Annotated in this window: 50 protein-coding genes and 2 tRNA genes (1 of these 52 running past the window's edge); 24 read left to right on the plus strand and 28 right to left on the minus strand. The window is 70.1% G+C overall.

Going from position 1 to position 56,861, the window contains the following annotated elements; genetic code table 11:
* Window positions 1-7 precede the first annotated feature (7 nt).
* On the plus strand, window positions 8-481 hold the full coding sequence (locus tag ABH926_RS22500) for an Hsp20/alpha crystallin family protein (RefSeq protein WP_370367675.1): 474 nt from the start codon (window positions 8-10) through the stop codon (window positions 479-481).
* A 115-nt stretch (window positions 482-596) separates the two neighbouring features.
* On the opposite strand, the gene ABH926_RS22505 is transcribed toward ABH926_RS22500, so the two are convergent.
* On the minus strand, window positions 597-671 hold the full coding sequence (locus tag ABH926_RS22505; RefSeq protein WP_370367739.1) for a GGIII-like transmembrane region-containing protein: 75 nt from the start codon (window positions 669-671) through the stop codon (window positions 597-599).
* A 124-nt stretch (window positions 672-795) separates the two neighbouring features.
* Here ABH926_RS22505 and ABH926_RS22510 point away from each other — a divergent pair, with 124 nt between their 5' ends.
* Complete coding sequence (locus ABH926_RS22510) at window positions 796-1,137, plus strand: STAS domain-containing protein (protein WP_370367676.1); 342 nt, start codon at window positions 796-798, stop codon at window positions 1,135-1,137.
* A gap of 36 nt (window positions 1,138-1,173) precedes the next feature.
* Here the strand turns inward: ABH926_RS22510 and gnd are convergent, their stop codons facing one another.
* Window positions 1,174-2,190: a phosphogluconate dehydrogenase (NAD(+)-dependent, decarboxylating) gene (gene gnd / locus ABH926_RS22515; protein ID WP_370367740.1), complete on the minus strand. Its 1,017-nt coding sequence runs from the start codon at window positions 2,188-2,190 to the stop codon at window positions 1,174-1,176.
* Window positions 2,191-2,408: 218 nt separating this feature from the next.
* Window positions 2,409-3,314 (minus strand): helix-turn-helix domain-containing protein, encoded by a 906-nt coding sequence (locus ABH926_RS22520; protein ID WP_370367677.1) that lies wholly within the window; start codon window positions 3,312-3,314, stop codon window positions 2,409-2,411.
* A 273-nt stretch (window positions 3,315-3,587) separates the two neighbouring features.
* On the opposite strand from ABH926_RS22520, the gene ABH926_RS22525 reads away from it, so the two are divergent.
* Complete coding sequence (locus ABH926_RS22525) at window positions 3,588-4,409, plus strand: SAM-dependent methyltransferase (RefSeq protein ID WP_370367678.1); 822 nt, start codon at window positions 3,588-3,590, stop codon at window positions 4,407-4,409.
* Window positions 4,410-4,440: 31 nt separating this feature from the next.
* Window positions 4,441-5,316 carry a D-hexose-6-phosphate mutarotase gene (locus ABH926_RS22530; RefSeq protein ID WP_370367679.1) on the plus strand — a complete coding sequence of 292 codons (876 nt, stop codon included), beginning with the start codon at window positions 4,441-4,443 and terminating at the stop codon, window positions 5,314-5,316.
* Between the two features lie 298 nt (window positions 5,317-5,614).
* Here ABH926_RS22530 and ABH926_RS22535 read toward each other — a convergent pair whose 3' ends face one another.
* The 3 genes from ABH926_RS22535 to ABH926_RS22545 all read right to left on the minus strand — a co-directional run bounded on the left by ABH926_RS22535 (window position 5,615) and on the right by ABH926_RS22545 (window position 9,221).
* Window positions 5,615-6,733: a glycoside hydrolase family 172 protein gene (locus tag ABH926_RS22535; RefSeq protein WP_370367680.1), complete on the minus strand. Its 1,119-nt coding sequence runs from the start codon at window positions 6,731-6,733 to the stop codon at window positions 5,615-5,617.
* A gap of 92 nt (window positions 6,734-6,825) precedes the next feature.
* Entirely contained in the window at window positions 6,826-8,034 is a 1,209-nt protein-coding gene (locus ABH926_RS22540; protein WP_370367681.1) for a hypothetical protein, read from the minus strand.
* A gap of 83 nt (window positions 8,035-8,117) precedes the next feature.
* On the minus strand, window positions 8,118-9,221 hold the full coding sequence (locus ABH926_RS22545; protein ID WP_370367682.1) for an ROK family protein: 1,104 nt from the start codon (window positions 9,219-9,221) through the stop codon (window positions 8,118-8,120).
* Window positions 9,222-9,266: 45 nt separating this feature from the next.
* Between ABH926_RS22545 and ABH926_RS22550 the strand changes: the two genes are divergently transcribed.
* Entirely contained in the window at window positions 9,267-10,535 is a 1,269-nt protein-coding gene (locus ABH926_RS22550) for an MFS transporter (RefSeq protein ID WP_370367683.1), read from the plus strand.
* A gap of 80 nt (window positions 10,536-10,615) precedes the next feature.
* Complete coding sequence (locus ABH926_RS22555; protein WP_370367684.1) at window positions 10,616-11,077, plus strand: hypothetical protein; 462 nt, start codon at window positions 10,616-10,618, stop codon at window positions 11,075-11,077.
* A gap of 17 nt (window positions 11,078-11,094) precedes the next feature.
* Here ABH926_RS22555 and ABH926_RS22560 read toward each other — a convergent pair whose 3' ends face one another.
* The 6 genes from ABH926_RS22560 to ABH926_RS22585 all read right to left on the minus strand — a co-directional run bounded on the left by ABH926_RS22560 (window position 11,095) and on the right by ABH926_RS22585 (window position 18,269).
* Window positions 11,095-13,455 carry an NB-ARC domain-containing protein gene (locus tag ABH926_RS22560; RefSeq protein WP_370367685.1) on the minus strand — a complete coding sequence of 787 codons (2,361 nt, stop codon included), beginning with the start codon at window positions 13,453-13,455 and terminating at the stop codon, window positions 11,095-11,097.
* Between the two features lie 99 nt (window positions 13,456-13,554).
* Window positions 13,555-13,758, minus strand: a complete 204-nt coding sequence (locus ABH926_RS22565) for a DUF397 domain-containing protein (RefSeq protein ID WP_370367686.1) — start codon at window positions 13,756-13,758, stop codon at window positions 13,555-13,557.
* A gap of 166 nt (window positions 13,759-13,924) precedes the next feature.
* On the minus strand, window positions 13,925-17,146 hold the full coding sequence (locus tag ABH926_RS22570; RefSeq protein WP_370367687.1) for a BTAD domain-containing putative transcriptional regulator: 3,222 nt from the start codon (window positions 17,144-17,146) through the stop codon (window positions 13,925-13,927).
* A gap of 92 nt (window positions 17,147-17,238) precedes the next feature.
* Window positions 17,239-17,730: a helix-turn-helix domain-containing protein gene (locus ABH926_RS22575; protein WP_370367688.1), complete on the minus strand. Its 492-nt coding sequence runs from the start codon at window positions 17,728-17,730 to the stop codon at window positions 17,239-17,241.
* A gap of 376 nt (window positions 17,731-18,106) precedes the next feature.
* Window positions 18,107-18,191: transfer RNA gene (locus ABH926_RS22580), tRNA-Leu, on the minus strand.
* Between the two features lie 4 nt (window positions 18,192-18,195).
* Window positions 18,196-18,269 (minus strand) — tRNA-Leu (locus ABH926_RS22585).
* A gap of 284 nt (window positions 18,270-18,553) precedes the next feature.
* Here ABH926_RS22585 and ABH926_RS22590 point away from each other — a divergent pair.
* A complete protein-coding gene (locus ABH926_RS22590) occupies window positions 18,554-19,417 on the plus strand; it encodes a phosphotransferase (RefSeq protein ID WP_370367689.1) in 864 nt (287 codons plus the stop codon).
* Between the two features lie 30 nt (window positions 19,418-19,447).
* On the opposite strand, the gene ABH926_RS22595 is transcribed toward ABH926_RS22590, so the two are convergent.
* Entirely contained in the window at window positions 19,448-20,404 is a 957-nt protein-coding gene (locus tag ABH926_RS22595) for an Lrp/AsnC family transcriptional regulator (protein ID WP_370367690.1), read from the minus strand.
* Between the two features lie 146 nt (window positions 20,405-20,550).
* On the opposite strand from ABH926_RS22595, the gene ABH926_RS22600 reads away from it, so the two are divergent.
* Window positions 20,551-22,047 (plus strand): carboxylesterase/lipase family protein, encoded by a 1,497-nt coding sequence (locus ABH926_RS22600; RefSeq protein ID WP_370367691.1) that lies wholly within the window; start codon window positions 20,551-20,553, stop codon window positions 22,045-22,047.
* A 96-nt stretch (window positions 22,048-22,143) separates the two neighbouring features.
* Window positions 22,144-23,448: an alginate lyase family protein gene (locus ABH926_RS22605; RefSeq protein ID WP_370367692.1), complete on the plus strand. Its 1,305-nt coding sequence runs from the start codon at window positions 22,144-22,146 to the stop codon at window positions 23,446-23,448.
* Window positions 23,449-23,486: 38 nt separating this feature from the next.
* On the opposite strand, the gene ABH926_RS22610 is transcribed toward ABH926_RS22605, so the two are convergent.
* Window positions 23,487-24,341: an alpha/beta fold hydrolase gene (locus ABH926_RS22610; RefSeq protein ID WP_370367693.1), complete on the minus strand. Its 855-nt coding sequence runs from the start codon at window positions 24,339-24,341 to the stop codon at window positions 23,487-23,489.
* Window positions 24,342-24,421: 80 nt separating this feature from the next.
* Here ABH926_RS22610 and ABH926_RS22615 point away from each other — a divergent pair, with 80 nt between their 5' ends.
* The 3 genes from ABH926_RS22615 to ABH926_RS22625 are packed head-to-tail and all read left to right on the plus strand — an operon-like array spanning window position 24,422 to window position 26,721.
* Window positions 24,422-24,844, plus strand: a complete 423-nt coding sequence (locus tag ABH926_RS22615; RefSeq protein ID WP_370367694.1) for a winged helix-turn-helix transcriptional regulator — start codon at window positions 24,422-24,424, stop codon at window positions 24,842-24,844.
* Between the two features lie 33 nt (window positions 24,845-24,877).
* Window positions 24,878-25,834: an ATP-binding cassette domain-containing protein gene (locus tag ABH926_RS22620; protein WP_370367695.1), complete on the plus strand. Its 957-nt coding sequence runs from the start codon at window positions 24,878-24,880 to the stop codon at window positions 25,832-25,834.
* Entirely contained in the window at window positions 25,834-26,721 is an 888-nt protein-coding gene (locus tag ABH926_RS22625; RefSeq protein ID WP_370367696.1) for an ABC transporter permease, read from the plus strand. The genes ABH926_RS22620 and ABH926_RS22625 overlap by 1 nt, the downstream gene beginning before the upstream one ends.
* Here ABH926_RS22625 and ABH926_RS22630 read toward each other — a convergent pair.
* Window positions 26,718-27,947, minus strand: a complete 1,230-nt coding sequence (locus ABH926_RS22630) for an MFS transporter (protein ID WP_370367697.1) — start codon at window positions 27,945-27,947, stop codon at window positions 26,718-26,720. The two genes, ABH926_RS22625 and ABH926_RS22630, sit on opposite strands and share 4 nt — an antisense overlap.
* A gap of 75 nt (window positions 27,948-28,022) precedes the next feature.
* Here ABH926_RS22630 and ABH926_RS22635 point away from each other — a divergent pair, with 75 nt between their 5' ends.
* The 3 genes from ABH926_RS22635 to ABH926_RS22645 all read left to right on the plus strand — a co-directional run bounded on the left by ABH926_RS22635 (window position 28,023) and on the right by ABH926_RS22645 (window position 30,813).
* Entirely contained in the window at window positions 28,023-29,108 is a 1,086-nt protein-coding gene (locus ABH926_RS22635; protein ID WP_370367698.1) for an ROK family transcriptional regulator, read from the plus strand.
* A 143-nt stretch (window positions 29,109-29,251) separates the two neighbouring features.
* Window positions 29,252-30,262: an ABC transporter permease gene (locus ABH926_RS22640; RefSeq protein WP_370367741.1), complete on the plus strand. Its 1,011-nt coding sequence runs from the start codon at window positions 29,252-29,254 to the stop codon at window positions 30,260-30,262.
* Between the two features lie 20 nt (window positions 30,263-30,282).
* Window positions 30,283-30,813: an ArsR/SmtB family transcription factor gene (locus tag ABH926_RS22645; RefSeq protein ID WP_370367699.1), complete on the plus strand. Its 531-nt coding sequence runs from the start codon at window positions 30,283-30,285 to the stop codon at window positions 30,811-30,813.
* 22 nt (window positions 30,814-30,835) lie between these two features.
* Here the strand turns inward: ABH926_RS22645 and ABH926_RS22650 are convergent, their stop codons facing one another.
* The 6 genes from ABH926_RS22650 to ABH926_RS22675 form a co-directional block, all read right to left on the minus strand.
* Window positions 30,836-31,387: a hypothetical protein gene (locus ABH926_RS22650; protein WP_370367700.1), complete on the minus strand. Its 552-nt coding sequence runs from the start codon at window positions 31,385-31,387 to the stop codon at window positions 30,836-30,838.
* 37 nt (window positions 31,388-31,424) lie between these two features.
* Entirely contained in the window at window positions 31,425-31,967 is a 543-nt protein-coding gene (locus ABH926_RS22655; RefSeq protein ID WP_370367701.1) for a GNAT family N-acetyltransferase, read from the minus strand.
* A gap of 143 nt (window positions 31,968-32,110) precedes the next feature.
* A complete protein-coding gene (locus tag ABH926_RS22660; protein WP_370367702.1) occupies window positions 32,111-33,169 on the minus strand; it encodes a low specificity L-threonine aldolase in 1,059 nt (352 codons plus the stop codon).
* A 44-nt stretch (window positions 33,170-33,213) separates the two neighbouring features.
* On the minus strand, window positions 33,214-33,927 hold the full coding sequence (locus tag ABH926_RS22665; RefSeq protein ID WP_370367703.1) for an SDR family oxidoreductase: 714 nt from the start codon (window positions 33,925-33,927) through the stop codon (window positions 33,214-33,216).
* 79 nt (window positions 33,928-34,006) lie between these two features.
* Window positions 34,007-36,142 carry a DUF6421 family protein gene (locus ABH926_RS22670; protein WP_370367704.1) on the minus strand — a complete coding sequence of 712 codons (2,136 nt, stop codon included), beginning with the start codon at window positions 36,140-36,142 and terminating at the stop codon, window positions 34,007-34,009.
* A 285-nt stretch (window positions 36,143-36,427) separates the two neighbouring features.
* Complete coding sequence (locus ABH926_RS22675) at window positions 36,428-37,402, minus strand: NADP-dependent oxidoreductase (protein ID WP_370367705.1); 975 nt, start codon at window positions 37,400-37,402, stop codon at window positions 36,428-36,430.
* Window positions 37,403-37,472: 70 nt separating this feature from the next.
* On the opposite strand from ABH926_RS22675, the gene ABH926_RS22680 reads away from it, so the two are divergent.
* The gene (locus tag ABH926_RS22680) at window positions 37,473-38,498 is read left to right on the plus strand and encodes a GlxA family transcriptional regulator (protein ID WP_370367706.1); all 1,026 of its coding nucleotides are present in this window, start codon (window positions 37,473-37,475) and stop codon (window positions 38,496-38,498) included.
* Window positions 38,499-38,541: 43 nt separating this feature from the next.
* Window positions 38,542-39,561: a DUF4037 domain-containing protein gene (locus ABH926_RS22685; protein WP_370367707.1), complete on the plus strand. Its 1,020-nt coding sequence runs from the start codon at window positions 38,542-38,544 to the stop codon at window positions 39,559-39,561.
* Window positions 39,562-39,583: 22 nt separating this feature from the next.
* Here the strand turns inward: ABH926_RS22685 and ABH926_RS22690 are convergent, their stop codons facing one another.
* Together ABH926_RS22690 and ABH926_RS22695 are read right to left on the minus strand one after the other, a co-directional pair.
* The gene (locus ABH926_RS22690; RefSeq protein WP_370367708.1) at window positions 39,584-41,389 is read right to left on the minus strand and encodes an ABC transporter ATP-binding protein; all 1,806 of its coding nucleotides are present in this window, start codon (window positions 41,387-41,389) and stop codon (window positions 39,584-39,586) included.
* A 1-nt stretch (window position 41,390) separates the two neighbouring features.
* Complete coding sequence (locus ABH926_RS22695; RefSeq protein WP_370367709.1) at window positions 41,391-43,151, minus strand: ABC transporter transmembrane domain-containing protein; 1,761 nt, start codon at window positions 43,149-43,151, stop codon at window positions 41,391-41,393.
* A gap of 202 nt (window positions 43,152-43,353) precedes the next feature.
* On the opposite strand from ABH926_RS22695, the gene ABH926_RS22700 reads away from it, so the two are divergent.
* The 6 genes from ABH926_RS22700 (at window position 43,354) to ABH926_RS22725 (ending at window position 50,760) form a co-directional block, all read left to right on the plus strand.
* On the plus strand, window positions 43,354-45,894 hold the full coding sequence (locus tag ABH926_RS22700; protein WP_370367710.1) for a nitrate- and nitrite sensing domain-containing protein: 2,541 nt from the start codon (window positions 43,354-43,356) through the stop codon (window positions 45,892-45,894).
* Window positions 45,895-45,940: 46 nt separating this feature from the next.
* On the plus strand, window positions 45,941-46,378 hold the full coding sequence (locus ABH926_RS22705; RefSeq protein WP_370367711.1) for a roadblock/LC7 domain-containing protein: 438 nt from the start codon (window positions 45,941-45,943) through the stop codon (window positions 46,376-46,378).
* Window positions 46,378-46,965: an ATP/GTP-binding protein gene (locus ABH926_RS22710; RefSeq protein ID WP_370367712.1), complete on the plus strand. Its 588-nt coding sequence runs from the start codon at window positions 46,378-46,380 to the stop codon at window positions 46,963-46,965. Before ABH926_RS22705 ends, ABH926_RS22710 begins: the two co-directional genes overlap by 1 nt.
* Complete coding sequence (locus ABH926_RS22715) at window positions 46,965-48,266, plus strand: ABC transporter substrate-binding protein (RefSeq protein WP_370367713.1); 1,302 nt, start codon at window positions 46,965-46,967, stop codon at window positions 48,264-48,266. The genes ABH926_RS22710 and ABH926_RS22715 overlap by 1 nt, the downstream gene beginning before the upstream one ends.
* Window positions 48,267-48,291: 25 nt before the next feature.
* Entirely contained in the window at window positions 48,292-49,356 is a 1,065-nt protein-coding gene (locus ABH926_RS22720) for a hypothetical protein (RefSeq protein ID WP_370367714.1), read from the plus strand.
* Between the two features lie 168 nt (window positions 49,357-49,524).
* The gene (locus tag ABH926_RS22725) at window positions 49,525-50,760 is read left to right on the plus strand and encodes a monooxygenase (RefSeq protein ID WP_370367715.1); all 1,236 of its coding nucleotides are present in this window, start codon (window positions 49,525-49,527) and stop codon (window positions 50,758-50,760) included.
* A gap of 119 nt (window positions 50,761-50,879) precedes the next feature.
* Here the strand turns inward: ABH926_RS22725 and ABH926_RS22730 are convergent, their stop codons facing one another.
* The 4 genes from ABH926_RS22730 to ABH926_RS22745 all read right to left on the minus strand — a co-directional run bounded on the left by ABH926_RS22730 (window position 50,880) and on the right by ABH926_RS22745 (window position 53,961).
* Complete coding sequence (locus ABH926_RS22730; RefSeq protein ID WP_370367716.1) at window positions 50,880-51,818, minus strand: beta-ketoacyl-ACP synthase 3; 939 nt, start codon at window positions 51,816-51,818, stop codon at window positions 50,880-50,882.
* Between the two features lie 174 nt (window positions 51,819-51,992).
* Window positions 51,993-52,874 (minus strand): disulfide bond formation protein DsbA, encoded by an 882-nt coding sequence (locus tag ABH926_RS22735; RefSeq protein WP_370367717.1) that lies wholly within the window; start codon window positions 52,872-52,874, stop codon window positions 51,993-51,995.
* A 41-nt stretch (window positions 52,875-52,915) separates the two neighbouring features.
* Window positions 52,916-53,605, minus strand: a complete 690-nt coding sequence (locus ABH926_RS22740) for an SIMPL domain-containing protein (protein ID WP_370367718.1) — start codon at window positions 53,603-53,605, stop codon at window positions 52,916-52,918.
* A gap of 74 nt (window positions 53,606-53,679) precedes the next feature.
* A complete protein-coding gene (locus ABH926_RS22745) occupies window positions 53,680-53,961 on the minus strand; it encodes a metal-sensitive transcriptional regulator (protein ID WP_370345134.1) in 282 nt (93 codons plus the stop codon).
* 76 nt (window positions 53,962-54,037) lie between these two features.
* On the opposite strand from ABH926_RS22745, the gene def reads away from it, so the two are divergent.
* Window positions 54,038-54,610 (plus strand): peptide deformylase, encoded by a 573-nt coding sequence (def, locus tag ABH926_RS22750; protein WP_370367719.1) that lies wholly within the window; start codon window positions 54,038-54,040, stop codon window positions 54,608-54,610.
* 161 nt (window positions 54,611-54,771) lie between these two features.
* On the opposite strand, the gene ABH926_RS22755 is transcribed toward def, so the two are convergent.
* Window positions 54,772-56,861 carry the 3' portion of a transglycosylase domain-containing protein gene (locus ABH926_RS22755; RefSeq protein WP_370367720.1) on the minus strand. It continues 142 nt past the right edge of the window, so the window shows 2,090 of its 2,232 coding nt (coding positions 143-2,232); the start codon falls outside the window, past its right edge; its stop codon occupies window positions 54,772-54,774.

Consider the following 56,861-nt stretch of genomic DNA (forward strand, 5'->3'; position numbering starts at 1 on the left):
AAACACCATGAACTCACCTTTTCCCCGCGGTTCGGGAAGCGAGCAGCGACCGGACCGGACCTGGGGTCTGCCCTGGGGCCCGCCGGCGGAACTCAATGAGCTGGTCGACCACCTGGGCCGCTGGGTCGACCGGGCCACCGGCGGCCAGGCCCGGGGCACACGATGGACGCCCGTCGTCGAGGAGGACGAGACCGCGGACACCTATCGGGTCCGCGTGGAGCTTCCCGGGATCCCGCGCGAGCGGGTCCTCGTCGAAGTCGAGGGCCACCAGCTGTGTGTCCGCGGCGACCTGGACGAGGCCGCGTCGGGTGGAACCAGCTACTTGGCGGCCCGTGCGGGAAGCTTCGCGTACCGCACAACGCTTCCGGCCAACGCGGATCGTGAAGACGTCCGTGCCGATCTGGCCGACGGCGTCCTGACCGTCACCGTGCCGCGCGCCGGACAGACATCTCGCACGACGGTCCCCATCAGCGGTAATTAACAATTCGCAGTCCGACCGACCGACGCACGCCGCGCCCGCCGTCGACCAGGCGAGGGGCGTGGCCGGCGGCGGGCGATCGATCCCGGGACGCACAGGAGGCGGCATTCAGGGCAAGCTAGCGCCGCCGCATCATCATCACGACAACGATGATGACAAGTACCAAGACAATGGCGCCTACGCTGATGTACATCTGAGCCTCCTGGCATCTGGGTTTTCCGTCTCTGCGTTCGACCGGCTCCTTATGGCCATGGAACCGGCGAGTAAACAACGCTTAGACGAATCCGCACCAACAGAGTCTGAGACTAGGAGCCGGCATGGGGTTCTCGTGTACCACGAGGAAGATCGCGGGACGCGTGGTGCTCATTGTCGCCGGCGACGTGGACCTCGCCGCCCACAGCCGGTTCGAGACTGATGTCGAGCAGTACTGGGACGGCTCGACGGACCTCGTCCTCGACTGCTCGCAAGTCACCTTCCTGGACTCGATGGGACTTCGCGTCTTGGTGCAGGCGGTGCAGCGCCCGAGCGAGAAGGGCCGCGGCGTTGCCCTCGCAGCTCCGTCGACACCGGTTCTCAGGGTCTTGGAACTCGCCGGCGTCAAAGACCTGTTCTCTCTCGAGGGGCCGATCTCGGACGCCGACGCGGATGCCGCCCTCTGACCTCTGAGACCACGCCGGCCACCGCCAGGATGCCCCTCAGCCCTTCTTCTCTTCGTGTCCCCCGAAGCCCTTGCGCATGGCGGACAGAACCTTGCTCGCGAAGTCGCCCAGGCCACGGGAGGTGAAGCGGGAGTACAGGGCCGTGGTGAGCACCGGGGCCGGAACGCCTTCGTCGATGGCCGCGATCGACGTCCACCGGCCCTCGCCGGAGTCCGACACCCGGCCGGCGAACTCCTCCAGACCAGGAGACTTCGCCAGGGCCGCCGCGGTCAGGTCCAGGAGCCAGGACTCCACGACGCTGCCCCGGCGCCAGACCTCGGCCACCGCCGCTGTGTCGATCTCGTACTGGTAGAACTCGGGCTGCTCCATCGGCGCGCTCTCGGCGTCCGCCTCGCCCTTCTGCTTTCCGGCGGCGGCGTTGTGCAGGATGCCGAGCCCCTCGGCCAGCGACGCCATCATCCCGTACTCGATGCCGTTGTGGACCATCTTGACGAAGTGACCGGCGCCGACCGGGCCGCAGTGCAGGAACCCGCGCTCGGCCGCGGCGGGCTCTCCCGTGCGCCCCGGGGTCCGAGGCGCGGCGTCGGTACCGGGGGCGATGGACGCGAAGATCGGTTCGAGGCGGTCCACGGCCGCGGCGTCGCCGCCGATCATCAGGCAGTAGCCGCGCTCAATCCCCCAGATCCCGCCGCTGGTCCCGCAGTCAACCAGGTGGACGCCGTGCTCTGCCAGGCCGGCGGCGCGGCGGATGTCGTCGCGGTAGTAGGAGTTGCCGCCGTCGATGACGGTGTCCCCGCGATCCAGTTCGGCGGCCAGATCGTCGATCGCCGTGCCGGTGACCTCCCCCGCCGGCAGCATCACCCACACCGCGCGGGGCTGGGACAGCTGGCCGGCCAGGTCCGCCAGCGATGAGGCAGCGGCGGCTCCCTCCTTCTCCAGCGCGGCGACCGCGTGTGGGTCCACGTCGAAGACCACGCACGTGTGGCCGTCACGCATCAAGCGCCGGGCGATGTTCGCCCCCATCCGTCCGAGTCCGACCACTCCTAGCTGCATCGGCGTCTGAGCCGTCATGAACGCTCTCCTCTGCTCGCGCGATCCAGCCGGGCCGCGAGACTCCCCCGTGCCCGGCCTCCGAGCCCGCAAACCCGGAATGGGTTCGCCTGGCGCGAGGGCGGATGGACTGTCGCAGTGAGCGGACAGCGCGTAGGAGTTCACTCACCGGCTTCGTCGGCCCAGCCAGCCCAGTCCGAATGCCGCCGCGGGCAAGCGGACTACAGCGCCTTGACCGTCTCGGCGAGGAAATCCGTGCTACTGGCCGCCGGGAGCGCATCCACGCACAGCTGATCCATGACCTTCGTGTACGCGTCGAGGTCATCGGTCTTGTCCAGGAACGTGGCGTTGGTGAGGTGCTCCAAGTACACGATGTCGCTCAGCGCCGCTTCGGCGAAGCGCAGGATGGTGAAGCGGTGGCTGCCGGCGTCGGCGTAGCCGCCGCGGTGGAAGGGCACGACCTGGATGGTGACGTGCGGCAGTCTCGAGAGCTCCAGCATGTGCTCGATCTGGGCTTCCATGGTGTCGTGGCTGCCGGGCGGGCGGCGGAGCACGGCCTCGTCGAGGATGGCCCAGAGCTTGGGCGGGTGCGGCCGGTGCAGGAGGCGGGCCCGGCGCATGCGCAGTGCGACCCGGCGTTCGATCTCGCCGGCGGGGGCCAGCGGGTGGCTGGCGCCCAGGACGGCGCGGGCGTAGTCCTCGGTCTGGAGCAGGCCGGGGATCAGGCGGGTGTGGTAGCAGCGGATGATCGAGGCGGCGTCCTCCATGCCGAGGTAGGCCTCGAACCAGGGCGGTACCACCTCGGCGAAGGCCTGCCACCAGCTCTGGGCGTTGGCCTGGTCGGCGAGCGCCAGGAGCATCTCGCGGTCGGCGGTTTCGCGTACGCCGTACAGGGTGAGCAGGTCGGCGACGTCGCGGGGCTTGAAGCCGACGCGGCCCAGCTCCATGCGGCTGATCTTGCTTTCGGAGCCGCGGATCGCGTATCCCGCGGCCTCCCTGCTGATGCCCGCGTCCGTGCGCAGGCGCCGTAGCCGGGCGCCGAGCAGAATCCGCGGGATGGTCGGGTTGCCGTGAGCCGAGGCCGGCACTGCTGTGCGCACCGGTCCCCCGGCAGCGGCCGCGCTCATCGGATCAGACTCCTGTCATGATCGGACCGCATAGCTTTCGCCTCCTTGCCACCGTGCTCCGGCCACGCCTGGGACGGCGACTGCGCTGCCGGCACACGATGCTGGAAGCATACCGTCAGTTCTTAATCGAACACATAGTGTGTCCGAATAAGCCTCTTGGCCAGCACTGATTCCGTTGAGCTCAACTCGGGGCGGACCGCCGGCGCACCGAACGGGCGGGGTGCGGCTATCGTGAGTGAGTCAGTTCCCAGATATAAGAAGGCAGCCACCACGATGAGCGTCGATCCTGAGATCCCCGAATACCTCAAGCCCAGCATCGACACGACCGTCCCGCACTCTGCCCGGATCTGGAACTACTGGCTGGGCGGCAAGGACCACTACCCGGTCGACCGCGAGGCCGGCGACCAGTTCGCCGCGGTCTACCCGGGCATCTTCGACCTGGCGCGGCTGTCGCGGTACTTCCTCGGCCGGGTCATCCGCCACCTGGCCGGCGAGGCCGGCATCAGCCAGTTCCTGGACGTCGGCACCGGCCTGCCCACCGCCGACAACACCCACGAGGTCGCCCAGCGCGTCAACCCCGCGAGCCGCGTCGTCTACGTCGACAACGACCCGCTGATCCTGGCGCACGCCAACGCGCTGCTGGTCAGCGACCCGCAGGGCACCACCGCCTACATCCAGGCCGACCTGCACGACCCCGAGGCGATCATCGACGAGGCCGCCAAGACCCTCGACTTCGACCAGCCGGTCGCCCTGATCCTGATGCAGGTCCTCGGCCACGTGCCCAACGACAACGACGACGAGCAGGCCCGCTCCATCATCAGGCGTCTGATGCAGGCCCTGCCCTCCGGCAGCTACCTGGCGCTGAACGAGAGCGTCAACACCAACGAGCTCAACGCGAAGGCGACCGGGCTCTACAACGAAAGCGGCGCGGTCAAGTACTACCTGCGCGACTCCGAGCAGATCGTCCGCCTGTTCGAGGGCCTGGAGTTGGTGGAACCCGGTGTCGTGCCCATCCAGGACTGGCGGCCCGACCCGAACCCGTTCGGCGACTCGCCCGAGGTCGGCGTGTGGGGAGGGATCGCGCGCAAGCGCTGAGGAGAGCCTCGGCCCGATAGGGTCGGGGGCTATGAGCGAGGACGTCTTCTCCCTGCCGGTCGACGAAGAGCTGGGCGCGCACGTCAGCCGCCGCCGACTGGGCGGCCTCCCGGTGATCGTGGTCGATCACCCGCGATCGCGAGCCGCGGTCGCACTGCAGGGGGCACACCTGTTCGCGTGGCAGCCCGCCGGGCAGGAGCCGGTGCTGTGGCTGAGCGAGGCCAGCGCGTTCACGGAGGGCACGGCCATCCGCGGCGGCGTGCCCGTGTGCTGGCCGTGGTTCGGCCCGACCGGTCAGCCCTCGCACGGCTTCGCCCGGGTCAGCACGTTCGAGCTGGTCGCGTCGGAGGAGGACGAGAGCGAGGTCCGGCTGGATTTCGTGCTGCGCAGCGACGAGCACACCAAGCAGATCTGGCCGCACGACTTCGCCCTGTTCATTCGCATGCGTCTCGGCGCCACTTGCGAGGTCTCGCTGGAGGCCCAAGGCGAGTACGAGAGCACCGGTGCGCTACACAGCTACTTCCATGTCGGCGCGATCGAAGGCGTGCGGGTGTCGGGGATCGGCGTCCCGTACCTCGACCAGGTGGAGGACACGGACGGCAGTCAGGACGGGCCGCTGGACTTCCCCGGCCGGATCGACCGGGTCTACACCGCCCCGGAGCCGGTCAGCCGCATCGACGACCCGGCGCTGCACCGTGAGATCGAGGTCCGGCACCACGATCACAGTGACGTGGTCACCTGGAACCCGGGCCCGGAGTTGTCCAAGAGCATGGCCGACCTCACCGACGACGGCTATCGGGGCTTCGTCTGCGTCGAGACCGCGCGGATCTCCGATCCGATGATCAGTACGGCTGACCGGCCTGCGACGTTGTCGGTCACGTTCGCTGTGGCGCCGCGAGACCACTGACATGAGGGGCTGAGCTTCGGTGGCTGCTGCGATACCGGTGGTTCCGTGACCTCTGTTGCGGTGGAACTTGACCGGGTCCGGGAGTCGGACGCGCGGCTGCTGGCGACGGTGTCGGGGCTGGACGAGCTGGCGGGTCGATTCCGTTTCGGTGCAGCCGGGCGTCGGCGTGGCCGATGCCGAGGTGAGCGGGTCCGGCTGGCAGTTGCTGGCCTGGTTAGTCGGGCGTGGCGACCATGGACTCACTGTTGCCGGGCGAGCGGAACGTCTGCCGAACCTGCCCGCCTATGGCTAAGGGGTCTCAGTCCACCTCCATACTCAGAAAGGTCGGCTTCGGAGGCAGCGACGCCGCCGCGCTCGGCGCGTCCAGGTAGAAGAAGACCGTGCTCGCTATGTCATCGCTGTTGGGGCGGTAGCGGTACCCCAATCCGTTGCCGTCCCCGGGACCGCTGCCGAGGCACTGGATGGTCGCGCGCATCTCGCGGTGGAACCGGACAGGGTCCGGGATGTGCCAGCGGTACATGCCGAAGCGTTGTTGGCTGCGGTAGAGGCCGTCGGGCTTGAGGACTTGGTGCAGGCCCAGATAGGGGGTGGTGTAGGCGGTGTATCCGGTGCCCGGTACGTCGAAGTTCCACGCGCCGCCGAAGTAGTCCTCGGTCCCGGTGCCGCAGATGGTGGGGAACTCCGTGTCGCCGTCGAAGTAGAACTTGACCTCGCCCTCGCCCCACCACCCGGGGCTGTTGACGCCCCAGGCCAGGTATGTGCCGACGTAATGGCCTGAGCCACGCAGCCCGTCGAGCAGGGTGTGCACCTCCCCTCGCGGGACCGGATTGCTGCGCCGCCATTGCGCATGGAAGTAGAGCGCGTCGGCAGGGATGTCGTCGTCGAGTTCGTAGTCGACTTGGTAGTACAGGGTCATGGGATCAGGCGACACGTTCTCCACGGTGACGCGCGCCGAATGGTGGAACGGCATGGGCCAGTAGCAGTTGAGCCCGCCGTTCGGGTTCGCCGCGACTGTCGCCGAGGACACCTGGCCGAAGACGTTCCAGCCCTGACAGAAGAAGTCCCCGAGCGGAACCTCGACCGCCGGCTCGCCCTCGCCCTTGCCCTTGCCCTCGCCCTCGCCCTCCCAGTAGATCCGCAGGATCGAGCCACGCCATGCCCGGTGCGGGGCCGCGGTGAGCCACACGTGCCGGATCGTCCCGGCCCCCTCGATGGCCGCGATCGTCGCCGTGGCCCCGGCAGCTATCTCGATACACGGCGAGATCTTCCACCCGCGCCCCATCGCCCCGGCGGCCTGCGCGCCCGGCCCCTCGGTGGCGGCGCCGCCGGCACCCGGGCCACCGGTGGGGTTCTCCGCGCTGATGGAGCGGGATATCGCGCGGGAGGGTCGCGAGAGGCGGTCGAGCTCTGGGGTCATGTTTTTCGTCCATCCGTGAGCATCAAGGCGGATGAGCGACAGTGTGGGTGGGTTTGCCATCGCCGGCAAGGATCGGCAGGCGATACCGTCGTCTAGAGCGTCTGTCCCACCCGCAGCTGCGCCCCGCAGCCCCCGCGTCCATCGGCCCGCCAGGTCCGGTCCAAGCGGTCGATCGTCGTCTGCGCCCACAACCGCAACGAAGCCAGGGCCTGCCCGTCCGGCTTCAGGATCCCGTAGGCGAGCAGCGCCAGCGCCAGCGGCACCAAAGCGGCGCTCAGCGCGGGGCCGAACGGCACCGCGTCGGCGGGATCGGTGAGTCGGGCGCGGACAGGACGCCGCCGCGCGGCGACGATCCCCACACACGCGGCCACCGGCAGGACCAGGCCCCACCCGGCCCACGCCATCAGGTCGCCGGTGTGGGACAGATCGGCCATGCTGGGCGCGCTCTGCGACTTGGCGACGGCGCTGTTCGGCAGCCACATCCCGAATTCCATCCGCCGCCACAGCAGGAAGCCGCCGAACGGCACGGCGAAGATCAGGCCGTACCGACGCACGGCCGCCACGGACGCGCTCACGGCGGTGCCGCCCACGAACAACAACACCGTCAGCGGGTAAGCGGCAGCGTAGATGACGCCGTCCGGCCGATTGAGCGCCGCGAGCAAAGCGGCCAGGGCGGCGGCCCCGGCGACTCGGGGCCCGAGAAGCCGCCCGCGCGCCACGCCCTTCACCAGGACCGCCGTCAGCAGCGTGACGGCCAAAGCGGTCAGCGGATTCTCGAGCCCGGAGAACATCCAGGCGATCAGCGAGAAGTTGGCCGCCATCAGCAACCCGGCGATCATCGTGACCGCGTTCGCACGCCGCGGCAGCACCACCCGCGCGACGCTCGCCACCACCGCCAGCATCCCGACCACGCACAGCAGCGCGAGGAACTTCGGGAACGTCACCAGATCGGACACGCCGAACCAGGACCCGTTGTCGAACAGCCCTACCATCCGTCCCAGGACCAGCAGCGCCAGCCATGCGGGATCCGAATAGCCCTCCACCGGCGCGGCGCCGGGCTGCTGCACCGGCCCCAGCCCTTCGCCGATGCTCCGGGCGTAGGCGAAGGTGACCCCGGCGTCGTCCGCGATCCACTGCCCCAGCGTCAGCGCTTGGAGCCCGACCAGCGCGGCCCCGATCGTGATGACGGTGCCCTGGGCCGGCCAGCGCAGGCGGTAGCGGTAGGTGGAGGGCCGCAGCGCCACCCGGCGGGTCCGGCTGACGCCGAGGCGCTTGAAATAGGCGAGGGCTGATTCCGTCACGCGCCGGTAGCCGGCGGTCGAAGGGTGCTGGTTACGTCGGCGTACGCCATTCGAGGCAACCCGCGCCGAGGATCGGCGGCATCTCAGCTGCCTGCCTCGCGCACCGGCATCCCGAACCGCGCGTTCAGCACCTGCATGGCCGCGCCGGCGGCGATCGCGTCCTCGCCGAGCATGGTCAGGGAGACCTCGACCGGCAGCCAGTCGGCACGCGGTACCTCGGTGCGGACGGCGCGGCGCACCTCGGCGAGGTACTGGTCCGCGTGGCTGAGCAGGTCTGTACCTGCGAGTACAACGTGGTCCACGTCGACCGTCTGGAGCAGGTTCACGATGCCGACGGACAGGACGCGGGTTGCTCGGGCCAGGTCACCGCTGCCCGCGGCGGTGTCGTGCACGATCTCCAGGCAGCCGTGGCGTCCGCACACGCACAGTGGACCGTCCAGGTCGACGACCGTGTGCCCGAACTCCCCCGCGTTCGTATGCGCGCCGCGGTAGGCCGATCCGTCGAGCCACAGGCCGGCGCCGATGCCTGACTGGACCATGATCAGTGCTGCGTGCCGGAGGTCGGCGCCGCGGCGCCAAGCCTCGCCGGTGACCGCGGCGGTCACGTCCTTGTCCAGGTGCACGGGCAGTCCGAGCTCGGTCTCGGCCAGTTGGCGCAGCGGGACGTCGTGCCAGTGCCGCAGGCGGTGCGCGTCGCGGACGATGCCGTGGCCGTGGTCCAGCGGCCCGACCATGCCCACCCCGAGGCCCGCGATGCGCGCCGGCGGCAGGCGGTGCTTCCGTGTCAACGCTTCGAGGCCTGCGCGCAGCGCCTGGAGTAAGTCGGCCGGGGTGAAGTCCTCCGGCAGCGAGGTGAGCTCCGAGTCGCGGACGTCGCCGACGAAGTCGGTGAGGACCAGGCGCAGGCTTCCGCGTCCGACGTGGGCGCCGATCGCGTACTGGCCGGTCGGTACGACCTGGTAGGAGATCGGGGGCTTGCCGACGCCGCGGCGCACCGTTCCGGTGGGGGCCACCAGCCCCTGGTCGATCAGGCGGGCCAGGACCTTGGACACCGCCTGCGGGGTCAGGCCGGCGGCGGCTGCGACCTGGGCCCGGTCGAACTCCGGGAGTCTGCGCACCAGGCCGAGGACCAACGCTTCGTTGTAGTCCCGCACGTAGCTCACGTCGGCTGCTGCTTTGCCCGTCATGGTCGCAGTCTAGAATTAAGCAACGGCGTTGCTATATTGACCGGCATGCAAGTCACGCACGTGTCGCCGGCCCGCCGCCGAGCCGCTGTCGCCGCCCTCGCCCTCGGCGGCTTCGCCATCGGACTGACCGAGTTCGTGGCGATGGGTCTGCTGCCGCAGGTCGCGCACAGCCTGCTCGGGGGCCAGTACGCCGCGTCCAGCTCGAAGGCCGTCGCGCACGCGGGCTGGATGATCAGCGCGTACGCCCTCGGGGTCGTGGTCGGCGCGCCGACCATAGCCGCCGTGACCGCGCGCGTGGCCCGCAAACAGCTGCTGCTCGGCCTGCTCGCGTTGTTCATCGTCGGCACCGCGGCCTCGGCGGCCGCGCCGAACTTCGACCTGCTCCTGCTGGCCCGCTTCATCGCTGCGCTCCCGCACGGCGCGTACTTCGGCGCCGCCGGCCTGCTGGCGTCCCAGATCATGGGGCCCGGCAGCCACGGCCGGGGATTCGCGGCGGTGCTGGGCGGCCTGACCGTCGCCAACGTGTTCGGCGTGCCGCTGATCACCCTGGTGGGCCAGCACGCCGGCTGGCGCGTGGCGTACCTGGCCATCGCCGGGATGTTCTTCCTGACGCTGATAGCCGTGGTGGCGGTGGTCCCCGCGATCGCCTCTCCGGTAGAGGGTTCGCCGCGCGACGAGCTCCGCGCGTTCCGCTCCGGACAGGTCTGGCTCGTGGCCACAGTCGCGGCGATCGGCTTCGCCGGCTTCTTCGCCGTGGACAGCTACATCGCCCCGGTGACAACGCACATCGCAGGGCTCTCCGACAGCTGGGTGCCATGGGTCCTGGCGACAGTGGGCCTGGGCATGACGGCGGGCAACGCCGCGGGCGGCTGGGCCAGCGACCGGAACCTGGAACGCAGCCTGCTGTTCGGCTTCGGCGCGCTCATCACCTCTACAGCCCTGTTCGCACTGATCGCCCACACCCCCGCGGGCTTGTTCATCGGCGCGTTCCTGATCGGCGCCTCCAGCCTGTTCATCGGCCCGGCGATGCAGTCGCGCCTGATCAGCGCGGCGCCGAGCGCCCGCCTGATGGGCGCGGCGGTCAACCAGTCGGCGATGAACATCGCCAACAGCCTGGGCGCGGCGCTGGGCAGCTTGGCGATCGCGAACGGTCTGGGCTACCTCGCGCCGAGCGTGCTCGGTGCGGGGCTGGCGACCGTGGGTCTGCTGCTGTGTGGCGTGGATATCGCGGCGCGGCGACGGGCGCGAACGGGATCGCGGGGTGAGGCCGAGCATCGTGCCGAAACCGCGGCGGCCGCGAGCGGGAACGGATAGGCAACCGAGCACGAACGCAAAACCACGCACTTTCTCAGACCCCTGTATCGCTGAACCGCCCTCCCGCATACGCTCAGAACATGGATCTGACGACCATGGTCACGCCCGGCGCCCAATCGCTGGTCACAGCCATTCTGACCGATTCTTGGGCCCAGGTACGCACTGCGTTGTCCCGGCTCTGGGCTCACCGCCAATCCTCCTCCCACGCATCCGGCCCATCCGAGCCGGATGCCGCCGCGCTCCAAAAAGCCGAGACCGAACTCGACGTCGCCAAGAAGCAGGCGCTCATAGTCGGCGGGAACGGGCCGGAATCCGAGCGTGCCGCTCGAATGGAAGTGTTCTGGATCGGCTATCTGGCCGGGCAACTCGCAGCGCGCCCCGAGCTTGCGGAAGCAGTCCAGGCGCTACCGGGGCTGCACGGTGCCCAGCCGGACGTGTCACCCACGATTGTGGCAGTGACCTCCAAGACTGTTAGTGGGACTGTGCACGGAAACGCCGTACAAGCCGATGATGTCACCGGAGGAATCCGCTTCGGCCGGTAGCACCAACAGCGAAGGCACTAGTGCAGCCCCATGAGCCTTTGGCGAAGCTCGTCTGCTTTGCGGTCGAGGAAGGGTTCAAGCAACTCCAGCGCCTCGTCGCGAGCTCGCACAGCCTCCGGAGCACTGGAGAGTTCCGAATAGGCCTCACTCAAAAGGCACAGCGTCTTCGCCAACTCGTAGGCGTCGCCATCTCGGCGGCGCGTCACTTCCGCGTCCCGGTGAAAGGCAAGGCCCTCGGAGCCGTTTCCAAGGAGGCGGAGGACCTGTCCCATGCCGTCGAAGGAATCCGCCTCGCCTCGCACGCGTTCGACGGACTGTATTGCCAGGCAGGACTCGTATTGCACCAGGGCTTCATCCAAACGCCCTTGCCGCAGCCGCAGCCCTGCATGAGCCAAGTGCGTCTGATGGCGCATGTTGCCGCTCAGGTTGCCATAGGCCTCGAGCCACTGCTCGGCTTGGTCGTACAGTCCAAGTTCAGTACACGTTCTGATCAGCCGAACCGAGTTCGCGACGGCCGGGTGCGAATCGTCAGCGAGACCCGGAGGCGCGGCCGGCGGCAGACTCTCGGCGATCCGCAAAGCCTCCTCGGGTGCGCCCATGTCCAAGTGGCACTCGGCGAGGTTACCGATGATGAACTGCCGCATCGTGAAGGGTTCGTCCGGGCCTAGAGCGTCCAGCGCACAATGAAGGCTCGTGATGGCTTCCGGGAACTCTCTGAGTAGTAAGTGAGCCACCGCCACCCGGTTGGCGGCCAACGTGATCCCCTGCCGATCGCCGATCGCCTCGTAGAGCGCGAGGGCAGCGGAATGCTGCTCGAGTGCATGCCGGTAGTCTCGAATGCCCTTGAGGGCTGCTCCCAACGTGTTACGCACCGCCGCCTCGGCGGCCGAGTCGGCCAAACGCACCGCCGCGGTCACGCCGAGATCAGCGGCTTCCAACCAGTATTCGTAGTCCCGTTCAGCATCGAACAACGGCTCCGCGGATACAGACAATCGCCACGAGAGGTCGTCGAAGCCACGTGCCGAGGCGATCCTGGCGATCGCCATGATGGCGTCCTTCTCCTCCTTGTACCAGGCGATCACCTGCTCTCTTCCGTCCCCGATTCGTGAAGCGGCGCTCGCGATGGCGTCCACATAGAAATCGGCGAGCCGGTGCAAGGCGGCCTGCCTGGCTTCGGCCGTTTCTTGCTGTTCCGCAGCGTGAATCGCGTACGCACGAAGCAGATCGTGAAACTGGAAACGCCCCGATGCGGTCCGCTCGATCAGATGCGCCCCAGTAAGCAAGTCCAGATACTCTCCCGTCTGGAGTGGAGACGCCTCCGCCAGCACCGCCGCCGAATCCTGACCAAAGTCAATACCCGGATGCAGCCCGAAAAGACGGAAGGCCCTGGCGGCCGAGTCCGGCAGGTGCCGATACGACCAAGCGAAGACCGACTCAACAGGCTGCTGCGCGGCCGACCCGTCCGACATGTCAGTAACCTCATCCACGGTAAGGAGTAACGACTGGTGACGCAGTCCGTCGATCACGGCTTGCAGCGGCGTTGAAGGCCGAACGACGGCCCGCTCAGCCGCGATACGCAGCGCCAGCGGCAGGCCGGCGCACAAAGCCGCGAGTTCGGCGATAGCCGAGCGGTCGGCATCCCCGCGGTCCCGCATCGCAGAACTCAGCAAGGCAGCGGATTCATCCGCGTCGAACAGGCCGAGATCGATTCGGGTACCGCCGATGAACCTGGAGAGCGTCGGGAGCCTGCCGCGGCTCGTGATGAGCACCAACGAGTCGCCGCTGCCGGGCAGCAGGACCCGGGCTTGGCCGGCGGTCCCCACGTTGTCGAGAATGATGAGCAAGGCACGGTCGGCAGCCAGGGAGCGGAAGAGCTCGGCCTGTTCTTCCACTTCATGCGGAATGTCGTGAGCGGGTATTCCCAAAGCACGGATGAAGCGGTTCAGGGCTGTGGTCGGTGGCATCGGGGCCTGCGGCGAATACCCCCGAAGGTCGATGAAGAGTTGTCCGTCTGGGTAACGGGCACGGACTTCGTGGGCGAACCGGAGGGCCAACGAGGTCTTCCCCGCACCGCCCGCCCCAACGATGAGTGCGACCTGCGGCCCACCACTCGGCTGCGCCCGGCCGCCGCCCACCAAGGCTCGCAACCGTTCCAGCTCGGGCTCACGCCCGACGAACAACGGCAAAGTACCCGGGAGCTGGCGCGGGGGTGTGGGCAATGACGCGCGCGGGATGTCGAAACGAGTCTGGTAGTGGAAGTGCACTCCCCCACGGACATCGCGAGCCTGTACAACATCACGCGCCGTACCGGACATCGTTGAAGACGAATGGAGCGGGCCGTCGGGGCTGTCAGGGCCGACAAACGGAGTTGTCGTCATCGTGGCCACCTCGCAAGAAGCTTCCCCTGGATACGGTGCATTTCAGCACGGTGCGGCGCAGCCCGCCTATGACGAGCTGCGCCGCACCGGACTCGGTTCTCAGATGGGCATCTCGAATTCGCCGTTGAACGCGCCGAGCAGGAACGTCTCCCACTCACCCCGGTTGAACACCAACACCGGTCCCTGCCGATCGCTGCTGTTGCGCACGTGCGCGGTGCCGCCGCCGAACCAGACCTCCACGCAGTCCTTGTCGTTGGCGCAGAAGCTGCTCTTGGACCACTGCCTGCATCCGCCTGAGCCCATGGCTCCTCCTCCCCGAAATGTTCGGCACCAGGGGTCAGCGACCGTTCCCGATGCCGCCTACTCGTGAGGGATTCCATCGCGGCACTTCAGACTTCTTGCCGTCGGCTTGACGAAACGCTTGCATCCACGGGCTCGCAGGTCCGGTAAAGCCCTACTGACATCGCCGTCACCGGATCAGAGTCGTTGCCGACGCGGCCCGGTGTAGTCCGAGGCGCTGATACAAGTCTTTGGCCCGCGCCAGATAGCGGCGGCTGGCCGTGGGCTCCTCCGGGGCAAGCAGTTCGCCGATGGCTCGCAAAGCATGTGCCTGGTCCAATGGCGCTTGCGCTGATTCGGCTTCGGCCAGGGCCGTCGTGTAGCAGTCCAGGGCTGCCGTTCGGTCACCACCACGCTGGTGCAGGATCCCGGTGGCCAGGTGCACGTGGGAGCTCTGCAAAGGGTCCTCACTCTCCTCTGCCAGATGAAGAGCCCGGCTCAATTGGCGTGCCGCGATGCCGCTGTTGCCGAGATCAGCGTGGGCCACGGCGGCCTCCACGAGGGTCTCGGCCTCATTCCGATGGTCCGCGCCCGAGCGGGACCAAGCCAGGGCCTGCCTGAACGAAGCCAGGGCCAGGTCTGCTTGGCCGCGCCGGCGGTGGACCGCACCGATATTGGTGGCCAGCACGGCCAGGCACTGGGGATCACCGGACTCGGCGGCCAACGGCTGTGCCTGATGGAAGTAGGCCATCGCGACGTCGCACTCGTCAGCGATCAAGTGCATCTTGCCGAGATTGATGAGGACATCGCAGCGCAGTTCCGCGTCGCCGAGCGCGCTCGCAGCACTGAGTACCCGCTGCATGCATTCGAAGGCGGCGTCCAGTTGCCCCAGTTCGAACAGTCCGATGCCAAGGTGGTACTCGGCGGTCGCGCGCCGCTCCGGAGCGCCAAGGCCACCGAACATCTCAGCGGCGACGCGGAAATCTTCGACCGCTTCAGTACGGCGACCGGAGAGCCAGTGGATGCGCCCAGAGTGCAGTGTCGCTTCGGCCTGCCCATAAGGATGCTTGTTAACGGTCCAGATGGTGACGGCAGCGGTGGCGTGGGTCAGCGCCTTCTCGAGTTCTCCCGCGCGGGCATAGAACGCCGCGAGATCCGTGTGTATCTGCGCGGCTGTCGCGAAGTCCTCGCTTGGATCGGTACTCGCCGACTGAAGGTCAGGAACATCCGTCGCAGCCTTACGCAACAGCTCGATCGCCTCGCGCCAGTGTCCGCGCCGATCGAGGTGGCCGGCGAGGATGTGCAACAGCGAAGTCGTGGGTCCGCGCCAGCCATGCGCGGATGCGAACTCGAGGATCGCTGTCAGATTCGCAGATTCCAGATCCAGCCACGCGCGAACGGATTTGCGACTGTCAACGTCGATCGCGACGCCCGCAAGGTCCGCGGGTTCCGCGATCGACTGAGGCTGAGAGGTATTGTGCGAGGCTGGTTCGGAGGGGTAGAGCGTTCGGCCGGCACGTTCGGCGGTCTGCAAGTAGAGCAAGAACGTCCGGTGGACAGCATCCTCGACATCATCGAGGGTCTGCTCATGCCAGGCACGGTCGAGAGCGAACTCTCGGATCAGGTCGTGCAAGCGATAGCGATGCCGTGTGGTCTCCTCGATCAGATGGTGCTCCACCAGGGCGTCCAGCGCCAGGTCGGTACCTGTGGCGTCGGACTGGGCAAGCGCCGCGGCGGCGGGCAAGCCGATGTCAGGGCCCGGGTGCCCGGCCAAACGGCACAGCAGGGTTCGCAGCTGAGCCGAGAGGGAGTAGAACGACAAGGCGATGGCGGAATCCACCGGCCCGGTGATTTGGTCGTCGGCCGACCGATGCCCCGGGGTGTCCAGGCGCGCGACCAGATCGCCGAGCTTCCAGTTGGGGCGCTTGCGCAAGTGTGCCGCAGACACGGTGATCGCCAACGGCAGGCCGCCGCAGTGTGCCGTGAAGCGCCCGAGCGCTTCGGCGTCGACCTCCGCGGCGAAGCTGCGTTCGGTGATATCGGCGAGCAGTGCGTGCGCCGCCTCGTCGGGAAGCGTGCTCAAGGAACGCTGCCGCAGCCCTGACATGGTGCCCAGCTGTCGACGCGAGGTCAACAGGACCGCGGCCCCCGGCGCGGTGGGGAGCAGACACTCGACCTGTTCCAGGCTCTGCACGTCATCAAGAAGCAGGAGCAGACGCTTGCCGTAGATGCGACGGCGCCATAGAGCGGAAAGAGCATCGACCGACTCGGCACGGCCGACGTCCTGGACCGGCGCTCCGATTTCATCGAGGAGCTGGCGTAGCGCCTCCAGCGGGCCTATCGGGCTTTGGTGCGGGTGATGGCTGCGGAAGTTGATCTGGATCCGGCCATCTGGGCAGTCGTCACGAAGAAGGTGCGCGATACGCACCGCGAATGACGTCTTGCCGATTCCCGGCATACCGTCAATGGCAAAGATCGAAGGTCCGCTTGATCCGGATCCTAGGTCGGTGCGGACCGCTGCCAGCACATCGGCCAGCTCGGTTTCGCGACCGACAAGGTAGCGCGGACCGCGATCAAGATTGTCGGGCGGCTTTTCCGACTGGTCCACTGCCGCGCCGGAGCCCGTCTGCGATCCCCCGGCCGGACCGTGCGTGCCGCTCCGCCTCGGCGACCTGGGAGCCAGCTCGCCTTTCAAAATCCTTTGATGAAGGAATCGCAGCTCAGGGTTCGGATCGGCGCCGATCTCCGACCGCAATCGCTTCCGGGCTTCGCGGAACGTCGACAGGGCATCAGCCAGGCGTCCCGCCTGCGCCAGCGCGCGCATCAGCATGCCGACCGCCGCCTGGTCGACTCCGCCGATCGCGGTGAGCGCCGCGAGCTCGCTGACGAGTTCATCGGGATCGCTACCGAGCCTCAGCTCGAGATCGATGCGAGTCAGGACGGCGGAGCGCCGGCGCTCCCAGAGAGCACGCCTGGTCCCGTCCGCCCACTGGCCGACGAGCCCGGCCAACGGCTCTCCACCCCACAGGGCCTCCGCCTGACGGAACAAGGAAACCGCCGCCTCGGGATCCGAGACGGCGGTGGACCGGGCACGAGTGACCGCTTGATCGAAGCGTCGCGCATCGACGAGTTCGGCTGGCACGTCGAGCAGATAGCCGCCGGAACGATTGGCACGGATCAGCCCCACGGTATCGCCCGCTTCGCGCAATTTGGTGCGAAGACGCGATATGTACACCTGGAGGGTTTCCCGTTCCTTGATCGGCGGATTGCCGTCCCACAGGCGGTCGGCGATGCTGCCCGTCGAGACAGACAGGCCAGAGGCGAGCAAGAGGATGGCTAAGACGTGCTGGGCTTTCGAAGCGCCGACGGGGATACAACGATCTTGATCCCAGATCTCGACAGGGCCTAGCACGCGAAAATACACCTCTGTGCCCCCTAACACTATGCGGAGTATATATTTCGCCCCTTTTACTCATACACCGCCACGGAGGAAGCCTCCAGATCCTATGAGGGATTCAGTCCACGAAGCTGGACGACGCAGCCGAGTTCGCGCGTCCACCGAAGAAGAGCCAGCAGGCGCGGATGCCGGCGCCCGTGCTCCCAACGCAGGACGGTCGCGTCGGTAACCTCGAGCCTTCTGGCGAGCTCAAGTTGAGTCATCGGCAGCCTGTTGCGAATCTCGGTGAGCGTCCGGAACAGACGTCGGGCCTGCCTCACATCCCACGCCTGCTCGGCGTCGGCCACTGATTCGGTCAGCGGGTAGTCCCCGTCCGCACTGCAGATCGTAAGGCGGAGGTTGAACACCCGAGCCCAACGGATGAGATGAAGGAGGGTGGGCGCGTCACGACCGGCCTCCCAATCGTTCAACGTCGAGACCGCCACGCCCAAATGCGCGGCCAGATCCCGCCTCCGACGGAGAACGCCGTGTTTGCGCCGCGCTAGAATCAGGACATAGACAAGGTCGCCAAGGTCCTCGGTCGCATTACCCGAGTACACGCCGCAGCCACCTTATCGTTCGAAATTCCCCAGTTTTCGCACGCGTGCGAAAGTGTACAGGCGCTGCGTCACGAGAAATTAAAAGTCTGAGTTCTGCCGGTCGGGTCTCGTTAGAGTTGGCGCGTTCGCGCTCAACTTGAAGCCCCCGAGAGGTCTGACTTGATCTACCAAGTGATAGGTGCCGCCGTCGCCGCCGCTCTGCCCTTCTGGGTGTGGCACCCGTAATCGGGATCGGGGCGGCTGCGCGCTTGAGCGGCAGTACGCCCCGGCCAACGCTGACGACGAGCGCATCGCAGGTGCCCATGATGCGGCTTTTCCCTTAAGATGGAGCCTTTCAACCCGAAGGCAACCGCAAGCGTTACATGCGCAGGATCAGTGCACCCGGAGGGATTCGAACCCTCATGCCCTTTTCGGGCCCCGGCTTCTCAGACCGGGCTGTCAACCAGTTGCAGCACGGGTGCTGGGTGCTTCCGGTGGGAGTCGAACCCACACTTACGACGCGCTGAACGCCGTGCCTCTGCCAGTTGGGCTACGGAAGCTTGTGAAACATGAGAAGGGCCGCCCGGCCGGAGGTTTCCCTTCCGGCGGGCGGCCCTTGGACCGTCACCTGGTGACGGTCAGGCCGAGATCTCCTCCGGAAGGCGTGCAAGGCACAGGGACCGGAGGACGCACAGTCGGGTCGCTTCGACGGTCATGTCCCTGCTCCTTCCTTTCCGATCTCGGCTTCGGAACCGCTTGATGGGTACAGTCTGCCGGGTTCGCAGGGGGCCGACAACCGATTTATCGAAAGCCAACTCTCCCCCATCGATGCCAAGATCCGCGGGTGGAGACTTCCGACATCACGCGTGCGATCGCGGCCGCGACTTCGATCACCGCGTCGTTCGACCTGCCAGTGGACGAGGCGGTCATCCTGCAGAACTCGAACAAGCTGGCACTGCGGCTTGCCCCATGCGATGTCTTTGCCCGGGTCGCCCACGTGGGGCAAGAGGTTGCACAGTTCGAAATCGAGCTCGCCCAGCGGCTCACCGAAGCCGGCGGCCCGGTGTGTCCCCTGGAGCCTCGGGTGGACCCTCGTGTGTACAGGCGCGATGGCTTCGCAGTCACGCTGTGGACCTACTACCACCAGCCCGAGACGCCGCATGCCCCACCAGGCGACTACGCCGCGGCGCTGGAGCGGCTGCACGCCGGCATGCGCGACCTCGATGTGCCGAGCCCGCGGTTCACGGACCGCATCGCCGAGGCGGAAGAAGTCGTCGCCGACCGGGCTCGCTCACCGGAACTCGCCGACGTGGACCGCACGTTTCTCAGCGCCACGCTGGGAAGCCTGCGCAAGGCCATCGAGGGCCGCGGCGCCGTGGAACAGCTGCTGCACGGCGAGCCGTGGTCGGGCAATGTGCTCAACACAAAGAGCGGCCCGTTGTTCATCGACCTTGAGACGTGCTGCCGCGGCCCCGTCGAGTTCGACCTGGCTCATGCGCCCGAGGCGGTCGGCGGTCATTACCCGAACGTCGACCACGATTTGCTGGACAAGTGTCGGCAGCTCGTCCTCGCGATGCTCGCAGCATGGCGGTGGGAGCTTGGCGACCAGTTTCCGAACGGGCGGCGATTCGGGGAGGAACTCCTGCGCTTGCTGCGCGAGGGTCCTCCGTGGCCGGCATTCGACGCGGCGGCAATTCATCCCCGGTAGCAATATCCGAATCCGGCGCCGACTGACGAATCACGGCACAGGTCTGGTGCGGCCGGTGCGCTTGACCGAGGTGAGGATCGGGGTCACCTCCAGGCTGCGCAAGTCGTCCAGTGCGCCGACGGTCATGGTCAGGAATGTGTAGAGGGCGTCGAGGTTCTCGGCGGCAACGGCGACCAGGAGGTTGGCGCTGCCGGTGGTCGCGGCGGTGAAGCGGACCTGGGGGTGGCGGCTGAGGGTGGTGCCCGCCTGTTCCAGGGCGGCGGGGCCGGTGGCGATCCACAGCAGGGCTTCGGTGGCGATGCCGAGTTGGGCCAGGTCCACCTCGCAGGCCAGGCGCAGCATGTGGGAGGCCAGCAGGGTTTCCAGGCGGCGGCGGACCGTTGACGCCGACGAGTCGAGCGCCGTGGCCAACTCGTTGTAGCCGGCGCGGGCGTTGGCGGCGAGGTGGTCGATGAGGGCTTCGTCGAAGGGCTGGATCTGGGGCGGGGGAACGGGATCGTGGGTGAAGGAGGCCAGGGTCTCGAACTCCTGCGGGCTCAGCAGTCCCCCGCTCCAGGCGAAGCCGGCGGGGAACACCTTCATCAGGTCGTAGGCGTCCCACGACAGCACGTCGGCGGTGGCCGGCAGGTCGCGCAACAGCAGCGTGTTGCGCGCCTCGGCCCCGTCGAGAAACAGGACGCTGCTGATCTCGGTGCCGCCGCCGAGGACGTCCACCCAGATCGTGTCCGGTCGGCGGGCCAGTCCCGCGGCGATCGCCTTGATGCGCTTCGGCCGGCAGTGGATGCGCAGGACCATCGGGACGATCCGGGGGAAGCGCGCGGGGTTGCGCACGGCTGTGGGCCGCAGCGTGCCGTCGTGCAGGAGCGGGGCGGCGCGGCGCACGATCGTGCGCTCGGACAGGTCCAGTACCTCGGCGACAGTCCGCCACGAGGCACGCGGCGAGGCCATCAGCACCGCGGCGATCCGACGGTCGGTCTCGTTCAACATCGGAAGGTAGCACCGGCCCTGTCTTTGATCCGCCATATGGGGCTTACCCATGTCCTATATCGAGCAGAGTAGAGCAATATTTAGCGTGTTTTCGTTGCTCGGCGATACACCAGGGGTGTCCATTCAGCGCAAGGAAGGTGACACCGATGACCAACCCCGTCGTCAGGACCGAATCGGGCAACATCCAGGGCATCGTCGAGGACGGAGTCGCGGCCTTCCGCGGGATCCCGTACGCGGCCTCCCCGGTCGGAGATCTGCGCTTCGCCGCCCCGCAGCCGCACCCGAAGTGGGACGGCACCCGCGACGCCTCCCGCCCCGGCCCGGCCGTTCCGCAGAACGCGTCCCGGCTGGAAGCCGTCATGGGAGCGCGCACCCCGGACTGGGACGAGGACGGCTCGCTCAATCTCAACGTCTGGACGCCGCAGCCGGCCGAAGGCACGCGGTCCGGCCGCGCCCTGCCGGTCCTGCTCTGGTTCCACGGCGGCGGCTTCACCAGCGGATCCGGCGGCTGGGACTGGTACGACGGCCGCGAACTGGCCGCCGCCGGCGACATCGTCGTGGTCACCGCCAACTACCGCCTCGGCCCCCTGGGCTACCTGTACCTGCCGGAGCTCGGCGTGGAGAACCTGGGCGTGCAGGACCAGGGCGCGGTGCTGGACTGGATCGAGCGCAACATCGCCGCGTTCGGCGGGGACCCGGCCCGGATCACCGTCGGCGGCCAGTCGGCCGGCGCCTTCTCCAGCCTCTACCTCGCCGCGTCCCCGGTCACCGGCCCGCGGATCCGGCGCGTCATCATGCAGTCCGCCCCGTTCGGCCTGCCGCCGCAGAACCCTGGCGAGGCAGCCGAGAACGCCCGGCGCTTCGTCGACATCCTCGGCCTGACCGGCAGCCTGGACCTGCTCGAAGCACTCAGGGCGGTTCCGGTGGAGAAGATGCTCAGCGCGTACGGACAACTCGCCGGGGAACTGGCTCGCCCCGGCAACGTCGCGCCGCCGATGTACCCGGTGCTCGGCGCGTCCGGCATCCCGGCGGCCTGGCAGCAGGCGTTGGCCGCCGGACGTCTGGACGGCAAGCAGGTGCTGACCGGCACCACCAAGAACGAGATGACCGCGTTCTTCGCCTTCAACCCGGCGGTTCAGGCAATCAGCGGGGAGCAGGCACGCGCGCTGGTGGCCGGGCAGATCGAGGACGGCGCCGAGCGCTACGACCGCACAGCCGCGAAGATCCACGACGCCGTAGACGACGCAAAGGTCGCAGAGGTTGCAGAGGTCGGAGACGTCGCGGCCAGCGTTGTATTCACTGAAATCGAGACCGAAATCGTTTTCCGCGACGGGACGCTAGCCGTCGCCGACCACCAGGCCGCCGCCGGCTACTCCACCTACGTCTACGAGTTCGATTACACCCCGGCCGACGACCCGGCACACCTCGGCGCTACACACTGCGCCGAACTCCCCTTCTTCTTCAACACCATCGACGCCTACCCCGGCTCCCCCATGCTCGGCGAGCCCACCGGAGCGGCACGCGATCTGGCCGACACGTTCTCGCACGCGGCGGCCTCCTTCGTCGCCACGGGGCAGGTGGACGCGGACGGCTGGGAGCCGTACCGGTCCGGCGACTCGGAAACCATCCGCCACTTCGGCTGACCGAGTTCATTGACGCGCCCGGTCTCCCGCGCGACACTGACCCGGCGGGATTCATAAACCTGTCATCAGTTCACGTATATGAAAACCCTCCACCAGATGGAATGGGAGACTTTCGTGAAACGCAGCCGCACCATCGCAGCCCTCATACTCGTCGCGGGCCTGGTGACGCCGTCCGCCGCAGCCGCGGCGCGCACGGCGGATCAGGCCCCTGCGAGCCGCTCGTTCCGCATCCCGGCGACCGTGGTCCTGGACGGCTACCGCATGGCGCTGACCCGCGAACTCGTCCGCGCCGGCGTCCCGTCCCTGCAAGCCCCGCTGACCGAACTGCGCACCCAGGCCGACGCCGACCTCACCGCCGGACCGTGGTCGGTGATGGACAAGCCGCAACTGCCGCCGAGCAACGACAAGCACGACTACCTGAGTCAGGCCCCTTACTGGTGGCCCACGCAGCCCGCCACCGCCGCCAACCCCTGGGGCTGCCCGTACGTGCAGAAGGACGGGGTGCGCAACCCCGCGATCGACGACATCACCGACCACGCCGAGCGCGGCGAGATGTTCAACGCCGTCTACGACCTCACCCTGGCCTGGTACTACACCGGCGACGCCGCCTACGCCCAGCGCGCGGCGCTGGACCTGCGCACCTGGTTCGTCGACCCGGCCACGCGCATGAACCCGAGCCTGGACTACACCCAGTTCATCCCCTGCATGGTCAGCGGCCGGGGCATCGGCATCATCGACTTCTCCCAGCAGTTCACCGACATCCTCGACGCCGTCGCGCTGCTGAACACCGGCGCGCCCGGCTGGTCCGCGTCCGACAACGCCGGCATGACCAGCTGGAACAAGCAGTTCCTCACCTGGCTGCAGACCAGCAAGAACGCCTCCGACGAGGCCGCCGCGACCAACAACCACGGCTCCTTCTTCGACATGCAGGAGGCCGCGCTCGCGCTGGCCACCGGGCAGCCGGCGCTGGCCCGCTCGATCGTCGTGACCGCCGAGACCAAGCGGCTGGACGACCAGATCGCCGCCGGCGGCGGGCTGCCGCAGGAGCTGTCCCGCACCCGCAGCTTCCACTACTCGACCTTCGACCTGGTGGCGCTGACCCGGCTGGCGATGATCGGCCGGCACGTCGGCGTGGACCTGTGGCACTACACCACGCCCGGCGGCGGCACCTTGTTCAAGGCGGTGGACTTCGTCGTCCCGGCCGCGACCGGCCAGGCCGCCTGGACGTATCCGGAGCTCCAGTTCCAGGCCTTCGCCGCCGACGACGACATCCACGCCGCGGCCGACGCCGGGGACCGCACGGCGCGCGCCGCCGTCGCGCATCTGCAGACGCCGCCGGGTGGCGACCTGTGGCTGCTGCGTCCGGCTCCCGAACAGTTGGATCCGATCAGCGGGTCGTGACACTCGGGTGCGCTCAGTGTGGGAGTCGGTGAACGATGTCAGTCCAGGAAGTCGGCGAGCGCGGCCAGCAGGGCCTCGGGTCGGTCCAGCGGGATGATGTGCCCGCAATCGGCGATGGTGCGCCCGGTGACGTCGTCGGCGACCCGCCGCAGCTGGTGGTACAGCGCCGGGCCGACGGGCTGCGCGCCGATCGCCAGCACCGGCGCGGTCAGCCGGCCGGCGGCGGTCGCGGCCTGGATCTGGCGCGCGGTCTCGGGCATCGCGCGGTAGTGCTCGAAAGCGCAGCGCAGTGACTCCGTGCCGGTGTACGCGGCGACGAACGCGTCGCGTACACCGGCGGGGATGCCGCGTCCGCACGTTCCGGCCGTGAGGAACCAGTCGACGTATTCGGCCTCGTGGCCGGCGAGGACCCTTTCGGCCAGGTCCGGTACCTGGTGGAAGCCGAACCACCACGGTGCGCCGCCGGACAGGAAGTCCTCGGCCCCGGGCAGGCGGCCGAGGACTGCTTCCATCAGGACCAGCCGGCGCACGAGGTCCGGGCGGCGCAGGGCCAGCAGGAAGGCCGGGGCGGCGCCGGCGTCGATGCCGGCGACCGCGGCGTGGTCGACGTCCAGGGCGGCCAGTAGCTCTTCGGCGTCGCGGGCGAGGTTCTCGGCGTCGTATCCGTCGGCGGCGCGGGTGCTGTCCCCCAGGCCGCGCAGGTCCGGGGCGATGACGCGGTGGTGCTCGGACAGTGGGCCGATGACCGCGCTCCACAGCCGCCAGGTGTGGGGGAATCCGTGCAGCATCAGCAGCGCGGGGCCGGTTCCGCTGACCGCGACGTTCACCTCGATTCCGTTGACCGGTATGCGAAGCAGCCGCGGGTCCTCGTACGGGGACATGGTTCCTCCCATGTGGTTACGATTGGATACCTGGTAACCGTAGGAGAGCGATGGAGACGGGCCAAGACGGCACTTCTCCGTCAGGTGGTGAGGTGGAAGTGACCGCCCTGGCCGACGACGCGCGCGGCGACTTGTTCGATCCGGCGTGCCCGACCCGCGGACTGCTGGACCGGCTCGGTTCGAAGTGGACGTCGATGGCGGTGAAGGTGCTCGCCGGGGCCGCGCCGGCCGAGGTGCGCTTCGCCGAGCTGCGGCGCCGGATGCCCGGCGTCTCGCAGAAGATGCTCTCCACGACGTTGCGGGGCCTGGTCCGCGACGGGCTCGTCGACCGGCGGGTCGAGCCGACCGTCCCGCCGCGGGTGCACTACCGGCTGACCGCGCTCGGCCTGTCGTTGGAGGAGCCGCTGTCCGCGCTGCGCGCGTGGGCCGAGGCCCATATGGCGGAAATCGACCGGGCCAACCATGCCGCGGCGGCCGAACAGGTGACAGGAGCCGATGATTCCGCCGTTCTGTAGCGGCTCACTGTCCGTGGCCATAGCCTGGACGGTGTGGAGTCCCCGACCGGCGTCATCGGCACGCGCGAGCTGACCAAGGTCTACCGGGACACGGATTTCGCCGCCGTCGACCGCCTGGACCTGGACGTGCGGCCCGGTGAGATCTTCGGCCTGCTCGGCCCGAACGGCGCCGGCAAGACCACCACGGTCGGCATGCTGACCACGCGGGTGGTGCCGACCTCGGGCCGGGCGTTCGTCGGCGAGGTGGACGTGGTGGCGCGGCCGGCGCTGGCCAAGCAGCTGATCGGGGTGGTCTCGCAGCAGAACACGCTGGACCGGCAGCTGACCGTCTGGGAGAACCTGTACGTGCACGGCCTGCTGTTCGGCATCCCGCGCGCCGAGTCGCGCCGCGCCGCCGACCGGCTGCTGGAGCAGTTCCACCTGGCCAAGTGGGCCAAGGCCTCGGTGTTCGCGCTGTCCGGCGGCATGGCGCAGCGGCTGATGGTGGCGCGCGCGATCTTCCACCGGCCGGCGGTGCTGTTCCTGGACGAGCCGACCGCCGGCCTGGATCCGCAGAGCCGGCTGGCGTTGTGGGAGATCCTCGGCGAGCTCAACGCCGACGGCCAGACCATCTTGCTGACCACGCACTACATGGAGGAGGCCGACCGGCTGTGCGAGCGCGTGGCCATCATGGACCACGGCCGGATCCTGGCGCTGGGCACGCCGGCCGAGCTCAAGCACGGCGTGGACGCGGACACCGTGGTGACGGTCAGGGCGAAGGGCGACCTCGACGCCCTCGGCGCCGTACTGCAGGAGCAGGTCGCCGGGGTGACGCGGATGCGGGCGTCGGGCGACAGCCTGGAGATGCACCTGCGCGGCGCGGACGGCGCGCTGGCGCGGATCGTCACAGCCGCCGAGGCCGCCGGCTACGACGTGGCCGACCTGTCGGTGGCCGAGCCGAGCCTGGAGGACGTGTTCATCGGGCTGACCGGTAAGGAGTTGAGGGACTGATGGCCGCGCGAACCGACGCCCTGCCCGGTACGCGGCAGCAGATCGGCTCCCGTCCGACGCGTTCGGCGGCCGCCGCGGCGCGCACGGCGCTGGGCGCGCTGATCCTGCGCGACCTGATGGTGCTGAAGAAGAACTTCGGCGAGTTCGTGGCGCGGACGCTGGTCCAGCCGTTCCTGCTGGTGTTCGTGTTCTTGTATGTGTTCCCGACGATCGGGCAGGGCATCGGCGGCGGAGGCGGGACGCACAGCGAGTCGGCGTTCGCGACGGTGCTGGTGCCGGGCGTGGTCGGCATCTCCATCATGTTCCAGGGCATCCAGGCGGTGGCGTTGCAACTGGCCTCGGAGTTCGGCTACACGCGCGAGATCGAGGACCGGGTGCAGGCGCCGTGCCCGATCTGGCTGGTGGCGCAAGCGAAGGTGTTCTCCGGCGCGGTGCAGGGGATGATCTCGGCGCTGCTGGTGTTCCCGATCGCCGCGGTGGTTCACGCCAAGGGGGTGCAGGCCGACCTGTCGTTCCACTGGTGGATCCTGCTGACGATCATCCCGTTGGCGTGTGTGGCGATGACCTCGCTGGGGCTGCTGCTGGGGACGACGTTCGAGGCGCGGAACATCGGACTGATGTTCGGTTTCGTGGTGCTGCCGCTGACGTTCCTGGGCGGGACGTACTACGAGTGGACGCGGCTGGCGCCGGTCAAGGTCGGCGGGTTCCCGTGGTTGCAGACGCTGGTGCTGGTCAACCCGCTGATCTACATCAACGAGGGGATGCGCGCGGCGCTGACGGACGCGCCGCACATGCATCTGTATGTGGTGTATCCGGTGCTGATCGGGTTCTTGGCCTTGTTCCTCGGGTTGGGGCAGCGGAACTTCAAGCGGCGGGTGTTGTCTTAGCGTGGCTCGCCCTCGTGATGCATTGTCGCCTGCTCCGGCCGCGTCCGCAGCGCACCGGCCAGCAGGGCCAGCGCCGCCGCGGAAGCAGTGATCAGGGCGAAGGCCGCCGGATAGCCCGCCGCGCCGGCCGTCCAGCCGATCGCTGCGGGAGCGATAAGTCCGGACAGGTACGTGATGGTGGCTACGCCGGCGACGCTTTCGCCGAGCGAGGTGCCCTTTCGGCCGGCGGCGCTGAACACCAGGGGCACGTTCATCGCGATGCCGGTGCCTATCAGGATGAGGCCGAGCATGCAGGGCAGTGGGGCGCGAAAGGCCACGACCAGGACGCCGCCGCAGGTGGCCACCACGCCGCCGATACGGACCGCCATGACCGGGCCGATGCGGCGTACCACGGCGTCGCCGAACAGGCGGGTGGCGGTCATGCTCAGCATGAACAGGGTGTAGGCGGTGGCCGCGACCGTGGGTCCGGCCCCTACCACCTTGGTGACGTAGACCCCTGACCAGCTCGTGGTCGCGCCCTCGGCGAAGGTACCGCAGAAGCCCGCGATGCCGATGCCGAGGATGGCGCGGGTCGGGAGGGCGAAGCGGCGCGGCGCGGGTTCGGCGGCGCCGGCGGTGGGGACGTCCGCGCCGAGGCCGCGTCCGGCGCATCCGGCCAGGACCAGCAGCACCGCGGCGGTGACGAGCAGGCGCACGCGCGGGTCCAGGTGCGCTTGGGCCGCGCCGATGCCGGCCGCGCCCGCGACCAGGCTGCCGAGGCACCACATGCCGTGCAGGCCGGACATGACCGGGCGGCCGGAGCTGCGTTCCAAGGCCACGCCCTGCGCGTTCATCATCACGTCGCTGCTGCCCGCGGCCATGCCGAGCAGCAGGTAGGCCGGGAACAGCAGGGCCGGGCCGCCGGCCAGGACCGGCGCCGGAAGCAGTGCGCACCACAGGAGGATCAGCAGCCGGGTGGCTCGGCGGGCGCCGATGCGGTGGGCGACGCGGTTGGCGGTCGGCATCGCGACGAAGGAGCCGATCGGGGCGCAGAACAGGACCAGGCCCAGGGACGTGGGGCTGAGTCGGTCGTGCGCCTGGATCCAGGGCAGGGAGGTGGCCAGGGTGCCGGCGACCGTGCCGTGAACCAGGAAGATCAGCTTGATGGCGCGGTGGCGGGCCCGGTCGTCGGGGCGCGGGTCGTCAGGCTGGGCGGACAGGCCGGGCGGGGTCAGAAGCTGGGTCACGTCGGAGAAATTATCAGGGACCCTTCCTGATGGAAAGTGAATTAATCAGGGTCCCTGCCTGATTACTATGGGGCCATGAAGACCGCGACCCCGGCCACCGCCCGCGCGATCAACGACCGGCTGGCGCTCGACCTGCTGATCGAGCACGGCCCGCTGACCGCCCCGCGGCTGCGCGAGCTCACCGGGCTGTCCCGTCCCACCATCGCCGACCTCGTGGACCGGCTGACCGCGGCCGGGCTGGTGGAGTTCGTCGGCGAGGCCGAACAGATCCGGCGCGGGCCGAACGCCCGGCTCTACCGGCTGATCTCCGAGCGGGCCCACGTGGTCGGCGTGGACCTGCGCCGCACAGGGTTCACGGCGGCCGTGGCCGACCTGTCCGGCCAGACCGTCGGCACGGCCGCCCGGCGCTTCGACACCGCCGACACCGCCGACGGCGCTGACAGCCCTGACGGCACCGACGCCGACGCCGCCGACGGCGAACCGGACCTGGTCGCGATGCTGACCGACGCCATCCGGGAGGCCGCCGACGGCCGCGTTCCGCACATCGTGGTGATCGGCGCCCCCGGCCTGGTGCGCCCGTACTCGGGCGAGCCGGCCGGCCGGAACGAAGTGCCCGGCTGGCGGCCGGACCTGCCGCGCGAGCTGGAGCGGGTGCTGGGCGTCAAGGTGCTCCTGGAGAACGAGGTGAACCTCGCGGCCGTCGCCGAACACCGGCTCGGCGCGGCAGTCGGCCGCGCGGACTTCGTACTGCTGTGGCTGGACGAGGGCATCGGCGGCGCGGTCGTGTTGGACGGCCGGCTGCGGCGCGGCTCATCGGGCGGCGCCGGCGAGCTGGGCTGGCTGGAGGTCGACGGCGTCGGGTTCTGCGACCGGATCGGGCCCGAGGTGCGCGAAACGATCGCGCCGGAGGAGCTCGCCGAGCAGATCGCGAAGGGCGCGTTCGCCGTGGTCTCCGTCCTCGACCCCGGGCTTCTGGTGCTCGGCGGCAGCGCGGGACGGGCCGCCGGGGAGCCGTTGGCGACGCTGGTCGAGGAACGGCTCGCCGCCAAGTCGCCGATCGAGACCGAGGTGCGGGCGAGCACGGTCGAGGGCGACGCGGTGCTGCGCGGAGCCGTGCTGACAGGGCTCGATCTCGTGCGCGACGAGGTGTTCGGGGGCTGAGCTCCCTGCCTGGACTGCGCGCCCAAGAAGATCGCCAAGGCACGCCCGGGCATCTTGCTTGCCCGCGTAAGCACTGTCTATTATCCCAACATGCCTTTGGATAAAGCTGGGCCAGTCCCCTCCACGGCTTGGCCGACCGCCCTGTGATCACCTACATCATCAGGCGTCTGTTCTCAGCAGTCGTGCTGCTGTTCGTGATCAGTCTGATCACGTTCTTCATCTTCTACGTTTTCCCACGCCTGGGCGGACAGACGGCCGAGTCGCTGGCGGAGCAGTACGTCGGCAAGACCCAGAACCCTCACGCCATCGCCGCAGTCATCCATCGCTTCGGATTCGACCAGTCGGTCTGGGTGCAGTACGGCCGCTTCATCAAGGGCATCTTCGTCGGCTACGACTACGACACCGGCACGCAGATGTCGCACTGCTCGGCCCCGTGCCTGGGCTACTCCTTCAAGACCAACGAGCTGGTGACCGACAGCATCGGCAAGTGGCTTCCGGTCACGATCTCGCTCGCGATCGGCGCCTCGGTCCTGTGGCTGGTCTTCGGTGTGGCCGTGGGCGTCGCCTCGGCGCTGAAGAAGGGCTCGATCGTCGACCGGGCCGGCATGATCGCCGCCCTGGTCGGCGTGTCGCTGCCGGTGTATTTCGTCGGCCCGCTGCTGGCGCTGGTGTTCGTGGTGAACTGGCACATCTTCCCGGATCCGGGCTACGTCGCGTTCACCAAGGATCCGTGGAACTGGTTCACGCATCTGCTGCTGGCCTGGATCGCGGTGGCGTTCGGCCTGGCGGCCCTGTACGCCCGCCTGACCCGGGTCGGCATGCTGGACACCATGAACGAGGACTTCATCCGCACGGCGCGGGCCAAGGGCCTGCCGGAGCGGACGGTCATCTTCAAGCACGCGCTGCGCGCGGCCCTGACTCCGATCGTCACCATCTTCGGCATGGACATCGGCTTCGCCCTCGGCGGCGTGGCGCTGGCCGAGCAGGTGTTCAACCTGCCGGGCATCGGGCGCGAGGCGGTGGACGCGGTGAGCCAGTCCGACCTGCCCGTGCTCATGGGCGTCACGCTCGTGGCCACCACCTTCATCGTGCTGGCGAACCTGGTCGTGGACCTGCTCTACGGCGTCGTCGACCCCCGGGTGAGGGCCTCATGAGCAGGAGATAGGGTCCCAACATGCCTTTGGATAATACTGGGCTGGTTCCCCTTCGAGCCCTGGCCAACCCGTTGCGGCTCCGCATCGTGTCGCTGGTGACGGGGACGGCGATGTCGGCGACCGAGGTCGCGGACGAGCTCGGCATCGCGCACGCGTCGGCGAGCTATCACCTGCGCCAGCTCGCCGCGGCCGGGTTCTTGCAGCGGGTCGAGGACGTCAAGGACCCGGCCACCCCGGCCCGCCGCGGACGGGCACGGCTGCTCTATCAATACGACCCGACCAGCGCCCACCGCCTGGATCCTTCCAGCGGTCGGGAGCTGTTGTATGAGGCGACGCTCACCGACCTTCGCCGTCGGCTGCCTTTGATGACCAGGCAACGGTCGACCACCGACGTCGAGGTGTGGGTGGGCCGTGAGGTGTGGGATGAGGCGTGCGACCTGGTCCAGCAGGCTATCCAGCTCATCCACGACAAGGCAGGTCAGCCGCGGGCCGAGGACAGGGTGCATGTCAGTATGACGGCGTTCATGTTCGAGTTGGACGACAGCGCCTGAGTACCGGTACGGCGGCAGCCGGCTAAGCTCCGGCCTCGGCCTCGGTCTCGGCCTCGATAAGCGTCAGAATCCGCTCCCGGTTGCGCAGTCCGTCCGGCGTCTCCGACTCCGGGTCCACGAGCATCCACCCGTGGCCGTCGGCGACGAAGGGCTCGAAATCGAACAGCTGCTGCCGGTAGCGGTTCTCGCTCTCCGGCAGGTTCCGCAGATGCGACAGCGGCCCCCACGACATCGGTTCGCCGGCCAGCCGCCAGCACGCGGCGTGCAGGGCCATGCGGTCGTCGCCCTCGCCGTCGAACAGGTCCGCGTTGAACAGCGGGCCCGCCGGGCTCTCCAGATCACCGTCGTGCACGAGGCCTGAGACGGTCGGGGTCAGGAGCGCGTCGCCGTCGATGCGCAGGCCGAGCGCGTCGCGCAGCCAGGCGTGTTCGGGGCCGAAGGCGATGATCGGGGCGCAGGCGTCGCCGCCGTCGCCGCGCCAGATGTGGAACATGTTCGCGGTCTCGGCCGGGACGTAGTGGTCCTGCTGGACCGGCAGCCCGCAGACCTGGCAGTACGTTGCGAAGACAGCCATCTGTTTCAACCCCCACGAAGCGGCCGCGCCGCGCAGCCTAGAGGGCAGGAGGGTATCGGACGCCGAACCACTGCTCGGCACCGTACTCCTCGAAGCGGTCTACCTCGGCGAAGCCCAGCTTCGTCGCCAGGCGCCGGGAGGGGATGTTGGCCTCCTGTGTGCACAGGACCACCGGCTCGCCGGGGCGGACGGTGGCGACCCAGTCCAGGACCGCCGTGCACGCCTCGGCGGCGTAGCCCTGGCCCCAGGCGTGCGGCAGGAACATGTAGCCCAGCTCGGTCTCGTTCGCCTCGGGGCGGACGTGGCCCGGGTGCACCGCGGCGCGGCGGTCGAGGGTGATCAGGCCGATCATCGCGCCGTCGCGTTCGATCACGAAGAAGCCGAAGCGCCGGCCGGGGATCTCCGGTGCGGTGCGCTCCAGTTCGTCGCGCGATTGGGCGCCGCCGACGTAGGTCCCGACTTCCGGCGAGGCGAACAGGTCGATGATCGTCGCGCGGTCGCGGGCCTCGGTCTGGCGCAGGACGAGCCGCTCGGTCCTGATCGGGCCGGGCGGCCAGGGGTTGGGAGCGGGGTCGGTCATGGAGGGCCAATTTATCGCATAAGACGCGCTGAATCAGCTTTCGGGACCGGCCGGCCGCTCAGCCGCTTCCTGACGCTGACGGCACTGCGTCACCGCGCGAACAGCCCCGGCATCACAACGGATGCCGAGGCTCGACAAACCTCTCAGGCGTGCGCCATCTCCTCGCGCACTGCCGCGGCGAACGCGTCGATGTCCGCCTCGGTGGTGTCGAACGAGCACATCCAGCGCACCTCGCCGGTGTGCTCGTTCCAGGTGTAGAAGCGGAAGCGCTTCTGCAGGCGCTCGGTGACCTCGCGCGGCAGGATCGCGAAGACCGCGTTCGCCTGGACCTGCTGGGTGATGCTCACGCCCGGAACGTCGCGGACGGCCTCGGCCAGGCGCTGGGCCATGGCGTTGGCGTGCGAGGCGTTGCGGTGCCACAGGTCACCGGAGAGCAGGGCGTCGAACTGGGCCGAGATGAAGCGCATCTTGGAGGCCAGCTGCATAGACATCTTGCGCAGGTACATCACGCCGTGGGCGGCGTCGGGGTTCAGGACCACCACGCACTCCCCCGCCAGCAGGCCGTTCTTGGTGCCGCCGAAGCTCAGCACGTCCACGCCGGCGTCGGTGGTGAACTCGCGGAAGGGGCGGCCCAGGGTGGCGGCGGCGTTGCCCAGGCGGGAGCCGTCCAGGAACACCTTCATGCCGTGCTGGTGCGCGTGATCGCAGATCGCCTTGATCTCCTCGGGGGTGTAGCAGGTCCCGAGTTCGGTGGACTGGGTGATGGCCACGACCAGCGGCTGCGCGCGGTGCTGGTCGCCCCAGCCCCAGGCGTGGGTGTCGATCAGCTCGGGGGTGAGCTTGCCGTCGGGGGTGGGGACGGTCAGCAGCTTCAGGCCGCCGATCTTCTCCGGGGCGCCACACTCGTCGACGTTGATGTGCGCGGTGGCCGCGGCGATCACCGAGCCCCAGCGCTCGATCATCGCGTCCATCGCCACGACGTTGGCGCCGGTGCCGTTGAACACCGGGAAGGCCTCGGCGCGCGGCCCGAAGTGGCCCTTGAAGACGTCCTGCAGGTGCTCGGTGTAGGCGTCCTCGCCGTAGGAGATCTGGTGGCCGCCGTTGGCCACGGCGATCGCCTCCAGGATCTCGGGGTGGATCCCGGCGTAGTTGTCGCTGGCGAAACCGCGGTACTCGGGGTCGTGGCGGCGGGTGATGGTCACGGTGTTCCTTCAGGCCTTCGGGGACGGATCAGGTTCGGGGTGGGTCAGGGCGCCAGGCGCACGCGGGTGCCGTTGACCTCGGCGGCCGGGAGCGCGAACAGCTTCACGATCTCGGCGGCCAGGTCGTCCACGTGGGTGTAGCCGGGGAACTTGCCCTCCGGCTTGGCCTCCTTCATGGCGTCGGTCAGCAGGGCCTTGACGACCAGCACCACCGCGGCGGCGTTGTCGCCGGCCTTCTTGAAGCCGTCGGCCAGGGCCAGCGTCCAGGCCTCGGCGGCGGCCTTGGCCGCGCCGTAGGCGGCGTTGCCGGCGGTCGGCGCGGAGGCCGCGGTCGCCGAGATCAGCACGAAGCGGCCGTCGCCGGCGGCGTCGAGCGCCTCGTGGAACGCCAGCGAGGTGTGCTGCGTGGTCTGGATCAGCAGCTTGTGCAGCAGATCCCAGTCCTCGAGCTTGGACTCGCCGAAGCTCTTCGAGCCCCGCCAGCCGCCGACCAGGTGGATCACGCCGTCCACGCGGCCGTGCTCCTCCAGCACCTTGTCGGCGAACGCCTTGGTGGCCTCGGCTTCGAGCAGGTCCACCGCGGCCGGGACGGCGCGGCCCGGCCCGACGGCCAGGGCGGTGCCGCGCTCGGCGTTCTCGGTGGTGGTGTCGACGCCGATCACGGTCGCTCCGGCCGCGGTCAGCGCGCGGACCACCGCGCCGCCGGCGCCGCCGCCGGCGCCGGCCACCACGACCACGGACTCGGTGTTCAGGCTCATTGCTGGAAGTCTCCTCATCGATGGTGCGGTGATGTACGGCGCCCGGTCGGGACGGCCAGGATATTGGTGCGCGCCGGGGTCAGCCCGTTACACCCCGGGTGGCCTCGATGACCGGCTTCAGCTTCTTGTTCAGGGCCTCGTAGAACATCGACAGCGGGAACTCGTCCGGCAGCACCGCGTCCACCAGGCCCTTGGGCGGGCCGTCCAGCGGCAGCGCGGCCGGGCCCTTGGCCCAGACCGAGTTCGGGTGCGGCGCGACATAGCCGGAGACCAGCTGGTAGGCGGCCATCCAGTGCGCGGGCTTGGGCCGGTCGATGCCGTCCCGGTACAGCGTCTCCACCTCGGTGGCCAGCTCGACCACCGCGTCGGCGATCCGGGACCAGTCCACGGCCAGCCGGTTGTCGGTCCAGTGGATCAGGCCGTGCCGGTGCAGGTAGGCGAACAGCAGCTGGCCGCCCAGGCCGTCGTAGTTGCGGACCCGGCCGCCGGTGATCGGGAAGCGGAACAGGCGGTCGAACAGGATCGTGTACTGGACCAGGCGCGCGTGCGAGGCGCCGGCGGTGCCTTCGCGCTCCATGTCCACCGCGGCCCGGAAGGTCGTCAGGTCGCAGCGCAGCTCTTCCAGCGAGTACAGGAAGTACGGCATCCGCTGCTTGATCATGAACGGGTCGAAGGGCAGGTCGCCGTGGCTGTGCGTGCGGTCGTGGATCAGGTCCCAGAGCACGAACACCTCCTGCGTCAGCCGCTGGTCCTCCAGCAACCGCGCGGCGTCCGGCGGCAGCGACATCTTCAGGGTCGAGGCGGCCGCCGAGGTGACCATGCGGAAGCGCGCGGCCTCGCGGTCCTGCATGATGGCGCCCCAGGTGAACACCGGGGTCTCACGGACCGCGACGGTCTCGGGGAACAGCACGGCGCTGTTGGTGTCGTAGCCGGCGGTGAAGGCGTCGGGGGCGACGAACTCGATCGGCACGAACTGCGGGTTCGGGTACTTGTCCCGCTCCAGCTCGGCGATCCAGTCCGGCCACACGGTGCGGATGATCAGCGCCTCGAAGTTGCGGTCCAGGTTGCCGTTCTGCGTGTACATCGGGAACACCACGAGGTGCTCGCGGCCGTCCTCGCGCTGGGCGGCCGGGTGGAAGGCGTTCAGCGAGTCCAGGAAGTCCGGCACCCCGAAGCCGTCCTCGGCCCAGCGGAGCAGATCCTTGCCGAACGCGTCGAGGTAGTCGGCGTCGTGCGGGAAGTCCGGCGCCAGCGACTGCACGGCGGCGCCGATGCGCTCGGCCAGGGCCTCGGCGTTCGCGCGCTCGTTGCCCTCGGCCTCGAAGTCGATCGAGCCGTCCTTGGACTGCAGCGGCCGCAGCTCCTCGATGGCCGCCTTCAGGTCGCCGAAGGCCGCCGAGGAGGCGACCGGGTGCGGCTCGGCGTCCGCGCCGGCGGGCCGGGGCCGGCGCGAGGCCCAGGTGACGGCGTTGATCCAGAGCGCGCGGTGGTCGTAGTCGGCGATCGAGTCGTCGCCGAACATGTCGGAGTCGGCGAACACCGCGACCCGGCCCTTGCCGAAGCGCACGCCGACGGCCAGCGGCCGGTCCGCCGGGTCGGCGGTGGGCGAGGAGTTCAGCAGCGGGATGACGTCCGCGCCCTCGGCGGTGAACAGGGTGCCGGAGCGGTAGAAGCACGCCTCGGCGACGCCGGCCAGCACGTCCTCGGGCTCCAGGCGGCTCTCCGGCAGCGCGGCGCGCTCGGCCAGCACCCAGCGGGCGTTGCCCTGGTGGCGGCGGGTGGCGTCCTGCACGGTGAAGTGGTCCATGCCCACGCCGAAGCGGCCCAGCAGCGCGGCCAGGTTGGAGCCGTTGTCCTGCTCGGAGTCGGCCAGCAGCACCAGACCGCCGCCGGCGGCCACGTAGGCCTGCAGCACGTCCAGCTCGGCCGGGGTGAAGACCGGGGTCCCGACGCCGGTGGTGCGCTCGCGCGCCGGATCGGCCGGGTGCGCGATCACCAGCAGGTCGGAGCCGGCCAGCGACTCGGGGGTGAACGCCCCGCCCAGGTGCGCGGCGACGCTGTAGCCGCGCACGCGCAGCAGGTCGGCGGCATGCGTGTAGCCGGCGTCGGCCGGGTTCACCGGGTTCATGGCCAGGGCTCGGGCCGGATCGATGGTCCAGGCCTCGCTATGAGCCTCGTCGAACAGGACTCGCAGGATTCCCGTGTGCTGCCGCATGTGTCACCTCGCCGGGGTCGGGATGACGGAACTCGTGATCCGATCATCAGACGTGTTGTGGAAGAAATGATGTGCGACCAGTCTATCGAAGAAAATCCTTCGGACTCAATCCTTGATCGCAGGAGTTACTTGCGCGCGATCTGGGTATAGGGGCGCGCCGATGCTTCCGCCGGGGTCCCCGGCGGCCCGTGTCGGTGATGTGCGAAGGGGTTCGCGCACACAGGTGCGCCCCGGATCTCTCGGGGGAGATCCGGGGCGCGCGTATGCGGTTGGTGAGCTGGCGGGTCAGTCCTCGACGACCGTCAGTACGATCTTGCCGGAGGCCCGGTTCGTCTCCCCCAGCTCATGTGCCTTGGCCACCTCGGCCAGCGGGAACTCCGCCTCGATCACCGGACGCAGGCGACCCTCGGCCACCAGCGCGGCGATCGCGGTCATCCCGCCGAGATCCGGCTCGACCAGCATGAAGTCGGCGACGATGTCGCGCTCGGCGGCGCGCGCCTTCATCTCCTCGTTGACGTCGTAGTTCAGCGCCACGAAGGTGCCGCCGGGGTTCATGGTGCGCAGGGAGCGGTCGTAGTAGTCCCCGCCGATGGCGTCGATGACCACGTCGATGCCGGTGACGGTCTCGGCGAAGTCCACCTGGCGGTAGTCGATCACCTCGTCGGCGCCGAGCTCGCGCAGGAAGTCGTGCTTGGCGGCGCTGGCGGTGCCGGTGACGTGCGCGCCGAGGGCCTTGGCGATCTGGACCGCGAGGTGGCCGACGCCGCCGGCCGCGGCGTGGATCAGCACCTTCTGACCCGGCTGGATCTTCGCGAAGTCGTGCAGGGCCTGGTAGGCGGTGAGCGAGGCCAGCGGGAGGGCGGCGGCCTGGACGTGGGACAGGCCGGCGGGCTTCAGGACGAACTGGCGGGAGGGCGCGGCGACGTACTCGCTGTAGCCGCCGGGGAAGCGCGGGAACAGCGGCATGCCGAAGACCTCGTCGCCCGGCTTGAACCGGGTCGCCCCGGGGCCGACCGCCTCCACCACGCCGGAGACGTCCCAGCCCAGGATCGGACCCTGGTCGGTGAGGTCGGTCCGGCCTTCCCAGCCGCCGCGGGCGCGGGTCTTCCAGTCGACCGGGTTGATGGCCGCGGCGTGCACGCGGACCAGGATCTCGGTGCCTCCGGGCTGGGGCTTGGGGACGCGGGTCTCCTTCAGGACGCTCGCCGGGCCGGCCTCGGTGGCGACGATCGCTCGCATGGTGGTGATGTCTTCGTTCATGCCTCCACGGTCGCGGACCGGCCCCCTTCCCGACAGTGGCCCGATGGCCAACATGTGAAAGAATCGGGCCATGGCTCATCTGACCGGCCCCTGCCGCACCACACCGTTGCCCGACGCCGACCCCGCGCGTCCCCGGCACCGCGTCGTGGTCCTGGCCCTCGACGGCGTGATCCCCTTCGACCTGGGCATCCCGGCGCGGCTGTTCGGCGCGGCGCCGGGGCCGGACCTGGAGCCCCTGTACGAGGTCGTGACCTGCGGGATCACCGCCGGTCCGGTCACCACCACCGAGGACTACTCGCTGTACGTCGCGCACGGCGCCGAGGCGCTGGCCGAGGCGGACACGGTGATCGTGCCGCCGGCGTACCCGATCGTGGACGAGCTGGCCCACGGCGCTCCCCTGCCGCCGGAACTCGCCGAGGCGCTGGCCCGGATCCGTCCCGGCACCCGCAAGGTGGCGCTGTGCACGGGCGCCTACGTCTTCGCCGCCGCCGGGATCCTCGACGGCCGCAAGGTCACCACGCACTGGCACCAGGCCGACCGGATGGAGGAGCTGTTCCCGGCCCTGTCCGTGGATCCGAACGTGCTGTTCATCGACGACGGCGACGTCCTCACCTCCGCCGGCGTGGCCGCCGCCATCGACCTGTGCCTGCACATCATCCGCACCGACCACGGCAGCTCGGTGGCCAACGCGGCGGCGCGCGCCTGCGTGGTACCGCCGTCCCGCGACGGCGGGCAGGCGCAGTACATCGAACGGCCGGTCCCGGCCCCGGCGGCCACCGGCACCGGGCCGGCGCGCGCCTGGGCGCTGGAGCGGCTGCACGAGCCGCTGACGCTGCACGACATGGCCGGCCACGCGCGGATGAGCATCAGGACGTTCACGCGGCAGTTCCGCACCGAGACCGGGCAGAGCCCCGGACAGTGGCTCACGACGCAGCGGGTGGACCTGGCGCGGCATCTGCTGGAGGCCACCGACCTGCCGATCGACCGGGTCGCGGAGCAGGCGGGGTTCGGGACGGCGACGTCGATGCGCCAGCATCTGCGGGCTTCGGTGGGCGTGTCGCCGCAGGCTTATCGGCGGACGTTCGCGCGGGCCTGAAAACCCGCTCGCGCCGCGGCGATCATCGCGGCAGGCTTCGGACATGGTCACTGTCGAATTCGTGCCCGGCCTGGAGCTGTCGCGGCGGTTCCACCTCGAGGCCGTGCTGCCGATCCTGGACGCCGAACTGCCCGGTCTGCCCCACGCGGCGGCGCGGCTGGGCAGCGGGTCGGAGGTGCTCGGGTTCGACACGGCGCGCTCGGCGGACCACGATTGGGGGCCGCGGTTGCAGCTGTTCCTGGCGGCTGATGACGTGGTGCGGTACCGCGATCGGCTGGTGTCAGCCTTCGAATATCAGCTTCCGAAGACGTTCCTCGGCTGTCCGACGCACTTGATCGACGTCGTGGGCGTCGACGACTGGCTCACCGGAGCGCTGGGATTCACGCCGTCGCGTGGAGTCACGACCACGGACTGGCTGGCCACGCCGACGCAGCGGCTGCTGGAGGTCACGGCCGGGGCGGTGTTCCATGACGGGCTCGGGCAGCTGACGGCGGATCGCGAGGCCCTGGCGTGGTATCCGCGCGATGTGTGGCTGTATGTACTGGCCTGCCAGTGGAAGCGGATCTCGCAGGAGGAGGCCTTCCTCGGGCGCTGCGGGGAGGTCGGGGACGAGCTCGGGTCGGCGGTGGTGTGCGCGCGGCTGGTTCGGGACCTGATGCGGCTGGTGCTTCTGATGGAGCGGCGGTATCCGCCGTACAGCAAGTGGCTGGGGTCGGCGTTCGCGCGCTGCGATGCGGCAGCGGTGCTCACGCCACCCATGACCGCCGCGCTGGCCGCGACGGACTGGAAGACACGGGAGCGGCATCTCGGGCAGGTCTATGAGCTGGTCGCCGAGCAACACAATCAGCTCGGATTCACCGAAGCGCTGGATCCGAGCACGCGGCTGTATTTCGAGCGGCCCTTTCAGGTCATCGGGGCGGACCGCTTTGTCCGTGCACTGATGGAGAAGGTCGCGGATGCGGATATCCGGGCCCTACCGCTGATCGGGGCGGTCGATCAGTTCGCGGACAGCACCGACTTCCTCGGCGACGGCGACCGCACTCGCAGTACGGTCGCCGCGTGAGACGGTGCTCAGCCCTCAGCCCTCAGCTCTGTTCGGCCGCCGCGCCGCGCCCGTGCCAGGAGTCCCAGAGCCCTGCGTAAGCCCCGCCGGTCGCCACCAGATCCTCGTGGCTTCCGAGCTCGGCGATCACCCCGTCCTCGACCACTGCGACGCGGTCCGCGTCGTGCGCGGTGTGCAGCCGGTGTGCGATCGCGATGACGGTGCGGCCTTCCAGCACCGCCGCCAGTGAGCGCTCCAGGTGGCGGGCCGCGCGGGAGTCGATGAGCGAGGTCGCCTCGTCGAGCACCAGAGTGTGCGGGTCGGCCAGGACCAGGCGGGCCAGCGCCAGTTGCTGCGCCTGGGCCGGGGACAGGGTGTGGCCCTCGGCGCCGATGGCCGTCTGCATGCCCTCGGGCAGGGCGTCGACCCAGCTCAGCGCGTCGACGGCGGCCAGGGCGTCGCGGACCTGTTCCTCACTGGCCTGGGGGCGCGGCAGGACCACGTTCTCGCGCACCGTGCCGGCGAAGACGTGGTGCTCCTGGTTCACCAAGGCCACCTGGCCGCGCAGATCGCCCAGCGGAAGCTCCACGAGCGGGACGCCGCCGACCGCGACCGAGCCGCCGGTGGGGCCGTGGATGCCGGCCAGCAGGCGGCCCAGGGTGGACTTGCCGGCGCCGGAGGGGCCGACCATGGCCAGGCGCTCGCCGGCGTGCAGGGTCAGGTCCACGCCGTGCAGGACCTCGCGGCCGGGGATGTAGGAGTAGCGCACGTCAGTGGCCCGCAGGTCCTCGCCGACGGGCTGGTCGCCGGAGGCTTGGCGGTCCGCCGGGACGCCGGCCACGCCGAGCAGCCGGGCCAGCGAGGCGCCGCCGACCTGCAGCTGGTCGGCCCAGGCGAGCATGTCGTCGATCGGGCCCATGATCTGCTGCATGTACAGCGTGGCCGCGGTGACCTGGCCCAGGCTGAACCAGCCGTGCACGTAGCCCAGGCCGCCGAGCAGCAGCGTCAGGGCCACCGGCACGATGTAGCAGGACTCTGTGGTCGGCCAGAACACGCAGCGCAACCGCAGGGTGTAGCGCTCGGCCGCGAACTGGTGGCGGATGTCCTCGTCGGTGCGCCGGATCCGGTGCTGTTGCAGGCCCAAGGCCTCCACCGTGCGCGCGCCGTCGACGGTCTCGGCCAGGCCGTCGGTGAGGTCGGCGTAGCGTGCGCTCTCGGCCAGGTAGCCCTCCGGCGCGCGCTTCATGTACCAGCGGAACACCACCGCGATCGGCGGCACGATGACCAGCAGCGGCAGCACGGCCCACGGGCTCACCAGCGCCAGGGCGCCCATGGTGAGCAGGACCGTGACGATCGCGACCAGGGTGGTCGGCACGGCGTAGCGCGCGGCCATGCTCAGCATGTCCACGTCGCGCGAGGAGCGCGAGAGCAGGTCGCCGCTGCCGGCCCGTTCCACCACCGACAGCGGCAGCTCCAGGACCCGGGCGACGAAGTTCTCGCGCAGCTCGGCCAACACGCCCTCACCGAACTTGCCGGCGGCGAGCTTGGCGTAGCGGGTCAGCACGGTCTGCACGATCAGGAACAGCGCGATGAGGCCGACGATGGTATCGACGTGGCCGCCGGTGGTGCCGTGCTGGACGTCGTCGATCAGCGCGCCGAGCAGCCGCGGGCCGAACAGGCCGGCGACCGCGGCCAGGGCGAACAGCCCGACGGTCAGGATCAGGTCGCGGCCGCGGGAGCGGGCGACCTGCGCGGCGTACTGGCGGACCTCGGGATAGGTCGCGACCGGCAGGGCCTCGCGGCCGGAGGCCTGGGCCGCGCTCGCCGGCGGGGTGGGCGCCGCTGCCATGTCAGTCCTCTTCCCTGGTCACGGTGGCCCGGTAGGCGGGCACGGTCGCCAGCAGTTCGCGGTGCCGGCCCTCGGCGGCGGCCCGGCCGCCGGCCAGGAACACCACGCGCTCGGCCCGGTCGAGCATCAGCGGGCTGGTGGTGAACACCACGGTGGTGCGGCCGGTGCGGGCCTGCGCCAGCCGGTCGGCGATGCGGGCCTCGGTGTGCGCGTCGACCGCGCTGGTGGGCTCGACGAGCAGCAGGACTTCGGGATCCGCGAGCAGGGCTCTGGCCAGCCGGAGGCGCTGCTGCTGGCCGCCGGAGAAGGAGCGGCCGCGCTCGGTGACGGCGGTGTCCAGGCCGGCGGGCAGGGCCTCGATGATGTCCTCGGCCGCGGCGGTGTGCAGGGCGGCGGTGATGCGGGCGGTGCGGCGGGATCCCCCATCGAGGTCCGTCGCGCCGGCGAGTTCGGCGCCCCAGCGCGCACCGGCGCCGACCCCGGCCAGCCCGTCCGCCAGCGGCCCGGCGAACAGCCGCGCGTCGTTGTCCGCGACCAGCACCCGCTCGCGCAGCCGGCCCAGCGGCAGCTCCTCCAGCGGCACGCCGTCCAGCGTGACCCCGTCGGCGGCCGAGTAGCGGCCCAGCCGGTCGGCCAGCTCGATCGCCTCGGCCGGGTCCGCGGCGGCCACCGCGGTGAACGACCCGGGCTTGAGCGCCAGGCCGGAGTGCTCGTCGACGAGCGCCCCGGTGCCCTCGGCGTCCGGGCCCGCACCGGCGGTGTCGGCCAGCGGATGGCTCAGCGCCAGCACCCTGACCACCTTGGTGGCCGCCACGTGCGCCCGCAGCAGCTTGCCCCAGGCCTCGGTGATGGTGCGCAGCGGCAGCACCAGGAACGCGGCGTATCCGTAGAACGCCACCAGCTGCCCGGTGGTGATCTGATGGGACACCGCCAGCCGCGCCGCCAGCCAGGTCACCCCGACCACGAACAGCCCCGGCAGCAGCACCTGCGCCGATTCCAGCACCGATTCCACGCGCGCCACGCGCACCCCGGCGAACCGCAGCCGCTGGGACTGCTCGCGGTAGCGTTCTGCGAACTCCGGCTCGCCGCCGATGCCGCGCAGCACCCGAAGGCCGGCGACGATGTCGTTGGCGCGCCCGGTCAGCTTGCCCTGCAGGGCCCGCACCTCGCTCTGGCGGCGGTGCATCGGCTTGAGCAGCGGTCCGACCAGCGCCATGATCAGCGGCACGCCGATCAGCACGGTCAGCCCGATGCGCACCTCGGTGCTCAGCAGCAGCACCGAGACCAGCACGATGGACACCACCGCGCCGGCGAACCGGGCGCTGACGTCCATCGTGCCGCCGATGCTGGAGGTGTCCGCGGTGCCGATGGCCACCACGTCGCCGGTCGCGATACGGCTGGGCAGCGTGGCGCCGAGTTCGGTGGCCTGGCGCGCGGTGAGCTGCACGGTGCGGTAGGCGGCGGTGAGCCAGTTCGTGACCGCGCACCGGTGGCGCAGGATGCCGGCTATGCCGGTCAGGCAGCCCAGGCCCAGCACCACCGCGGACCACCGCCACAGCTCGGCGGTGTCCTTGGCGGTGACACCGGCGTCGATGGTCTTGCCGATCGCGGCGGGCATCAGCGCCTGGCTCACCATCCACACGACGCCCCAGAACGCGCCCAGGGTCATCGACGTCCACTGCATCCGTACCAGCCAGATCAGGTACCGGCTCGCCGATCGGGTGTCGGGTCTGCCGGGGTCCGGCTCGGGGAGGTGGCGCATGATCGCAACCGTAATCGGCGCCCCCGTGACCAGCCAGTGAATTTATCCCGCCACCACCTAGGGGAACCGTCCACGTTGTTCGAGGCTTGACTCAGGTCCCCAGGTCCCGGTTGGATGAGGCCCACATTCCTGGCACCACCTGCACCACACGGCTTGCAAACAGTCCGTCCACACTCTGTCAGCCTTGTCGCGAGGGGCCGTCTTGAGGATCACGCGCAGGCTCGGCGTCCTGGTCGCCGTCCCGCTCGCCGCGGTGTCCGGCTTCGGGGCCGTGGCGCTGACCGCGTCCGGCGGCGAGGCCTGGCGCAGCGAGCGGCTGTGGTCCCTGATGCACACCTCGGACGCCGCCGGGAAGCTGCTGTGCCGGTTACAGGACGAGCGCACCGCGATGGCGCTGCTGCTCACCACGGGCCCCGCCGGAATCACCCCGGACGTGGAGAACCGGATCGCGCAGACCGACGCCGCGCTGGCCGTCTACCGGCAGCAGGTCAAGGCGATGCCGCGGATCCAGCCGGACACCCGCGCGCTGCTCTCGCGCATCGACCAGGACCTGACCCAGCTGGACACGCTGCGCTCACAGATCAAGGCGCAGTCCGCGCCGGCGCTGTCCACGGTGGCCTTCCAGTACCGCATCGCCATCGCCGACCTGGCGCAGCTGCGCAACGCGGTGATCGGCGCCGGCAGCGCGCCGCAGCAGATCGCGGCCCGGATCCAGGCCGCCGGCCTGCTCTATCAGGCCTCTGAGGCGACCGGCCAGGAGGAGACGGACGTGCTGCGCTCGGCGACCGGGCTGGCGCTGACGCCGGCCGCGGTGGCCGCGATCGCCCACGACCGGCAGGCCTACGACGACGCCATGGAGGCCTTCGACACCCAGGCCCCCTCGGGGTGGAGCGAGCGCCCCGACGAGGCGATGACCAGCTCGGACATCCTGACCGCGCAGCAGTACGAGGACCAGATATCCCGCCTGGGGCCCGGCGACGTCCTGGCCCTGGACCGGAACCTGTGGGTCCAGACGATGAACGCCCGGCGCGCCACGCTGGACGGCGTGCGCGAGGACATGGACCTGGCCACCATGTCCGCGGTGGCCCAGCTGCGCGACCGGGCCGAGCACGTCGCCGAGATCGAGGCCGCCGCGGTGGCCGGCACCGCGCTGCTGGTGGTGATGATCAGCCTGCGGCTGGGCCGGCCGATGATCAGGGGCCTGCGACAGCTGCGGGACGCCGCGCACGCCGTGGCCACCGAGCACCTGCCGGCCGCGGTCGAGCAGCTGCGCGCGACCGACTCGCTGACCGGCCGCACCCCCGAGGAGTTCGCCGACCAGGCCGGCGACGCGCTGCCGCTGGGCTCCGGCCGCGGCGACGCGCTGAACGCCGAGGACCCCAAGGACGAGCTGGCCGCGGTGGCCCGGGCCTTCAACTCGGTGCACCGCGAGGCCTTGCGCACCGCCGCCGAGCAGGTGCTGCTGCGCGCCGGCGTGGGCGCCACCTTCGTGGCGCTGGCCCGCCGCGGCGAGCGCCTGACCGGCGCGCTGACCAGCGAGCTGGACCGCGCCGAGCGCTCCGAGCAGGACCCGGACCGGCTGGCCCGGCTGTTCGTGCTGGACCACCTGGCCGCACGGATGGCGCGCAACAACGAAAGCCTGCTGGTCCTGGGCGGCGAGGGCTCGGCGCGGGTGCGCGAGCGCGCGGTGACGCTGTTGGACGTGGTGCGCGCGGCGCTGGGGCGCGTCGAGCGCTACACCCGGGTGGACCTGGAGAGCGTCGACACCGCGATCCTGGTCGCGCCGCACGCCGTGGACCACGTGGTGCACCTGTGCGCCGAACTGCTGGACAACGCGACCTCCTTCTCCGCCCCGGACAGCCGGGTGACCGTCGAGGGCCACCGGATGACCGACCGGGTGATCATCCAGATCGCCGACCGCGGCCTGGGCATGACCCCGGCCCGGCGCGCCGAGCTGAACACCCAGCTGGCCGCGCCGCGCCAGGTGGACAGCGAGACGGTGCGGGCGATGGGCCTGACCGTGGTCGCGCACCTGGCCGCCTGGTACGGCATCGAGGTGCAGCTGCGGGCCCGGCCCGGGGGCGGCACGGTCGCCGAGGTCGGACTGCCGCTGGCGGTGATCACGGCGGACGGGGGTCAGGGTGCTGCGAACGGGACGGTGCGGATCGTGGCGGACCCGGCGGCGCCGGCCCGGTCCGATGTCGGCGATGCCGCCGCCGAGGAGACCGACTGGCCGGAGCTGCCCTTCCCGGAGGCCGAGGAGCCGGTCGCCGTCGCGGTCGCGGTCGCCGTGAACGGCCGCGCGCACGCCAACGGCAGCGCGGCGGTCAACGGCAACGCGGCGGTCAACGGCAACGCTCCGGAGCCGCAGGGGGCTGTCACGGCCCCCGCTCCCGCTCCCGCCCAAGCCACAACGCTCAACGGCCTTCCTGTCCGCCGCCCGAAGGCCCAGCTGCCGACCAAGAGGCGGCTGAGCTCGGCGTCGCAGACCACGCCGACGCAGACACCGTCGTCGGCACAGCTTCAGGAACAGACACAGATTCAGGAACAGGTACCGGAACAGACACAGACGCCTGCCAAGCCCGCGTCCCCAGAACCCGCACCACCACCCGGCGAGCCCGGCTGCCACCCCGAGCCCGCCGTCAAGAAGGCCCGCATCGACCGGGACCCCGAGCACGTCGCGGCCACCATGGCCGCCTACGCGCGCGGGCTCTCCGGCCGCACCGGACCGAAACAGAAGTGACGCACCAACCCCTCACGCCATCCTCTAGCCCCACGGGAAACGCCCCATGAACGAACCTGCACCCGATCTGCACGGCAGCCTCGACTGGCTGCTCAACGACTTCGCCCACGGCACCCCCGGGGTCCGGCACGCGCTGGCGGTCTCGGCCGACGGCATCGTGGTGGCCACGTCCCGGGACCTGGGCGAGGAGCAGGGCGAGCAGCTCGCGGCGGTGGCCGCGGGGCTGGTGAGCCTGCTGGCCGGGGCCGCGCTGCTGCTGGACTCCGAGCCGGTGCGCAGCAACCTGACCGAGCTCGGCAACGGCTTCCTGTTCTCCATGGCCGTCAGCGACGGTGCCTCGCTGCTGGTCTACGCCGAGCGCGAGTGCGACATCGGGCAGGTCACCTACGCCATGACCGAGCTGATCAACCAGGTCGGGGAGTCCCTGACGCCGACCGCCCGGGCCCGGATGCTGGCGCACGGCAACCTTCCGGGGGCCCGCTGATGGCGGCTCCCACGATCGCCGCGAAGATCGTCGTCGCCGGCGGCTTCGGCGTCGGGAAGACCACCCTGGTCGGCGCGGTCTCCGAGATCCAGCCGCTGACCACCGAGGCCGAGATGACGCAGGCCGGGGTCGGCCTGGACGACGTCCACCTGATCCCGGCCAAGCGCAGCACCACGGTGGCGATGGACTTCGGCCGCATCACCATCGCCGAGGACCTGATCCTGTACCTGTTCGGCACGCCCGGGCAGGAGCGCTTCTGGTTCTTCTGGGAGGAGCTCTCCCGCGGGGCGCTCGGCGCGGTGGTGCTGGCCGACGTGCGCCGCCTGGGCGACGCCTTCGCGGTCATCGACTTCTTCGAGGACCGCCGGATCCCGCACGTGATCGCGGTGAACCAGTTCGACGGCGCGCAGGTGTACGGGCACGAGGAACTGCGCCAGGCGCTGGCCCTGGAGGACCACACGCCGCTGCTGATCTGCGACGCCCGGCGGCGCGACTCGGCCAAGGGGGTGCTGGTGACGCTGCTGGAGCACGCGATCACCCAGCAGCGGATGCGCGACGACCTGCCGCCCGACGACCGGATGAACTGATGGCGCAGACGGCCGCCGCCGCCGGGGCGACCACACCGGGAACCGGCGGACACCGCTCCCGGCGCGCGCCGCACCACCGGCGGGCCTTCGCCGCGCTGCTGCTGGCCGCGGCCACGGCGGCGGCGTCGGGCTGCGCGTTCGGCGGCGGCTACGGCGGCGGCCTGTCCTACGGCGACCCCGCGGGGCGGCAGGCCGGCGCGACGCCGATCCCGGTGGGGCTGCTGCTGGACATCTCCGGGACCGACGGCACGGCCGGCACCGACGCCCGCGACGGGTTCCAGCTCTACGTCAGCCAGCACGCGGGCCGGCTCGGCGGCCGGCCGGCGCGGCTGTCCGTGGCCAACGAGGGCCCGACCCCGTCGGCCACCGCGACGACGATGCAGACGATGCTGGCCCACGGCGTGCAGGCGGTCGTCGGCCCGATCGACTACGCGGGCTATGAGAGCGTGGCGCCGCTGGCCGACGCGGCGCACGTGCCGCTGGTCGGCGTGGTGGCGCAGCCGGACCTGACGGACATCAGCTACGTGTGGAACGTGGCGTTCCAGTCCACCGAGCCCGGCGCGGCCATCGCGCCGTTCATCTACAACCACGTCAAATCCCCGGTCTTCGCGATCGGCGGCAACTACCCCGGCGACTGGGAGCAGGTCCGCGGCTTCACCGACGCCTACGGCACGCTCGGCGGGAAGCTGGCCAACGCCGGAGGCCAGGCGACGTTCACGCCGGCGACGGCGTTCTCGCCGTCCGCCGAGACCACCGACTTCTCGCCGTATCTGCAGGCGATCAAGGCGTCCGGGGCGAAGGCCGTGTACTGCGCGTTCACCGGCGACGAGGCGGTGCGCTTCGTCCAGCAGTACGCGCGCTCGGCGGTGAAGGACATACCGCTGTACGCGGTCGGCCTGGTCACCGACGGGCCGCTGCTGAAGCTGGAGGGCCCGGCGGCCACGAACATCACCTCGGTGCTGGACTACTCCCCCGACGTCGACACCGCCGCCAACCGCACCTTCGTCTCGGCGTGGGCCGCCGGCCACGACGGCCAGGAGCCCAGCGTGTACGCGCTGACCGGCTACGACGCGGCGGCCCTGCTGGACCAGGCGGTCGCCCAGGCCGGACCGAACGCCGACGCCGAGAAGATCAACGCGGCGATCGCGGCCCTGGGCCGGATCGACAGCCCGCGCGGGGCGTGGCAGCTGGCTTCCACGACGCACGCGCCGATCCAGAAGTGGTACCTGCGGCGGGTGCAGGTGGACGGGACGGCTTTGGCGAACGTGGAGATCGAGGAGTTGGCGACGCTGCCGGACTGAGTGCCCGCGCGGGTTGGCGGCCGACATGGCGAAGGCGCAGCGCCGCCGCAGCGCACGGAAAACTCGGCGGGCTCGTGCCTTTGATCTTGCGGAAAGCAGCGAGGGGGATTGGATGGTTCGGACAACGCCGCCGCGTCCGGTCGACATTGTCGCCTTGTTCCCAGAATTGGCAGCGCATTCGAGGACGACCATTCGCCTGCATCCACGGCAAGGCGATCCGACGTTCGCGGACAGCTCCTTCGGCGGACCGCTGCTGTGGCCGGCCGAGGAACCGTGGCCCGAGTGTGGCGAAGTACATCCTGGCGATTGGCGGCATGCCGTCTGGACCAGGGAACCGCGGCGCCGTGTGTTCAAGCGCAGATGGGAACGGGACAGTGGGCTGCCGGACTTCGAACCCGACGAGGCTGAGGCGCACGTCCTGACGCGGATCGCGGCAGGGCTGGATCCAGCCGACGGAGCGCTGCCTTTGATCCCCATCATGCAGTTGTATACGCGTGATGTCCCCGGCCTAGCCGGCCCTCCGGGGGCAGACATGCTGCAGGTGCTGTGGTGCCCCGCCGACCACGAGCCGGACTGGATGCCCCGTATTCGACTGTTCTGGCGCCAGACCTCTGAGATCGACCAAGTCCTGGCCACGCCTCCCATCCCGACCGTGATCTACCGCGACGATTACTGGCCCGAGCCCTGTGTCCTACACCCCGAGCAAGTCACCGAGTACCCGCACCGGACCCACCTCCCGGACAAGCTGCGGCAGCAGATCGACGACCGGGACGAATCGCTGCCGAACGACAGCGGACTGGACTATCAGAACAATCTGTCGGTCGCCCAAGGGGTGAAAGTCGGCGGCTGGGCGCCGTGGTCCTTTAGCGACCCGTCCCCGACCTACTGCCGGGTCTGTGACAGTCTCATGCAGCCATTCATCTATATCGACAGCGGCGAATGGGATTCGAACCAGCATTGGATGCCCCTGGAGGATCGGATCGCAGGCGCTTCGAAGACGCCCTCCATCAACATCGGACGTAGCTACGGCATGCAGATCTACAGCTGCCCGGCCTCGTTTGACCACCCTCATGCCGAAGTAATGCAGTAGCCGACGGCGGTCCGCTGCCCCAAGATCCGACCGTGCACCTGGACGCGGCCTGCGGCCCGCAGAAAGGCCTCGCGTACCTGCGCAAGCTTCGGGCTGGCCGTCGACATGAACCAATGCCTATCCGCGCACACTCTAAAGTTGGTGTGTCGGCTAACAGGGGGTTCTGCGATGGTGGGTGCTGCGGGCGCGGTACGCGTTGGTGTCGTCGGCGGGAGCATCGCCGGGTGCGCCGGGGCCCTGGCGGCGGCGCGGGCGGTGCCCGGGGCGGCGGTCGTCGTGTTCGAACGCTCGGCCGGCGAGCTGCGGGAGCGCGGGGCCGGGATCGGGATCCAGCACGAGCGGTTCGGCGAGCTCGTCGGGGCCGGGTTCCTGGACGCTTCGCTGCCGGCCACTCCCGGTCATTCGCGGGACTGGTTCACGCGCGACGGTGTCTCCGCCGACGGCGGCGGTGCCTCGGGTCTCGGGAAGCTGATCTGGCGGCAGCCGTTCCCGTTCAACTCCTACAACTGGGGGCATCTGTACCGGTCGCTGCGCGGGCGGCTGCCGTCGCGGGTGGAGTTCCGGGGCGACGCGCGCGTGGTCTCGGCGGCCTCGGGCGATTCCGGCGCCTCGGTCACGCTGGCGGACGGCAGCGTCGAACACTTCGACCTGCTGCTGGGCGCCGACGGCTACCGGTCGGTGGTGCGCGAGGCGATGTTCCCGGGCGTGGTCCCGGATTACGCGGGCTACCTTTGCTGGCGCGGGCTGTCGGACTTCGCCGAACTCAAAGAGCTGCCACAGGACTCGTTCTCCACGGTCGGCTTCAACCACGGCCACCTGGTCGCGTACCCGATCCCCGCCGACGATGGCCGCGTGCACTTCAACTGGGTCCTGTACTCGGCCGTCCCGCCGGACCTGACCGGGGACCTGAGTACGGCCACGAGCATCCCGCCGGGCGCGGTCTCGGACGCGGTGCTGGACTTCATGGACAGCCTGCTGACCCGCGAACTGCCGCCGGCGTGGGCCGCGGCGATCCGCAAGACGGCGCGCGAGAACGTGTTCATCCAGCCGATCTACGACTTCGCAGCACCCGCCTTCACCAAAGACCGCATGCTGCTCCTCGGCGACGCCGGCGCGGTCAGCCGCCCACACGCCGCCGCCGGAACCGTCAAGGCCATGCAGGACGCCGCAAGCCTGCTGGACCTGTGGCGCACCACCGACGACCTCGACGAACTCGCCACCCGCTACGACGCCGCCCGCCGCCCGGCCGGCAGCGCCGTCACCGCCCTGGCCCGCCGCATCGGCGCGGCGCAGGTGCTGGACACGCCGGACTGGGCGGCGTTCGAGGAGGCGGGGTTCGCTGCGTGGCTCGGCGCGCAGATGCAGCTGCCGGACGGGACGGAGATGGGCGGGCGGCGGTTGTGAGGCCTCGCGGCTTCGCGGCCGTGAGCCAGATCAGCGGCCCGTCCTCGTCCTCGACGAACGCACCAGCTGGCAGTTCCAGCCCACCCACTGATCACCCTTGAAGAAGTCGCAAAGACTCCCTAAGGGCACATCACCACCTGTCCCGCGTAAGACAAGTTCCCGCCGAACCCGAACAGCAGCACCGGCGCGCCCGCCGGGATCTCCCGCCGTTCGACCAGCTTGGCCAGGGCGATGGGGATCGAGGCGGCGGAGGTGTTGCCGGACTCGATGATGTCCTTCGCCACCACCGCGTTCACCGCGCCGATCTTGGCCGCCAGCGGCTCGATGATGCGCAGGTTCGCCTGGTGGAAGACCACGCCGGCCAGGTCCTCGGGGCGGATGCCGGCTCGGTCGCAGACCTGGCGGGCGATGGCCGGCAGTTCGGTGGTGGTCCAGCGGAAGACGGTCTGGCCTTCCTGGGAGAAGCGGTTGGGGGTGCCCTCGATCACCACCGCGCGGCTGCGTTCGGGGACCGAGCCCCACAGGACCGGGCTGATGCCGGGCTCGTCGGCGGCCACCACGACCGCGGCGCCGGCGCCGTCGCCGACCAGGACGCAGGTGCCGCGGTCGGTCCAGTCGGTGACGGCGCTCATGAAGTCCGCGCCGACGACCACGGCGGTGCGGGCCTGGCCGCAGCGGATCGCCTGGTCGGCCAGGGCCAGGGTGTGGGTGAAGCCGGAGCAGACCACGTTGACGTCGATGGTCGCCGGGCTGCGCATGCCCAGGCGGGCCGCGACGCGGGCGGCGGTGTTGGGGCTGGCCGCGCCGGCGGTGCTGGTGGCGACCAGGACCAGGTCCACGTCGCCGACCTCGGTCCCGGCCCCGGCCAGCGCCTTGGCGGCGGCCGCGGCGGCGAACTCGTCGAGGGTCTGCCCGGGCTCGGCGATGCGGCGGGTACGCACGCCCACCCGGGTGGTGATCCATTCGTCGCTGGTGTCGACCATCTGCGCCAGGTCGGCGTTGGTCAGGACACGGTCGGGCTGGCTGTGGCCGAGGGCGGCGATCCGGGAACCGGGCACGCGACGCTCCTTGTCTGCAATTGGCTGCCCGCGAACGGGCTGATCCCTATTGATCCTCGCGTGCTGGCATCGGCCGCCCCGGTCACGGAAGTACCAAAGCCCTTCGTGTCGGCTCTGGAGGATTCAGCTATAGGCCATACGCGGGGGCAGAGCGGAAATCGCAGACTTTGCCGGCTAGGCGTACTCGGGCGTCATCGCCACTGCCATCCGCAGATGCGTCCCGGCCTCGTCGGCGAGCCCCTGACGCTCCAAGGTCCGGCCGAGCATCAGCCGCGCGTAGGAGTCGGCGGGGTCGTCGACGAGCGTCGCCTCCAGCGCCTGCCGGGCGCGGCCGAGCTGTGCCGAGGCGAAGTAGGCCGAGGCCGCGACCCCCATTAGATTGCCGCGCGTAGCGCGTCCATAACGGGCGGCGGTGGGAGACGGGTGGGCGTTTGGGTCCTGAGCGTGCTCGGCGAGCAACGGTTCCAACAGCACCAGGGCGCCGAGCGGGTCGGACAGCGCGATCAGCTCCTCGGCCCAGCGCAGGCGCTCGACCTCCTCCGGGAGCCTGCGCACGGCGCCGGCCTCGCCGGCCTCGTCGGCAGCTGTCAGGAACTCGCCGATCGTCGCCGGCGACATCGCGAACTCCAGCAGCCGGTCGCCGACAGCCAGGGTCGGCGAGATCGTGATGCCGCGCGCCTTGCCGATCAGGAGCAGCTCGCGCAGGCGGGTGTGCCCGGCGGTCTCGGAGGACAGCAGGTCGGCGCCGTCCTCGAACCCGGCGCGCGCGGCCACGGCGGCCAGCTCCGCGCGGTCGCGGACGTCGTGCGACGCCAGCAGTTCGGCGGCCACCCGGCCCTGCAGCTCGACGCCGCCGTGCTCCTCGGCGAGCAGCAGCAGGCGCAGGGCGTCGCGCGGGGCCTCGGGATCGGCGGGGTCGGTCAGCAGCGGGCGCCAGACGACCTCGGCGGCGGTGGCGTCGATGCCGGCGTCGGCCGTGGCCAGTGCCGTACGCAGCCGCTCGGCCGCGACATAGGTCCACGGGTTGGCGATGTCGGCCCACATCTCGATTCGCATGACGAACTAAACACGCGAGGGAGAACGGACATTCCCGTGCCCTACAACTCCCCCGGCTGCGTCGCCGAGAACCGCGCCTCCACCGCCGCGTACACGTTCTGCCGCGTCGGCTCCAGATCCAGCGCCGGCAGCCCCTCGTCGGCCACGCCGCGCGCCGAGGTGGCCATCGCGTACATCGCGCGCCCCTGCGGGGCCGGGGCGCCGCCGGTCGACAGGCCGGTGTCGGCCAGCTCCAGCAGCGCGGTGAGCTGCGAGCCGAGGGCGTCGGCGTACTCCCGGGCCCGGCGGACCGCCTCGCCGACCGCCTCCGTGCGGGCTCTGCGGTAGACCTCCGAGTCGCGGCGCAGGCTCCAGAAGGGGCCGTCGATCGAGCGGCCCTCGGCGTCGGCGATCCTGGTGACCATCTCGCCCAGGACCGTGAAGTCCTTCACCACGATGCGGACGCGCACCGAGCCCTGATACGGGCCGACCTTGTCGGAGCGCTTGTTGCGCCATTCCGGGTACACCGAGAAACGGCCCGTCTCGAGCTTCTCCAGCGCCTCGCCGTATTCGCCCTTGAGCTGGTCCAGGAGGTCCTTGTTGCGCTGGGTCAGCTGCTCCAGGGCGGTGCGGCGGTCCTTGTCGCGGGCGGTGACCGTGACCGCGAACTCGCACAGTTCGGGGTCCGCTTCGAGGTTCGCCTCCCCGCGGACGCTGACGACGATGGGGGTGCCGGCGGCCTGATCCGTCATGACCGCCAGTCTGCCGCAGGGACGGGGTGGTGCGCCCGGTGAACGCCGCTGAAGGACGCTGAAGGGCGCGGCGGCTAGGAACGCACCAGCCGCGCGATGGCCTCGTTCGCTTCCTTGACCTTGGCGTCGGCCTCCGGCCCGCCGGTCGCCAGGGCGTCGGCCACGCAGTGCGCGACGTGCTCCTCGAGCAGTCCCAGCGCCACCGACTGCAGGGCCTTGGTGACCGCGGAGATCTGGGTGAGGATGTCTATGCAGTACTTGTCCTCGTCGACCATCCGCTGCAGGCCGCGGACCTGGCCCTCGATGCGGCGGAGCCGCTTGTTGTAGTCGTCCTTGCGGTCTGTGTAGCCGTGCATGGCCCGTTCCCCATTCGTCGACGTCGCGCTTGCTCAGTATACCCCCGAGGGGTAGGTGACCCGTAAGATTAACGCCATGAGCCAGACCGATTCCGGCACCGCCCGGCCCATCACGATTGTCGGCAACCCGGTGCTGCACCACCCGTGTGCCCCGGTGGAGGAGTTCGGCGAGGAGCTCGCCGCGCTCGTGGACGACATGTTCGCCTCGATGTACGCCGCCGAGGGCGTGGGCCTGGCCGCCAACCAGATCGGCGTGCCGCTGCGGGTGTTCGTCTACGACTGCGCCGACGACGACGGCGTCCAGCACGTCGGCCACATGGTGAACCCGGTGCTGGCCGAGCTGCCGGCCGACCGGCGCCAGCTGGACGACTCCGCCGAGGGCTGCCTGTCGGTGCCCGGGCCGCACCACGAGCTGGCCCGGCCGGACTACGCCCGGGTGACCGGCGTGGACCTCAAGGGCGAGCCGATCACCGTGGAGGGCACCGGCTACTTCGCCCGCTGCCTGCAGCACGAGTTCGACCACCTGGAGGGCCGGCTCTACATCGACCGGCTCGGCAAGCGCCAGCGCAAGAACGTGCTCGCGGAGATGGAGCGGATGCAGGCCGAGAAGCGGGCCGAGGCCGAGAAGGCGACCGCCCCGGCGAACTGAGCCGCTACCCCGCACAGAACACCGGACAACGCCGAAGGGCCCGCATAAGCGGGCCCTTCGTCATGTGTGTGCCGACACCGTCGGCGAACTAGCTACGTCAGCCGCCCGACCATGTCAGCCTCAGCCGCCCGACCGTATCTGCGCCAGCCGCCCGCCTGCGGTTACAGCCCGCCGGTGGTCGTCTGCGACGGCGGCTTGGACGGCCGGCTGTGCGTCGACGGCGGCGGCTGCTGCGAACCGGTCGACGTGCCGGTCCCGGTCGGCCCACCCGACGTCGTCCCGCCGCCGGTGCTCGACGGCGTCGAGGACGGCGTGTTCGGCGGCTGGTAGGTGCTGGTCGGCGCCGGCGGCGAGGGCTGGTTGGTCTGCGACGGGCCGGTGGTCGTGCCGGTGCCGCCCTGCGTCGAGCCCGAGGTCGGGCTCACCGGGTTCATCGGCACCGCCTGGTTGTTCTGCGCCGTGAAGGTGAACGACTGCGCCGTCGTGCCGGCCACCGCCTGGTCCATGTACGCGGCCCACAGCGGCGCCGCCACGGCTCCGCCGCCGACGGTGTTCTTGCCGGCCATGCCGTTGATCGGGGTCAGCGCCCCGCCGTCGGTCTGCCCCCAGACCGCGACCGCGGTCGACAGCGTCGGGGTGTAGCCGACGAACCAGACGGAGCCCAGCTTGGTCCCGTCGCCCGGCAGGTCGGTGGTGCCGGTCTTGCCGGCCACGTCGCGGCCGTCGGCCAGCTGCGCGCCGCCGCCGGAGCCGTTGGTCACCACGTTCTGCAGGGCCTTGGTCACCTGGTCGGCCACGGCCGGGGTGAAGGCCTGCTTGGCCAGGCTCTGGTGCGCGTACACGGTCTTGCCGTCCTGCTGCACGCTGGCCACCGTGTACGGGTCCACCTGCTGGCCGTGCGCGGCGAAGGTCCCGTAGGCCGCCGCCATCTGCTCGGGGTTGGTGGACACCACGCCCAGCGGCAGCGCCGGCAGCGACTGCTGCTGGGCCGTGACCGGGACGCCGGCGGCGCGCGCGGCGTCGGCGACCTTGCTCATCCCGATCTGCTGGCCCATCTCGATGAACACGGTGTTGATCGACTGGTTCAGGGCGTACTGCACCGAGACCGGGCCGTAGCTGGTCCCGCCCTCGTTCGGGATCACCGTGTCGGTGTTCGGGACGTGGTAGGGCGAGGTGCCGTCGAACGTGTCGTTGACCGTGCCGCCGTTCTGCAGGTAGGCGGCCAGCGCGAAGGTCTTGAACGAGGAGCCCGGGGACAGCGTGCCCTGCCAGGAGGCGTTGAAGGCCTGCTTGGAGTAGTCGTCGCCGCCGTACAGGACGCGTACCGCGCCGTCGCCGGGGACGACGGTGGCGATCGAGGTGTGCACGTTGGCGTCCACGGCGCGCTTGCTCGGGTTGAGCTGGCTGGTGATCTGCGCCTTCGCCGCCGCCGCCGCGGCGTCCTGCATCTTGGCGTCGAAGGTGGTGTAGATGGTGTAGCCGCCGGTCTCCAGCTGCTCGCGGCTCAGGCCGGTCTTCTGCTCGGCCTCGCCGATGGCCTCCTCGACCAGGTACTCGTCCTGGTTGTCGGTCTGGCTGCTGGGCCGGGGCCAGGGCGCCAGCGCCGGGAACTGCTGCGCCGCGCGCTCGGCGGGCGTCAGCTTGCCCATGGTCACCAGGCCGTCGAGCACGTAGTTCCAGCGCGCCTGGAGCTTGGCCATGATCGAGGGGTCCTTGGGCGCCAGCTCGTAGTACGACGGGGCGTTCACCAGCGCGGCCATCACCGCGCCCTCGGCCACGCTGAGCTGGTTGACGTCCTTGCTGAACCAGGCGCGGGCGCCCATCTGGATGCCAGAAGCGCCGCGGCCGAAGTACACGGTGTTCAGGTAGCCCTGCAGGATCTCGGACTTGGGCTGCTTCTCGGAGATCTTCAGGGCGATGACGGCTTCCTTGACCTTGCGGGACAGGGTGCGCTCGTCGGTGAGGTAGGCGTTCTTCACGTACTGCTGGGTGATCGTGGAGCCACCCTGCGTGGAGCCGCCGCCGAGGTCGTTGATCAGGGCGCGGGCCGTGCCGGTGACGGAGATGGCGCCGTCGGACCAGAAGTTGCGGTCCTCAGCGGACAGGAAGGAGTCCTGCACCGGGGCCGGGACCTGCGTCAGCGGCACGTCCTGGCGGATCTCCGGGCCGCGGCGGCCGAGCACCACGCCCTTGTCGTCGACCACGGTCAGGTGCTGCTGGGTCACCGACTCGTTCATCGGCGGGATCTTGA

This window comes from Catenulispora sp. GP43, assembly GCF_041260665.1.
Classification (GTDB): Bacteria; Actinomycetota; Actinomycetes; order Streptomycetales; family Catenulisporaceae; genus Catenulispora.

Bases quoted from the DNA above. Each gene is read 5' to 3' on its own strand.
- ABH926_RS22500 (WP_370367675.1), top strand. From the start codon at position 8: ATGAACTCACCTTTTCCCCGCGGTTCGGGAAGCGAGCAGCGACCGGAC.
- ABH926_RS22510 (WP_370367676.1), top strand. From the start codon at position 796: ATGGGGTTCTCGTGTACCACGAGGAAGATCGCGGGACGCGTGGTGCTC.
- gnd (WP_370367740.1), bottom strand. From the start codon at position 2,190: ATGCAGCTAGGAGTGGTCGGACTCGGACGGATGGGGGCGAACATCGCC.
- ABH926_RS22520 (WP_370367677.1), bottom strand. From the start codon at position 3,314: ATGAGCGCGGCCGCTGCCGGGGGACCGGTGCGCACAGCAGTGCCGGCC.
- ABH926_RS22525 (WP_370367678.1), top strand. From the start codon at position 3,588: ATGAGCGTCGATCCTGAGATCCCCGAATACCTCAAGCCCAGCATCGAC.
- ABH926_RS22530 (WP_370367679.1), top strand. From the start codon at position 4,441: ATGAGCGAGGACGTCTTCTCCCTGCCGGTCGACGAAGAGCTGGGCGCG.
- ABH926_RS22535 (WP_370367680.1), bottom strand. From the start codon at position 6,733: ATGACCCCAGAGCTCGACCGCCTCTCGCGACCCTCCCGCGCGATATCC.
- ABH926_RS22545 (WP_370367682.1), bottom strand. From the start codon at position 9,221: ATGACGGGCAAAGCAGCAGCCGACGTGAGCTACGTGCGGGACTACAAC.
- ABH926_RS22550 (WP_370367683.1), top strand. From the start codon at position 9,267: ATGCAAGTCACGCACGTGTCGCCGGCCCGCCGCCGAGCCGCTGTCGCC.
- ABH926_RS22555 (WP_370367684.1), top strand. From the start codon at position 10,616: ATGGATCTGACGACCATGGTCACGCCCGGCGCCCAATCGCTGGTCACA.
- ABH926_RS22560 (WP_370367685.1), bottom strand. From the start codon at position 13,455: ATGACGACAACTCCGTTTGTCGGCCCTGACAGCCCCGACGGCCCGCTC.
- ABH926_RS22565 (WP_370367686.1), bottom strand. From the start codon at position 13,758: ATGGGCTCAGGCGGATGCAGGCAGTGGTCCAAGAGCAGCTTCTGCGCC.
- ABH926_RS22595 (WP_370367690.1), bottom strand. From the start codon at position 20,404: ATGTTGAACGAGACCGACCGTCGGATCGCCGCGGTGCTGATGGCCTCG.
- ABH926_RS22600 (WP_370367691.1), top strand. From the start codon at position 20,551: ATGACCAACCCCGTCGTCAGGACCGAATCGGGCAACATCCAGGGCATC.
- ABH926_RS22605 (WP_370367692.1), top strand. From the start codon at position 22,144: ATGGAATGGGAGACTTTCGTGAAACGCAGCCGCACCATCGCAGCCCTC.
- ABH926_RS22610 (WP_370367693.1), bottom strand. From the start codon at position 24,341: ATGGGAGGAACCATGTCCCCGTACGAGGACCCGCGGCTGCTTCGCATA.
- ABH926_RS22625 (WP_370367696.1), top strand. From the start codon at position 25,834: ATGGCCGCGCGAACCGACGCCCTGCCCGGTACGCGGCAGCAGATCGGC.
- ABH926_RS22635 (WP_370367698.1), top strand. From the start codon at position 28,023: ATGAAGACCGCGACCCCGGCCACCGCCCGCGCGATCAACGACCGGCTG.
- ABH926_RS22645 (WP_370367699.1), top strand. From the start codon at position 30,283: ATGCCTTTGGATAATACTGGGCTGGTTCCCCTTCGAGCCCTGGCCAAC.
- ABH926_RS22650 (WP_370367700.1), bottom strand. From the start codon at position 31,387: ATGGCTGTCTTCGCAACGTACTGCCAGGTCTGCGGGCTGCCGGTCCAG.
- ABH926_RS22655 (WP_370367701.1), bottom strand. From the start codon at position 31,967: ATGACCGACCCCGCTCCCAACCCCTGGCCGCCCGGCCCGATCAGGACC.
- ABH926_RS22665 (WP_370367703.1), bottom strand. From the start codon at position 33,927: ATGAGCCTGAACACCGAGTCCGTGGTCGTGGTGGCCGGCGCCGGCGGC.
- ABH926_RS22670 (WP_370367704.1), bottom strand. From the start codon at position 36,142: ATGCGGCAGCACACGGGAATCCTGCGAGTCCTGTTCGACGAGGCTCAT.
- ABH926_RS22675 (WP_370367705.1), bottom strand. From the start codon at position 37,402: ATGAACGAAGACATCACCACCATGCGAGCGATCGTCGCCACCGAGGCC.
- ABH926_RS22680 (WP_370367706.1), top strand. From the start codon at position 37,473: ATGGCTCATCTGACCGGCCCCTGCCGCACCACACCGTTGCCCGACGCC.
- ABH926_RS22685 (WP_370367707.1), top strand. From the start codon at position 38,542: ATGGTCACTGTCGAATTCGTGCCCGGCCTGGAGCTGTCGCGGCGGTTC.
- ABH926_RS22690 (WP_370367708.1), bottom strand. From the start codon at position 41,389: ATGGCAGCGGCGCCCACCCCGCCGGCGAGCGCGGCCCAGGCCTCCGGC.
- ABH926_RS22695 (WP_370367709.1), bottom strand. From the start codon at position 43,151: ATGCGCCACCTCCCCGAGCCGGACCCCGGCAGACCCGACACCCGATCG.
- ABH926_RS22705 (WP_370367711.1), top strand. From the start codon at position 45,941: ATGAACGAACCTGCACCCGATCTGCACGGCAGCCTCGACTGGCTGCTC.
- ABH926_RS22710 (WP_370367712.1), top strand. From the start codon at position 46,378: ATGGCGGCTCCCACGATCGCCGCGAAGATCGTCGTCGCCGGCGGCTTC.
- ABH926_RS22715 (WP_370367713.1), top strand. From the start codon at position 46,965: ATGGCGCAGACGGCCGCCGCCGCCGGGGCGACCACACCGGGAACCGGC.
- ABH926_RS22720 (WP_370367714.1), top strand. From the start codon at position 48,292: ATGGCGAAGGCGCAGCGCCGCCGCAGCGCACGGAAAACTCGGCGGGCT.
- ABH926_RS22725 (WP_370367715.1), top strand. From the start codon at position 49,525: ATGGTGGGTGCTGCGGGCGCGGTACGCGTTGGTGTCGTCGGCGGGAGC.
- ABH926_RS22735 (WP_370367717.1), bottom strand. From the start codon at position 52,874: ATGCGAATCGAGATGTGGGCCGACATCGCCAACCCGTGGACCTATGTC.
- ABH926_RS22740 (WP_370367718.1), bottom strand. From the start codon at position 53,605: ATGACGGATCAGGCCGCCGGCACCCCCATCGTCGTCAGCGTCCGCGGG.
- ABH926_RS22745 (WP_370345134.1), bottom strand. From the start codon at position 53,961: ATGCACGGCTACACAGACCGCAAGGACGACTACAACAAGCGGCTCCGC.
- def (WP_370367719.1), top strand. From the start codon at position 54,038: ATGAGCCAGACCGATTCCGGCACCGCCCGGCCCATCACGATTGTCGGC.